The organism is Pseudomonas syringae, from assembly GCF_001698815.1.
Taxonomy (GTDB): domain Bacteria; phylum Pseudomonadota; class Gammaproteobacteria; order Pseudomonadales; family Pseudomonadaceae; genus Aquipseudomonas; species Aquipseudomonas syringae_A.
The window spans coordinates 1-57,671 of sequence record NZ_LGSI01000047.1 but is presented as its reverse complement, the minus strand read 5'-3'; the positions used below and the strand labels follow the sequence as shown (position 1 = coordinate 57,671).

At 58.8% G+C, this 57,671-nt stretch carries 49 protein-coding genes and 2 tRNA genes (1 of these 51 running past the window's edge); 35 read left to right on the top strand and 16 right to left on the bottom strand.

The features are described 5' to 3' along the window. The 8 genes from miaA to AFK24_RS14630 all read left to right on the top strand — a co-directional run. A protein-coding gene (gene miaA, locus AFK24_RS14665; protein WP_065833887.1) for a tRNA (adenosine(37)-N6)-dimethylallyltransferase MiaA crosses the window boundary here: on the top strand, positions 1-769 show its 3' portion. It extends 203 nt beyond the left edge of the window; 769 of the gene's 972 nt are visible here — the last part of the coding sequence; its start codon lies off the left edge, out of view; the stop codon is at positions 767-769. A gap of 87 nt (positions 770-856) precedes the next feature. Beyond that, complete coding sequence (gene hfq / locus AFK24_RS14660; protein WP_065833886.1) at positions 857-1,117, top strand: RNA chaperone Hfq; 261 nt, start codon at positions 857-859, stop codon at positions 1,115-1,117. A 12-nt stretch (positions 1,118-1,129) separates the two neighbouring features. Next, positions 1,130-2,431, top strand: coding sequence for a ribosome rescue GTPase HflX (gene hflX, locus AFK24_RS14655; RefSeq protein WP_020293655.1), 1,302 nt, complete (start codon positions 1,130-1,132; stop codon positions 2,429-2,431). A 96-nt stretch (positions 2,432-2,527) separates the two neighbouring features. Continuing rightward, positions 2,528-3,694 carry an FtsH protease activity modulator HflK gene (gene hflK / locus AFK24_RS14650; protein ID WP_065833885.1) on the top strand — a complete coding sequence of 389 codons (1,167 nt, stop codon included), beginning with the start codon at positions 2,528-2,530 and terminating at the stop codon, positions 3,692-3,694. Continuing rightward, positions 3,694-4,563, top strand: a complete 870-nt coding sequence (gene hflC / locus AFK24_RS14645; RefSeq protein ID WP_065833884.1) for a protease modulator HflC — start codon at positions 3,694-3,696, stop codon at positions 4,561-4,563. Before hflK ends, hflC begins: the two co-directional genes overlap by 1 nt. A 305-nt stretch (positions 4,564-4,868) precedes the next feature. After that, positions 4,869-6,056, top strand: coding sequence for an ATP phosphoribosyltransferase regulatory subunit (locus AFK24_RS14640; RefSeq protein ID WP_065833883.1), 1,188 nt, complete (start codon positions 4,869-4,871; stop codon positions 6,054-6,056). Positions 6,057-6,110: 54 nt separating this feature from the next. Continuing rightward, a complete protein-coding gene (locus AFK24_RS14635) occupies positions 6,111-7,403 on the top strand; it encodes an adenylosuccinate synthase (RefSeq protein WP_065833882.1) in 1,293 nt (430 codons plus the stop codon). Positions 7,404-7,554: 151 nt separating this feature from the next. Beyond that, positions 7,555-9,489 (top strand): methyl-accepting chemotaxis protein, encoded by a 1,935-nt coding sequence (locus AFK24_RS14630; RefSeq protein ID WP_065833881.1) that lies wholly within the window; start codon positions 7,555-7,557, stop codon positions 9,487-9,489. A 166-nt stretch (positions 9,490-9,655) separates the two neighbouring features. On the opposite strand, the gene AFK24_RS14625 is transcribed toward AFK24_RS14630, so the two are convergent. Beyond that, positions 9,656-9,742, bottom strand: a tRNA-Leu gene (locus AFK24_RS14625). Positions 9,743-9,943: 201 nt separating this feature from the next. Beyond that, positions 9,944-10,030: transfer RNA gene (locus tag AFK24_RS14620), tRNA-Leu, on the bottom strand. 211 nt (positions 10,031-10,241) lie between these two features. On the opposite strand from AFK24_RS14620, the gene rnr reads away from it, so the two are divergent. The 13 genes from rnr (at position 10,242) to AFK24_RS14555 (ending at position 29,542) form a co-directional block, all read left to right on the top strand. Then, positions 10,242-12,896, top strand: coding sequence for a ribonuclease R (gene rnr, locus AFK24_RS14615; RefSeq protein WP_065833880.1), 2,655 nt, complete (start codon positions 10,242-10,244; stop codon positions 12,894-12,896). After that, positions 12,893-13,654 (top strand): 23S rRNA (guanosine(2251)-2'-O)-methyltransferase RlmB, encoded by a 762-nt coding sequence (gene rlmB / locus AFK24_RS14610; protein WP_065833879.1) that lies wholly within the window; start codon positions 12,893-12,895, stop codon positions 13,652-13,654. The genes rnr and rlmB overlap by 4 nt, the downstream gene beginning before the upstream one ends. Before the next feature lie 303 nt (positions 13,655-13,957). Then, the gene (gene rpsF, locus AFK24_RS14605; protein ID WP_020293663.1) at positions 13,958-14,383 is read left to right on the top strand and encodes a 30S ribosomal protein S6; all 426 of its coding nucleotides are present in this window, start codon (positions 13,958-13,960) and stop codon (positions 14,381-14,383) included. Between the two features lie 28 nt (positions 14,384-14,411). After that, complete coding sequence (gene rpsR, locus AFK24_RS14600) at positions 14,412-14,642, top strand: 30S ribosomal protein S18 (RefSeq protein WP_002551829.1); 231 nt, start codon at positions 14,412-14,414, stop codon at positions 14,640-14,642. A 37-nt stretch (positions 14,643-14,679) separates the two neighbouring features. Next, a complete protein-coding gene (locus AFK24_RS14595) occupies positions 14,680-15,576 on the top strand; it encodes a hypothetical protein (RefSeq protein WP_065833878.1) in 897 nt (298 codons plus the stop codon). A gap of 19 nt (positions 15,577-15,595) precedes the next feature. Continuing rightward, entirely contained in the window at positions 15,596-16,042 is a 447-nt protein-coding gene (gene rplI, locus AFK24_RS14590; RefSeq protein WP_020293665.1) for a 50S ribosomal protein L9, read from the top strand. Positions 16,043-16,166: 124 nt separating this feature from the next. Continuing rightward, on the top strand, positions 16,167-17,561 hold the full coding sequence (gene dnaB, locus AFK24_RS14585; RefSeq protein ID WP_020293666.1) for a replicative DNA helicase: 1,395 nt from the start codon (positions 16,167-16,169) through the stop codon (positions 17,559-17,561). Positions 17,562-17,785: 224 nt separating this feature from the next. After that, a complete protein-coding gene (locus AFK24_RS14580; RefSeq protein ID WP_065833877.1) occupies positions 17,786-20,101 on the top strand; it encodes a YgiQ family radical SAM protein in 2,316 nt (771 codons plus the stop codon). 231 nt (positions 20,102-20,332) lie between these two features. Continuing rightward, positions 20,333-21,865 carry a hypothetical protein gene (locus AFK24_RS14575; RefSeq protein ID WP_065833876.1) on the top strand — a complete coding sequence of 511 codons (1,533 nt, stop codon included), beginning with the start codon at positions 20,333-20,335 and terminating at the stop codon, positions 21,863-21,865. 124 nt (positions 21,866-21,989) lie between these two features. Next, the gene (locus tag AFK24_RS14570; RefSeq protein ID WP_065833875.1) at positions 21,990-22,433 is read left to right on the top strand and encodes a hypothetical protein; all 444 of its coding nucleotides are present in this window, start codon (positions 21,990-21,992) and stop codon (positions 22,431-22,433) included. Positions 22,434-22,760: 327 nt separating this feature from the next. Beyond that, on the top strand, positions 22,761-26,051 hold the full coding sequence (locus AFK24_RS14565) for a DUF2126 domain-containing protein (RefSeq protein WP_065833874.1): 3,291 nt from the start codon (positions 22,761-22,763) through the stop codon (positions 26,049-26,051). Positions 26,052-26,150: 99 nt separating this feature from the next. After that, entirely contained in the window at positions 26,151-28,649 is a 2,499-nt protein-coding gene (locus AFK24_RS14560) for a circularly permuted type 2 ATP-grasp protein (RefSeq protein ID WP_065833873.1), read from the top strand. After that, entirely contained in the window at positions 28,649-29,542 is an 894-nt protein-coding gene (locus tag AFK24_RS14555) for a transglutaminase family protein (RefSeq protein WP_065833872.1), read from the top strand. The genes AFK24_RS14560 and AFK24_RS14555 overlap by 1 nt, the downstream gene beginning before the upstream one ends. A gap of 87 nt (positions 29,543-29,629) precedes the next feature. On the opposite strand, the gene AFK24_RS14550 is transcribed toward AFK24_RS14555, so the two are convergent. Beyond that, a complete protein-coding gene (locus tag AFK24_RS14550; RefSeq protein WP_065833871.1) occupies positions 29,630-29,827 on the bottom strand; it encodes a hypothetical protein in 198 nt (65 codons plus the stop codon). A 418-nt stretch (positions 29,828-30,245) separates the two neighbouring features. Here AFK24_RS14550 and azu point away from each other — a divergent pair, with 418 nt between their 5' ends. Continuing rightward, entirely contained in the window at positions 30,246-30,692 is a 447-nt protein-coding gene (azu, locus tag AFK24_RS14545; protein ID WP_065833870.1) for an azurin, read from the top strand. 260 nt (positions 30,693-30,952) lie between these two features. On the opposite strand, the gene AFK24_RS14540 is transcribed toward azu, so the two are convergent. The 4 genes from AFK24_RS14540 to AFK24_RS14525 form a co-directional block, all read right to left on the bottom strand. After that, positions 30,953-31,975, bottom strand: a complete 1,023-nt coding sequence (locus AFK24_RS14540) for a DUF1338 domain-containing protein (protein ID WP_065833869.1) — start codon at positions 31,973-31,975, stop codon at positions 30,953-30,955. Between the two features lie 238 nt (positions 31,976-32,213). Then, a complete protein-coding gene (gene nadE, locus AFK24_RS14535) occupies positions 32,214-33,041 on the bottom strand; it encodes an ammonia-dependent NAD(+) synthetase (RefSeq protein WP_065833868.1) in 828 nt (275 codons plus the stop codon). A gap of 47 nt (positions 33,042-33,088) precedes the next feature. Further along, on the bottom strand, positions 33,089-34,288 hold the full coding sequence (pncB, locus tag AFK24_RS14530; RefSeq protein ID WP_065833867.1) for a nicotinate phosphoribosyltransferase: 1,200 nt from the start codon (positions 34,286-34,288) through the stop codon (positions 33,089-33,091). A 371-nt stretch (positions 34,289-34,659) separates the two neighbouring features. Continuing rightward, on the bottom strand, positions 34,660-35,550 hold the full coding sequence (locus AFK24_RS14525) for a LysR substrate-binding domain-containing protein (protein ID WP_065833866.1): 891 nt from the start codon (positions 35,548-35,550) through the stop codon (positions 34,660-34,662). Positions 35,551-35,701: 151 nt separating this feature from the next. On the opposite strand from AFK24_RS14525, the gene amaB reads away from it, so the two are divergent. The 8 genes from amaB (at position 35,702) to AFK24_RS14485 (ending at position 45,735) form a co-directional block, all read left to right on the top strand. Beyond that, positions 35,702-37,192: an L-piperidine-6-carboxylate dehydrogenase gene (gene amaB, locus AFK24_RS14520; RefSeq protein ID WP_065833865.1), complete on the top strand. Its 1,491-nt coding sequence runs from the start codon at positions 35,702-35,704 to the stop codon at positions 37,190-37,192. 152 nt (positions 37,193-37,344) lie between these two features. Next, positions 37,345-38,628 carry an L-pipecolate oxidase gene (gene amaA, locus AFK24_RS14515; RefSeq protein WP_065833932.1) on the top strand — a complete coding sequence of 428 codons (1,284 nt, stop codon included), beginning with the start codon at positions 37,345-37,347 and terminating at the stop codon, positions 38,626-38,628. Positions 38,629-38,985: 357 nt separating this feature from the next. Continuing rightward, positions 38,986-40,119 carry an ABC transporter substrate-binding protein gene (locus AFK24_RS14510; protein ID WP_065833864.1) on the top strand — a complete coding sequence of 378 codons (1,134 nt, stop codon included), beginning with the start codon at positions 38,986-38,988 and terminating at the stop codon, positions 40,117-40,119. A gap of 173 nt (positions 40,120-40,292) precedes the next feature. Further along, entirely contained in the window at positions 40,293-41,207 is a 915-nt protein-coding gene (locus AFK24_RS14505) for an ABC transporter permease subunit (protein ID WP_020293682.1), read from the top strand. 2 nt (positions 41,208-41,209) lie between these two features. After that, complete coding sequence (gene livM / locus AFK24_RS14500) at positions 41,210-42,526, top strand: high-affinity branched-chain amino acid ABC transporter permease LivM (protein WP_065833863.1); 1,317 nt, start codon at positions 41,210-41,212, stop codon at positions 42,524-42,526. Beyond that, the gene (locus AFK24_RS14495) at positions 42,523-43,398 is read left to right on the top strand and encodes an ABC transporter ATP-binding protein (protein ID WP_065833862.1); all 876 of its coding nucleotides are present in this window, start codon (positions 42,523-42,525) and stop codon (positions 43,396-43,398) included. Before livM ends, AFK24_RS14495 begins: the two co-directional genes overlap by 4 nt. Continuing rightward, positions 43,395-44,111 (top strand): ABC transporter ATP-binding protein, encoded by a 717-nt coding sequence (locus AFK24_RS14490; RefSeq protein ID WP_065833861.1) that lies wholly within the window; start codon positions 43,395-43,397, stop codon positions 44,109-44,111. Before AFK24_RS14495 ends, AFK24_RS14490 begins: the two co-directional genes overlap by 4 nt. Positions 44,112-44,970: 859 nt before the next feature. Beyond that, complete coding sequence (locus AFK24_RS14485; protein ID WP_065833860.1) at positions 44,971-45,735, top strand: SDR family oxidoreductase; 765 nt, start codon at positions 44,971-44,973, stop codon at positions 45,733-45,735. Positions 45,736-45,826: 91 nt separating this feature from the next. Here the strand turns inward: AFK24_RS14485 and AFK24_RS14480 are convergent, their stop codons facing one another. From AFK24_RS14480 to AFK24_RS14450, 7 genes are all read right to left on the bottom strand, one after another. Then, the gene (locus tag AFK24_RS14480; protein WP_065833859.1) at positions 45,827-46,963 is read right to left on the bottom strand and encodes an AGE family epimerase/isomerase; all 1,137 of its coding nucleotides are present in this window, start codon (positions 46,961-46,963) and stop codon (positions 45,827-45,829) included. Between the two features lie 199 nt (positions 46,964-47,162). Continuing rightward, complete coding sequence (locus AFK24_RS14475) at positions 47,163-47,735, bottom strand: HupE/UreJ family protein (RefSeq protein WP_065833858.1); 573 nt, start codon at positions 47,733-47,735, stop codon at positions 47,163-47,165. Between the two features lie 26 nt (positions 47,736-47,761). Further along, positions 47,762-48,379: an urease accessory protein UreG gene (gene ureG, locus AFK24_RS14470; RefSeq protein ID WP_065833857.1), complete on the bottom strand. Its 618-nt coding sequence runs from the start codon at positions 48,377-48,379 to the stop codon at positions 47,762-47,764. Between the two features lie 47 nt (positions 48,380-48,426). Next, entirely contained in the window at positions 48,427-49,101 is a 675-nt protein-coding gene (locus AFK24_RS14465; protein ID WP_065833856.1) for an urease accessory protein UreF, read from the bottom strand. Continuing rightward, a complete protein-coding gene (gene ureE, locus AFK24_RS14460) occupies positions 49,098-49,598 on the bottom strand; it encodes an urease accessory protein UreE (protein ID WP_065833855.1) in 501 nt (166 codons plus the stop codon). The genes AFK24_RS14465 and ureE overlap by 4 nt, the downstream gene beginning before the upstream one ends. A gap of 253 nt (positions 49,599-49,851) precedes the next feature. Then, positions 49,852-50,484, bottom strand: a complete 633-nt coding sequence (locus tag AFK24_RS14455; protein ID WP_065833854.1) for a TetR family transcriptional regulator — start codon at positions 50,482-50,484, stop codon at positions 49,852-49,854. A gap of 203 nt (positions 50,485-50,687) precedes the next feature. Continuing rightward, positions 50,688-50,906: a hypothetical protein gene (locus AFK24_RS14450; protein WP_065833853.1), complete on the bottom strand. Its 219-nt coding sequence runs from the start codon at positions 50,904-50,906 to the stop codon at positions 50,688-50,690. Between the two features lie 216 nt (positions 50,907-51,122). Between AFK24_RS14450 and AFK24_RS14445 the strand changes: the two genes are divergently transcribed. Continuing rightward, positions 51,123-53,192, top strand: coding sequence for an AsmA family protein (locus tag AFK24_RS14445; RefSeq protein ID WP_065833852.1), 2,070 nt, complete (start codon positions 51,123-51,125; stop codon positions 53,190-53,192). 92 nt (positions 53,193-53,284) lie between these two features. On the opposite strand, the gene AFK24_RS14440 is transcribed toward AFK24_RS14445, so the two are convergent. Then, positions 53,285-53,818, bottom strand: coding sequence for a ferritin-like domain-containing protein (locus AFK24_RS14440; RefSeq protein ID WP_065833851.1), 534 nt, complete (start codon positions 53,816-53,818; stop codon positions 53,285-53,287). A 383-nt stretch (positions 53,819-54,201) separates the two neighbouring features. Next, positions 54,202-54,540, bottom strand: a complete 339-nt coding sequence (gene osmE, locus AFK24_RS14435) for an osmotically-inducible lipoprotein OsmE (protein WP_065833850.1) — start codon at positions 54,538-54,540, stop codon at positions 54,202-54,204. A 209-nt stretch (positions 54,541-54,749) separates the two neighbouring features. On the opposite strand from osmE, the gene AFK24_RS14430 reads away from it, so the two are divergent. The 4 genes from AFK24_RS14430 (at position 54,750) to AFK24_RS14415 (ending at position 57,545) form a co-directional block, all read left to right on the top strand. Then, complete coding sequence (locus AFK24_RS14430) at positions 54,750-55,640, top strand: esterase/lipase family protein (protein WP_065833849.1); 891 nt, start codon at positions 54,750-54,752, stop codon at positions 55,638-55,640. 60 nt (positions 55,641-55,700) lie between these two features. Continuing rightward, on the top strand, positions 55,701-55,946 hold the full coding sequence (locus tag AFK24_RS14425) for a hypothetical protein (RefSeq protein ID WP_065833848.1): 246 nt from the start codon (positions 55,701-55,703) through the stop codon (positions 55,944-55,946). 129 nt (positions 55,947-56,075) lie between these two features. Then, positions 56,076-56,360 (top strand): PsiF family protein, encoded by a 285-nt coding sequence (locus AFK24_RS14420; protein ID WP_065833847.1) that lies wholly within the window; start codon positions 56,076-56,078, stop codon positions 56,358-56,360. A gap of 174 nt (positions 56,361-56,534) precedes the next feature. Continuing rightward, positions 56,535-57,545, top strand: a complete 1,011-nt coding sequence (locus tag AFK24_RS14415) for an AI-2E family transporter (RefSeq protein WP_065833846.1) — start codon at positions 56,535-56,537, stop codon at positions 57,543-57,545. The last annotated feature ends 126 nt before the right edge of the window (positions 57,546-57,671 follow it).

Sequence of the window (57,671 nt, the reverse complement as noted above, 5' to 3'; positions counted from 1 at the left end):
CGACCCGGCGCAAAGCTATTCGGCAGCGGATTTTCGTACCGATGCACTGGCGGCCATGGCGGAAATCACCGCACGGGGAAATATTCCTTTGCTGGTGGGTGGCACGATGTTGTATTTCAAGGCTCTGATGGACGGGCTGGCTGATATGCCAGCGGCCGATGCCGAGGTCAGGGCGCAACTTGAAGCCCGGGCAGCGGTCCATGGTTGGCAGGCGTTGCATGATGATCTGGCGGCTGTCGACCCGGTGTCAGCGGCGCGAATCCATCCCAATGATCCGCAACGGTTGATACGCGCGCTGGAAGTTTATCGGGTCAGCGGTTTGAGCATGACTGCACTCCGCGAGCAACAAACTGCGCAAAGTACCGACGCAGCGGCTTCGGGACGTCGGCAATTGCCCTATACTGTCGCGAACCTGGCTATTGCTCCGGCAGATCGCAAGGTGTTGCATGACCGTATTGCGTTACGTTTTTCACACATGCTGGACCAGGGATTTCTGGATGAGGTGCTGGCATTGCGTTCACGAGGCGACCTGCATTCGGGGTTGCCATCGATCAGAGCCGTTGGTTATCGCCAGGTCTGGGATCATCTGGATGGAAAACTGACATGGTCTGAAATGCAGGAGCGGGGCATCATTGCCACGCGTCAACTGGCCAAACGGCAGTTCACCTGGTTGCGCAGTTGGGAAGATTTACACTGGTTGGACAGCCTGGCTTGCGACAATCTGCCACGTGCCTTGAAATACCTGGGCTCGGTCTCCATATTGAGCTGAGTCCTTGTAATAGCCGTCTATCCTTGGGGGGTGGCGGTAAAGCCCATTGAATTCGAATTATTATTGATCCTTAAAGGAGTGCGGCACATGTCAAAAGGGCATTCGCTACAAGACCCTTACCTGAACACTTTACGTAAAGAAAAGGTTGGGGTTTCGATCTATCTGGTAAACGGTATCAAGCTGCAAGGCACGATCGAGTCTTTCGACCAGTTCGTTATTTTGCTGAAAAACACTGTCAGCCAAATGGTTTACAAGCACGCCATCTCTACCGTTGTACCGGTTCGTCCCATTCGTCTGCCTAGCGCCGCCGAATCCGAACAGGGCGACGCTGAGCCAGGTAACGCCTGATAGGAGTCTGCTTTGTTCTTTGAGCGCCACAGTGGTGGTGAGCGGGCAATCCTCGTTCACTTGGATGGTCAGGACCCTGAGGCGCGCGAAGATCCGCAGGAGTTTCAGGAGTTGGCCATATCGGCTGGCGCCGATACCGTCGCGTTCGTTAACGTGCCGCGTCATCGGCCATCGGCCAAATATCTGATTGGCAGCGGCAAGGTCGAAGAACTTCGCGACCAGGTCAAAGCCGAAAAAATAGATATCGTCATCTTCAATCACATCCTCACGCCCAGTCAGGAGCGCAACCTCGAGAAAGTCTTCGAGTGTCGCGTGCTTGATCGCACGGGATTGATCCTGGATATCTTCGCGCAGCGCGCGCGCACTCATGAAGGCAAGTTGCAAGTCGAGCTGGCACAGCTCGAGCACATGAGTACGCGACTGGTTCGCGGCTGGACTCACCTTGAGCGACAGGGCGGCGGCATTGGCATGCGCGGTCCGGGTGAAACCCAGCTGGAAACCGACCGCCGTCTGCTGCGGGTGCGTCTGCGGCAAATCAAGAGTCGTCTGGAAAAGGTCCGCAGCCAGCGTGAGCAGGCTCGTCGCGGGCGCAAGCGCGCCGACATACCTTCGGTTTCACTGGTGGGCTATACCAACGCCGGCAAATCGACGCTGTTCAATGCGGTCACCGATTCCGACGTATTCGCCGCCGACCAACTGTTCGCCACGCTCGATCCGACCCTGCGCCGTCTGCAACTCGACGACCTGGGGCCAATCGTGCTGGCCGATACCGTGGGCTTCATTCGCCACTTGCCACACAAGCTGGTCGAAGCGTTTCGCGCAACCCTCGAAGAATCAAGCAACTCCGATCTGCTGCTGCACGTCATCGATTCCCATGAACCTGAGCGCATGGCGCAGATTGAACAGGTGATGGCGGTGCTGGGAGAGATCGGGGCCGAGGGCTTGCCGATACTTGAGGTGTATAACAAACTCGATCTGCTCGAAGGGGTTGAACCCCAGATACAGCGCGATGCCGATGGCAAACCGCAACGTGTCTGGTTGTCTGCCCGTGACGGTCGTGGGCTGGACCTGCTCAAACAGGCCGTAGCCGAACTGCTGGGTGACGATTTGTTTGTCGGCACCTTGCGCTTGCCTCAGCGTTTTGCTCGACTGCGCGCTCAATTCTTCGAATTGGGTGCAGTACAAAGCGAAGAGCATGACGATGAAGGCGGCAGCTTGTTAGCCGTACGTTTGCCGCGAGTTGAATTCAATCGCCTGGTGAGTCGCGAAGGACTGCAGCCGCTGGAATTCATCGAGCAACACACTTTGCAATAAAAGCGTGGGAAAGCCGTTGTACGGGTTTCCCGGGCATTCTGTAGCATTGGTCGGCGCGCCGTGGGCGCGTCTTTGCTTTATCAGATGGAGAGCGCTATGGCTTGGAATGAGCCGGGTGGCAACTCGAATAATCAGGATCCTTGGGGTGGTAAGCGCAAGAATGGCGACCGCAAGGGGCCACCGGATCTCGACGAGGCCTTCCGTAAGCTGCAGGAAAGCCTGAATGGGTTGTTCGGTGGTAAGAAACGTACTGGTGGTGACGGCGGTGGCGGTAGTTCACGCAAGGGTGGTGGCTTAGGCCTGCTCGGCATCGGCCTGGTCGTGCTTGTCGCGATCTGGCTCTACAGCGCTATCTACGTCGTGGATGAGCAGGAGCAGGCTGTCGTGCTGCGTTTCGGCCAATACTACGAAACCGTAGGGTCGGGCCTGAACATCTACTTCCCGCCGTTCGATCGCAAGTACATGGAAAACGTGACTCGCGAACGTGCCTACAGCAAGCAAGGCCAGATGCTGACCGAAGACGAGAACATCGTCGAAGTGCCGCTGACGGTGCAGTACAAGATCTCCAATCTGCGTGATTTCGTATTGAACGTCGACCAGCCTGAAGTCAGCCTGCAACACGCTACAGAAAGCGCCTTGCGCCATGTCGTGGGTTCCACGGCGATGGATCAGGTGCTCACTGAAGGTCGTGAGCTGATGGCCAGTGAAATCAAGGAACGCCTGCAACGCTTCCTCGACACGTATCGCACCGGTATCACGGTCACTCAGGTGAACGTGCAAAGTGCTGCTGCGCCGCGTGAAGTTCAGGAAGCCTTTGATGACGTGATCCGCGCCCGTGAAGACGAGCAACGTGCACGTAACCAGGCTGAAACCTACGCCAACGGTGTAATCCCGGAAGCCCGTGGTCAGGCCCAGCGTATTCTTGAAGACGCCAACGGTTACCGTGATGAAGTGGTTTCGCGCGCCAAGGGTGAAGCAGACCGCTTTACCAAGCTGGTCGCCGAGTACCGCAAGGCACCGGAAGTTACCCGCGAGCGTCTGTATCTGGACACCATGCAGGAACTGTTCACCAACACCAGCAAGGTTCTCGTAACCGGCGACAAGGGGCAGAACAATCTGCTTTACCTGCCGCTGGACAAGATGATCGAGAGTGGTCGTAACGGCACTGCCCCGACTACCGGTGCAGCCGCAGCAGCAACTGACGTTGGCACCCGTGCCACCGAGTTGCAGCAGCGCGATGTGCGTACAAGGGAGAGTCGCTGATGAGCAATAAATCGCTGATCGCCCTGATTGTTTGTGTAGTGCTGGCGGTGGTTGCCTGGAACAGTCTCTACATCGTGTCCCAGACCGAACGGGCAGTCATGCTCCAATTCGGGCGGGTGGTTCAGGCTGATGTACAGCCGGGCCTGCACGTGAAGATTCCTTACGTTAACCAGGTGCGCAAGTTCGACGGTCGCCTGCTGACGCTGGATGCTCCAACGCAACGCTTCCTGACCCTGGAAAAGAAAGCGGTCATGGTTGATGCCTACGCCAAATGGCGGGTCAAGGACGCGGAGCGCTTCTACACGGCGACTTCCGGCTTGAAGCAGATCGCTGATGAGCGTCTGTCCCGTCGTCTGGAATCCGGTCTGCGCGACCAGTTCGGCAAGCGCACCCTGCACGAAGCTGTGTCGGGTGAACGTGATGCGCTGATGGCTGACATCACTGCATCGCTCAATGCGATGGCAACCAAGGAGCTGGGCATCGAAGTCATCGACGTCCGGGTCAAGGCCATCGACCTGCCGAAGGAAGTGAACCGCAGCGTGTTCGAGCGTATGAGCACCGAGCGTGAACGTGAAGCCCGCGAACATCGCGCCAAGGGTAACGAGCTGGCTGAAGGCATTCGTGCCGACGCTGATCGTCAACGTCGCGTGTTGCTGGCAGAAGCCTATCGTGAGTCTGAAGAGGCTCGTGGTGATGGTGATGCCCAGGCCTCCTCGATCTACTCCAAGGCTTACGGCCAGGATCAGGAGTTCTACGCGTTCTACCGTAGCCTGCGTGCCTACCGTGAAAGCTTCGCGAGCAAAAGCGACGTGATGGTTCTGGATCCAAATAGCGATTTCTTCCGCTATCTGCAAAAATCCAAGCCGTGATTCACGCGTGACTCGAAAGCTCCGCCGGGCGGCAAAACCGTCTGGCGGGGTGATCACTCGGTAAAACGTGTGTATGATGCGGCAGCCGGGAAATTCCCGGCTTTTTTGCGTCTGCACGATTGATTGGTCGCAGCCCGCAGATCCGCGAGGACTGCTTGCGGCAAGATTTTTCGAGGACAGTGGTCCGCAAGGCCATTCTCGGGCGCTCGTCGTGCCCGCAAGAATGACTGCAGGACTTGACCACTGTCTGCTTTACTCAAGGCTCGCCCCATGGCTTGCCGCCCGGATCATAGGGGAATGGCGTAATGGCAACGGTTGACCGCTGGCTGCTACCAGATGGCATCGAAGAAGTACTGCCACCGGAAGCGGCGCGTATAGAAGTAGCGCGCCGTCAGGTGTTGGATCTGTTCCAGAGCTGGGGCTATGAATTCGTAGTCACCCCTCATATCGAATACCTCGAATCCCTGCTCACTGGTGCAGGCTCGGACCTGGATCTGCGCACCTTCAAGGTGATCGATCCGCAGTCGGGTCGGCAGATGGGTTTTCGTGCCGACATCACGCCGCAAGTGGCGCGCATCGATGCGCACACACTGCGTCGCGAAGGTCCAAGCCGTCTGTGCTACGCCGGCAGCGTGCTGCATGCGCAACCGCGTGCCCTGTCATCTTCGCGCAGCCCGATCCAGTTGGGTGCGGAGCTGTATGGCGATGCGAGCCCGAGCAGCGACGTCGAAGTGATCAGCCTGATGCTGGCCATGTTGCAGCTGGCCGATGTGCCGGATGTGCATATGGACCTGGGCCATGTCGGTATCTATCGTGGTCTGGCGCGTGCCGCTGGTTTGTCCGGCGAAGTCGAGCAGCAGCTGTTCGACGCGCTGCAGCGCAAGGCCATCGACGAAGTGATTGTCCTGACTGAAAACCTGCCGAGCGATCTGGCGACCATGCTGCGTGCGCTGGTCGACTTGTGCGGCGGTCGTGAAGTGTTGGCAGCGGCGCGTGATCGGCTGGCCAACGCGCCTGCGCCGGTGCTCGCCGCCCTCGATGATCTGTTGACGATTGCCGAGCGCCTCGCTGCCCGCTTCCCTGAGCTACCGTTGTATTTCGATCTGGGCGAATTGCGTGGCTATCACTACCACACCGGTGTGGTGTTCGCGGTGTTCGTTCCGGGTGTCGGTCAATCGATCGCCCAAGGCGGTCGCTACGATGATATCGGTGCGGATTTCGGCCGGGCTCGTCCCGCGACCGGCTTCTCCACGGATCTGAAAACCCTGGTGACACTGGGTCGCGCAGAAATCCAGTTGCCGACCGGCGGCATCTGGATGCCGGACAGCACCGATGCAGCGCTCTGGCAGCAAGTCTGTCAGCTGCGCAGCGAAGGTCAGCGTGTGGTTCAGGGTTTGCCTGGACAGCAGGCCAGTGCAGCGCGTGAGGCCGATTGTGATCGGCAATTGATTCAGCATGGCGAGCATTGGCAGGTAGTGCCGCTGGCCTCTTGAGTTTCCCTGCCGGCCGCCGCCGGCACCAAGTTTGCGTGAATGAGGACAAGTGTTATGGGTAAGAATGTCGTAGTCCTGGGCACCCAATGGGGTGATGAGGGCAAAGGCAAGATCGTTGATCTGCTGACCGAACATGCTACCGCCGTGGTGCGTTACCAGGGTGGCCACAACGCCGGTCACACCCTTGTGATCGATGGCGAAAAAACCGTATTGCACCTGATTCCGTCCGGTGTCTTGCGCGAAGGCGTGCAGTGCCTGATCGGTAACGGTGTGGTGGTTGCGCCTGATGCGCTCATGCGTGAAATCATCAAGCTGGAAGAGAAAGGCATTCCGGTGCGTGAGCGCCTGCGCATCAGCCCGTCCTGCCCGCTGATTCTGTCGTATCACGTGGCGCTGGATCAGGCCCGTGAAAAAGCCCGTGGCGAACTGAAGATCGGTACCACCGGTCGCGGTATCGGCCCGGCTTACGAAGATAAGGTTGCACGTCGCGGTCTGCGCATCGGTGATCTGTTCCATCGTGAGCGCTTCGCGGCCAAGCTCGGCGAGCTGCTCGACTATCACAACTTCGTGCTGGTCAATTACTACAAAGAACCGGCAATCGACTTCCAGAAGACTCTCGACGAGTGCATGGAATACGCCGAGCTGCTCAAGCCATTGATGCTGGACGTGACTGCTGCGCTGCACGACATGCGTCGCGCTGGCAAAGACATCATGTTCGAAGGCGCCCAAGGCTCGTTGCTGGATATCGACCACGGTACTTATCCGTACGTCACCAGCTCCAACACCACGGCTGGCGGCATCGCCACCGGTTCTGGTTTTGGCCCGATGTACCTGGATTACATCCTCGGTATCACCAAGGCCTACACCACGCGCGTCGGTTCGGGTCCTTTCCCGACTGAGCTGTTCGACGACATCGGCGCGTTCCTGGCCAAGCGTGGCCATGAATTTGGCGCGACCACCGGCCGTGCTCGCCGTTGTGGCTGGTTCGATGCGGTCATCCTGCGTCGCGCTATCGAAATCAACAGCATCTCCGGCATCTGCCTGACCAAGCTCGACGTGCTCGACGGTCTCGAAACCATCAATATCTGCATTGGTTACGAGAACGAAAACGGTGCGGTAATCGACGCTCCAACCGACTCCGACAGCTACATCGGCCTCAAGCCAGTATACGAGCAAGTGCCGGGCTGGTCGGAATCGACTCTGGGTGCCAAGACCCTGGAAGAGCTGCCTGCCAACGCACGCGCTTACATCAAGCGTCTGGAAGAGCTGGTTGGCGCGCCAATCGACATTATTTCGACGGGCCCTGATCGCAACGAAACCATCGTTCTGCGTCACCCGTTCGACTGATAAGTCGTTGAAACATAACAAAGGGCCGCTTATGCGGCCCTTTGTTATTTTGGCTGTGACCCAAGTCACAAACACGGCACGGTGATTGCTGTAGAAAACCTCAGAAGCGGTGCCATCATTTCAATGGCGCCGGTGGTGGAGGGATTCCCCCGTGTCAGCTGTCCTCTCGTTATTGCGCAGTCGCTTGCTTCGGCCTGTATTCATTGCCCTTGGTATCGCACTTTTGGTGCAGGTGCTGGTTGCCGTTGCTCTTACCCGGAGCACTGTCACCGCGCTTGAGGCTGATCTGGATAAACGCCTGGGTGTAGATTCGCAACACTTGTCCTCCGAACTGGAGCAGGCAAGTCGCGAAGTAACCTCAAGCCTGGATGCATTGGCCTCCAGTACCCGTCAACGCCTGAGCGTCGGCCTCGCTGCACGTCTGAAAGATGAGCAGGCGCAATTGCGCCGCACGCTGGAAAAGGATCTTCAGGATTCCGCAACTGATATGGCTGAGCTGTTGGCGGCGGTTGCTCCCCGTGCAATGTGGGATGGCGATACGCCCACACTGTCGGAATTTGCTCGTCGTGCCCAGCGCAATCCCAATGTCCTGTTCGTCGTGTATGACGATGCAGCGGGCGAGCACCTCACGCGCTATCTGAATCGCGAAAACCCGCTGATCAAGGCCTTGCTGGACAAGGGCGAAGGCGAGCGGGCCATGGATAAAGTGCTGAACGCAGCGAAGAACGATGCGTCGGTGTACTACGTCGAAGCCTCCATCAGCCCTAACGGCGTGGAAATCGGCAAGGTGCGCATGGGCGTGTCCACTGCCACTGTCGAAGAGAATCTCGTTGCGCTGGACAAGCGCTTCGCAACCTTGATTACCAGTGGCGAGCAATTGGTGTCCGACAGTCTGGGTGGCGCAGCCAAGGAAAGCTCGGCGGCGTTGCGCAGTCGTCTGGGTTCGGCGCAGGCCGCGGCCTCGGCCATGAGCGCCAATACCACTTCGGCAGTCCAGGAGGCGGCAGAAACCCTGCGCTGGCGGATCGGCATGGGCCTGGCGTTGGTCGGCCTTGGTGTGTTGCTTCTGTTGGCTGTGGTGCTGGGTCGTCGGGTCGTCAGCAAACTGCTGCTGTTGATCGCTGCGCTGGATGATCTGGCGGCGGGCGAGGGTGATCTGACCAAGCGCGTCAAACTCGACAGCAACGATGAAATCGGCGACATGGCGGCGGCGGTCAATCGCTTCGTCGCCAAGTTGCAGCCGATCGTTCGTGAGGCGGGCGATGTGGCACAGCGCACGGGGGTGGAAATCAACGCCATGAGCCTGCGCAATGCCGGCGCAGATGCAGCGGCGGAGCTGCAGCGCGACGAAGTGGCGGCAAGTCTGAAGGCATTGGCGCAAATGGCTGACGAGGCGCAATCGGAAAGTCATGCGATGCAGGCGGCGTTGAAGCAAGTGGTGGATATTCGCCAGGCCACCGACGAAAACACCCGCACCTCCAATCAGGTTGGCGGTTTGATTGAGGCGTTGGCGGGGCAGGTGGACACCGGTGCGAAAGTCATCGAGCGTCTGGCGCAGCAAAGCCAGCAGATCGAAGTGGTGCTGACGGTGATCCACGGGATTGCCGAGCAAACCAATCTATTGGCCTTGAACGCGGCCATCGAAGCGGCCCGCGCTGGTGAGACCGGACGCGGCTTTGCGGTGGTGGCCGACGAAGTGCGGGCATTGGCCAGCAAGACGCAAAGCTCGACCGGTGACATTCAGGAGCACATCGTCGCCTTGCAGCGTGGTGCCAAGGAAGCGGTAGCCGCGATTGGTGTGGCGGGGCGTCAGGCCAAGGAGGGGCTCGCTGTGCTGCGTGACAGCGCGAAGTCGCAGCAGATCGTGCAGGAGTCGGTCGAGCAGGTGCATGCGGCGATTGGTCTGGCCACTCAGGCAGCGGCGCATCAGGCTGAGGGCGCGCAAGCCGTACGTGGGCGTGTGGAGGTGATTCATGCCCAGGCCCAGCGGGCGGCTCAGGTCGTGGTGGAAACCACGGCGAGCGGCAAGGTGCTCGACAAACTGGCGGCGCAGTTGAAGGCGAGTCTGGGGCAGTTCAGGGCGTAGGGGAGGTGGGTCGGCCTCGTTGGAGCGAGGCTTGCCCGCGAACCGGTTGCCGCGGTGTAACTGATGGATTGTGTTGTCGTCCTTCGCGGGCAAGTCGGATCTCCGCGCGCTCGCTCCAACAGCCAGAAAGCACAAAACCGAGCACAAGGCTCGGTTTTGTTTGAATTGGTGCCCAGAAGAAGACTCGAACTTCCACGACCTTGCGGTCACCAGCACCTGAAGCTGGCGTGTCTACCAATTTCACCATCTGGGCAGTATCAGCAGCAATGTTCGCCGTTGATGGGGCGCACTATACGGAGGGTGTTTTAATCTGTAAACCCCTGTTTTGGTTTTAATAAATGCTTTTCCCGCTTCTGGAAATAAAAAGCAGTAAACCAAAACCCTGAAATGCAAAAACCCGCTTTCGCGGGTTTTTGTGAGGCTCAGAAGATTGCTGTAATCTCTGACTCTGAATTGGTGCCCAGAAGAAGACTCGAACTTCCACGACCTTGCGGTCACCAGCACCTGAAGCTGGCGTGTCTACCAATTTCACCATCTGGGCAGTACCGAATACGTCACCGTATCGATGGCGCGCACTATACGGAGCGGGTTTTTAACTGTAAAGCCCCTGTTGTCGAAAAATCGTAAAAAATCTGCAGGTGGCGCTTTTTACCCTCTGTCAGTGGCTTTCTAGCGCTGTCTGAGTCTGAAATTTCCCGTTTCAATACGCGTATGCCAAACTAACCGCATATAGACAAGGTGAAAACTCTCTAATGGCCGATTGGCAGTCCCTCGATCCCGAGGCCGCTCGTGAAGCGGAAAAATATGAAAACCCTATTCCCAGCCGTGAGCTGATTCTCAAACATCTGGCTGACCGTGGTTCGCCAGCGAGTCGCGAGCAGCTGGTTGAAGAATTCGGTCTCACTACTGAAGATCAGTTCGAAGCCCTGCGCCGCCGCTTGCGCGCCATGGAGCGCGATGCGCAACTGATCTACACCCGCCGTGGCACGTATGCGCCAGTGGACAAGCTGGATCTGATCCTGGGTCGCATCAGCGGCCACCGTGATGGCTTCGGCTTCCTGATCCCTGATGATGGCACCGACGACCTGTTCATGAGCCCGGCGCAGATGCGTCTGGTGTTTGACGGTGACCGCGCATTGGCGCGGGTATCGGGTCTGGATCGTCGCGGCCGCCGCGAAGGTGTGATCGTCGAAGTGATCTCCCGTGCTCACGAAACCGTGGTGGGTCGCTATTTCGAAGAGAGCGGCATCGGCTTCGTGATTCCGGACAACCCGAAGATCCAGCAGGAAGTGCTGGTGACGCCGGGCCGCAACAACAATGCCCAGATCGGTCAGTTCGTCGAAGTGAAGATCACTCACTGGCCGACGCCGCGCTTCCAGCCGCAAGGTGACATCGTTGAAGTGGTGGGCAATTACATGGCGCCCGGCATGGAAATTGATGTCGCGCTGCGTACTTACGACATTCCCCACGTCTGGCCGGAAGCTGTCCTCAAGGAAGCGGCCAAGCTCAAGCCTGAAGTCGAAGACAAGGACAAAGAGAACCGCGTCGACCTGCGCCATCTGCCGTTCGTCACCATTGACGGCGAAGATGCGCGCGACTTCGACGATGCGGTCTTCTGCGAAGCCAAACCGGGCAAGCTGCGCTTGTTCTCCGGTGGCTGGAAGCTCTACGTGGCCATCGCCGATGTGTCGAGCTACGTGAAGATCGGTTCGGCGCTGGATGCAGAATCGCAAGTGCGCGGCAACTCGGTGTACTTCCCTGAGCGCGTTGTACCGATGCTGCCTGAGCAGCTGTCCAACGGCTTGTGCTCGCTGAATCCGCATGTTGATCGTCTGGCCATGGTCTGCGAAATGACCATCTCCAAGACTGGCGAAATGACCGACTACGTGTTCTACGAAGCGGTCATTCACTCCCATGCGCGCCTGACCTACAACAAGGTCAGCTCGATGCTGGAACAGCCGAAAACCACGGAAGCGCGTCAGCTTCGTGGCGAATACCCTGACGTGTTGCCACACCTCAAGCAGCTGTATGCGCTGTACAAGGTATTGCTGGCGGCGCGTCATGTCCGGGGTGCGATTGACTTCGAAACCCAGGAAACCCGGATCATCTTCGGCACCGAACGCAAGATCGCCGAGATTCGTCCGACGACCCGCAACGATGCGCACAAGCTGATCGAGGAATGCATGCTGGCCGCCAACGTGGCCACCGCCGAATTCCTCAAGAAGCATGAGATTCCTGCGCTGTATCGCGTCCACGATGGTCCGCCGCCGGAGCGTCTGGAAAAACTTCGTGCCTTCCTCGGCGAGCTGGGCCTGTCGCTGCACAAGGGCAAGGATGGTCCTTCACCGAAGGATTATCAGGCGTTGCTGGAAACCGTTCGCGGTCGTCCGGACTATCACCTGATCCAGACCGTCATGCTGCGTTCCCTGAGTCAGGCGGTTTACAGCTCGGACAACCACGGTCACTTCGGTCTGAATTACGAGGCGTACACGCACTTCACCTCGCCGATCCGTCGTTACCCTGACTTGCTCACGCACCGCGCAATCCGCAGCGTGATTCGCTCCAAGCAAGATACGCCACACGTGCGTCGCGCCGGTGCGATGACTATTCCGAAGGCGCGCATCTATCCGTACGACGAAGCTGCGCTGGAGCAGTTGGGCGAACAATGCTCAATGAGCGAGCGTCGTGCCGATGAAGCCACTCGTGACGTCGTAAACTGGCTCAAATGCGAGTTCATGAAGGATCGCGTGGGTGAGTCGTTCCCTGGCGTGATCACTGCGGTGACAGGCTTCGGCCTGTTCGTCGAACTGACGGATATCTACGTTGAAGGTCTGGTGCACGTCACGGCGCTGCCGGGCGATTACTACCACTTCGACCCTGTGCATCACCGCCTGGCGGGCGAGCGCACCGGCCGCAGCTTCCGTCTTGGCGATACCGTCGAAGTGCGGGTCATGCGCGTCGATCTTGACGAACGCAAGATCGACTTCGAAATGGCCGAGAAGACGATTACCGCACCGATTGGTCGCAAACGTCGCGGCAGTACCGAAACCACGCCAGCGCCTGCTGAAAAGCAGTCCGCCGCTCCGTCCAAGGCCGCGAGCAAACGTCCGGTCAAGGCTAAAGCCAAGGCTGAGTCCGAAGCTTATCGCCCAAGCGATGCCGCCGCGAAAAACGCCGAAGTGCGCAAAAGTCGTGAATTGAAGCAGGCCTTGTTGGCAGAAGCGAAAGGCGGTAGCAAGGCATCGTCGGGAAAGTCGAGTAACTCGGGCTCTGCTCCGAGTCATTCTGCCCCGGGTGGTTCCGGCAAGCCGGCGAAATCCGGCAAACACCGTAAAGGCCCGCCAAAAGCGGGTTCTGCTCCGGCTGCGAAAAGCGGCGGAGTGCGTAAACCTAAGGCCAAGTCATGAGTCAGCTGGAAAAAATCTACGGCGTACATGCCGTAGAAGCGTTGTTGCGTCATCACCCGAAGCGGGTTAAGCAAGTCTGGCTGGCTGAAGGTCGCAACGATCCTCGTGTTCAGGTTTTGCTGGAGCTGGCGAATCAGAATCGGGTATCTGTCGGTCAGGCAGAACGTCGCGAAATGGACGTCTGGGTCGAAGGCGTGCACCAGGGCGTTGTCGCTGAAGTCAGTCCGAGCCAGGTCTGGGGTGAAGCGATGCTCGACGAGCTGCTGGATCGCACCGAAGGCGCACCGCTGATTCTGGTACTCGACGGCGTGACCGATCCACACAACCTTGGCGCTTGCCTGCGTACTGCCGATGCGGCCGGTGCACTGGCGGTGCTGGTGCCAAAGGACAAGTCGGCAACCTTGACGCCGGTCGTGCGAAAAGTCGCTTGCGGCGCTGCGGAAGTGATTCCCCTGGTCGCCGTCACCAACCTGGCGCGCACCCTGGAAAAACTCCAGCAGCGTGGGCTCTGGGTTGTCGGTACGGCGGGGGAGGCTGAGCAAGAGTTGTATCAGCAGGATCTCACCGGTCCGACCATCCTGATCATGGGTGCCGAAGGTAAAGGCATGCGCCGCCTGACACGCGAGCACTGCGATTACCTGGTGCGCCTGCCGATGGCGGGCAGCGTCAGCAGCCTGAACGTTTCGGTGGCGACCGGCGTTTGCCTGTTTGAAGCGATGCGTCAGCGCAGCGTGAAAGCGGCCAGCAAAAAAGCCTGATTCACCGATACGCCTTGTGGGAGCGAGCTTGCTCGCGAAGACCCTGGTTCAGCTTCCGGATATTTTTGGAGGTGCTGGCCTCTTCGCGAGCAAGCTCGCTCCCACAGTCGGTTCTGGGGGTGGATGGCATCTGTTCAAATATTCACCAATTGCCTTGCGCCCCCGCATCCCCTTCTCTACAATTGCGCCCCTTGCTGTCACGGCAGGCGCTCATGTGCCTGACCCTGAGCAAGACTAACAGTGTCATTCACTCCTTGTCTGACCGCTTTTGAGGCGGCAGGCTACAACCCGTAAGGAGCATTCATGCGTCATTACGAAATCATCTTTTTGGTCCACCCGGATCAAAGCGAGCAAGTCGGCGGCATGGTTGAGCGTTATACCAAGCTGATCGAAGAAGACGGCGGCAAAATCCACCGTCTGGAAGATTGGGGCCGTCGTCAACTGGCCTATGCAATCAACAATGTTCACAAGGCTCACTACGTGATGCTGAACGTTGAATGCACCGGTAAGGCCTTGGCTGAACTGGAAGACAACTTCCGTTACAACGATGCCGTGATCCGTAACCTGGTCATCCGTCGCGACGAAGCCGTAACTGGTCAGTCCGAGATGCTCAAGGCCGAAGAAAACCGCAGCGAGCGCCGTGAGCGTCGTGACCGTCCTGAGCACTCCGACAGCGCCGATGGCGATGATGGTGACAACAGCGACGCCAGCGATAACGCTGACGAGTAATCCACGGACCTTTTGAGGAGCCAATTACATGGCACGTTTCTTCCGTCGTCGTAAATTCTGCCGCTTCACCGCTGAAGACGTGAAGGAGATCGATTACAAAGATCTCAACACGCTGAAAGCATACGTATCCGAGACCGGCAAAATCGTTCCAAGCCGTATCACTGGTACAAAAGCACGTTATCAGCGTCAGCTGGCCACCGCTATCAAGCGTGCCCGCTTCCTGGCCCTGCTGGCCTACACCGACAGCCACGGCCGCTGAGACCGGGCAGTCGACATAAGTAGTAAGGGATAGACGCATGCGCGCCATGGCTGAATTCATCATGCGCGGCCGCGTGCAGGCCACTCTCGTAGTGGTTGGTTGTGCGGCATTGCCGTTGTTGTTCTGGTTGAGTGCTGCTGCAGGTTGCCTTGTGCTTCTGCGGCGCGGGTTCAGAGACGCTTTTGGCGTCCTGGCCTGGGCTCTGCTGCCGGCCTTGGTCTGGTGGTATCTCGGTGAACCTCGCACCTTTATGGTGTTGGCAGGTTCGCTGGGGTTGGCGATGGTTCTTCGCGCCAGCGAGTCATGGGTCCGCACGCTGCTGGCCAGCGTGGCACTGGGTCTGTTGTATGCAGTGATTCTGGGCGCGGTTTTCCGCGAACCCATCGAGGCGATGTCGCAGGAGTTGCAGAAACACCTGCCGGCGATGCTCTCGGGTCTCTACGATCAGATGTCCGTAGAGGAGCGAGCGCGCCTGGGATCATTGATTGCACCAGTCCTGAATGGCCTGATAGCGGCCTTGTTGCAAATCGTCAGTGTGCTGAGCCTGATTATCGGGCGCTACTGGCAAGCGTTGTTGTACAACCCTGGAGGTTTCGGGCGCGAGTTTCGCGCGGTGAGACTCCCGCTGGTATCAGCGTTGATGCTGCTGGTGTGCATGCTTGTAGGACCGAATTTCGGTTCGCAGGCGGCGATGTTGACACCGTTGTGCAGCGTACCGCTGGTATTCGCCGGGCTGGCCCTGATGCACGGGTTGGTGGCTGAAAAGCGACTGGCCAAATTCTGGCTGGTGGGGATGTACATAACGCTGCTGGTGTTCATGCAGCTGATCTATCCGTTGCTCGTGGTGTTAGCCATTGTCGACAGCCTGATTGATTTTCGCGGACGCCTGGCGTCGAAAGACGCCGGTAATGGCCCTGCGAACGGTGAAGGTTAAAAGTTAAGAGGATTTTCACATGCAACTGATCCTTCTGGAAAAAGTCGCCAACCTGGGCAACCTGGGCGACAAAGTGAATGTTAAGGCCGGTTACGGTCGTAACTATCTGCTGCCATACGGTAAAGCTACCGCCGCGACCGCTGCCAACATTGCAGCGTTCGAAGAGCGTCGTGCCGAGCTGGAAAAACTGGCTGCAGACAAAAAAGCTTCTGCCGAAACTCGCGCTGCCCAACTGGCTGAGCTGGAAGTGACTATCACTGCCACCGCCGGTGACGAAGGCAAGCTGTTCGGTTCGATCGGCACCCACGACATCGCTGATGCACTGACCGCCTCTGGCGTTGAAGTTGCAAAAAGCGAAGTTCGTCTGCCGAACGGCACTATCCGCAACGTTGGCGAATTCGACGTAGCCGTGCACCTGCACAGCGACGTAGAAGCAACCGTACGCGTTGTTGTGGTAGCTGCTTAAGCAGTACGTGATCATCTGGCGACTTGCTCGCTAGAGGATTAACATCGGGCACGACCTGTTTTCAGGTCGTGCCCTTTGTCTTTCTGTACCCTGGTTGTTTCACAACCCCTGATTCTGAGTGGTCATGAACGATATCTCCGCACCTGAGCAATACGATCTGCAAACCGCCGCCCTGAAGGTGCCGCCGCATTCCATCGAGGCCGAACAGGCAGTACTCGGTGGCTTGATGCTGGACAACAACGCCTGGGAACGCGTGCTCGATCAAGTATCGGATGGCGATTTCTACCGACATGACCACCGTTTGATCTTCCGGGCCATTGCGCGTCTGGCCGATCAGAACATGCCCATCGACGTGGTCACCTTGGCCGAACAGCTGGACAAGGAAGGTCAGACTTCCCAGGTCGGCGGTCTGGGTTACCTCAGTGAACTGGCGAAAAACATTCCGTCGGTCGCCAACATCAAGGCATATGCCCAGATCGTTCGCGAGCGGGCGACCTTGCGTCAGCTGATCAGCATCAGCACGGAAATCGCCGACAGCGCCTTCAACCCGGAAGGCCGCAACGCCGCCGAGATTCTTGATGAGGCCGAGCGGCAGATCTTCCAGATCGCCGAAGCGCGGCCGAAGACGGGCGGCCCGGTCAGCGTTACCGACCTGTTGACCAAGGCCATCGACCGCATCGATACCCTGTTCAATACCGATAACGCCATTACTGGCCTGTCCACCGGTTACACCGATCTGGACGGCATGACCAGCGGCCTGCAGCCGTCCGACCTGGTGATCGTCGCCGGTCGTCCGTCGATGGGTAAAACCACCTTCGCCATGAACCTCGTGGAAAACGCGGTGCTGCGCAGCGACAAGGCGGTTCTGGTCTACTCGCTGGAGATGCCAGGCGAATCGCTGATCATGCGTATGCTTTCGTCGCTGGGCCGCATCGACCAGACCAAGGTCCGCGCCGGTCGCCTGGAAGACGACGATTGGCCGCGCCTGACTTCGGCGGTCAATCTGCTCAATGATCGCAAGTTGTTCATCGACGATACGGCGGGCATCAGCCCTTCGGAAATGCGCGCGCGTACCCGCCGATTGGTGCGTGAGCACGGCGACATCGCGCTGATCATGATCGACTACCTGCAATTGATGCAGATTCCAGGTTCCGGTGGCGATAACCGCACCAACGAGATTTCCGAGATTTCCCGCTCGTTGAAAGCCCTGGCCAAGGAATTCAACTGCCCGGTGGTTGCGCTCTCGCAGCTCAACCGTTCCCTGGAGCAGCGCCCGAACAAGCGCCCGATCAACTCCGACTTGCGGGAGTCCGGAGCGATCGAGCAGGATGCCGACGTCATCATGTTCGTGTACCGGGACGAGGTGTACCACCCGGAAACCGAGCACAAGGGCATCGCCGAAATCATCATCGGCAAGCAGCGTAACGGCCCGATCGGCACAACGCGCCTGGCGTTCATCGGCAAGTACACGCGTTTCGAAAACCTCGCGCCGGGCAGCTATAACTTCGACGACGAGTAATGTTCGTTGTCTGACAGAGATGACCATTCTCTGTGGACTAATGTGGGACCGGCTTTAGCCGGGAAGACGTATTTCCGGCTAAAGCCGGTCCCACAGGCAAGCTGTTCCCTGTCTTCAATTTCCGACCACCACCGTCGGACTTGATCAAATTTTGTGCTATATTCCGCGACCGCGATTTTTATCAACGCGAATCGCCTTCCTGCACACCAACACCGGTCATCGACATGCAAGCAGCCAAGCCGTTATTTGACTATCCCAAGTACTGGGCCGAATGTTTCGGGCCAGCGCCTTTCCTGCCGATGAGCCGGGAAGAAATGGATCAACTTGGCTGGGATTCCTGCGACATCATCATCGTCACCGGTGATGCGTACGTGGATCACCCGTCTTTTGGCATGGCGATCATTGGCCGGCTGCTGGAGTCGCAAGGCTTCCGCGTCGGGATCATCGCCCAGCCGAACTGGCAGTCCAAAGACGACTTCATGAAGCTCGGCGAGCCGAATCTGTTCTTCGGCGTTGCTGCGGGCAACATGGACTCGATGATCAACCGCTACACCGCGGACAAGAAAATCCGCTCCGACGACGCTTACACGCCGGGCGGCATGGCCGGCAAACGTCCGGACCGCGCGAGCCTGGTTTACAGCCAGCGCTGCAAGGAAGCCTACAAGCATGTGCCGATCGTGCTCGGCGGCATCGAGGCTTCGCTGCGCCGCATCGCGCATTACGATTACTGGCAGGACAAGGTTCGCAACTCGATCCTGATCGACGCCTGCGCCGATATCCTGCTCTACGGCAACGCCGAGCGGGCCATTGTCGAAGTCGCCCAGCGTCTGTCCTACGGGCACAAGATCGAAGACATCACCGATGTGCGCGGCACTGCGTTCATTCGTCGTGACACGCCGAAAGACTGGTACGAAGTCGATTCCACGCGTATCGACCGTCCGGGCAAGGTCGACAAGATCATCAACCCGTACGTCAATACCCAAGACACCCAGGCCTGCGCCATCGAGCAGGAAAAGGGGCCGGTGGAAGATCCGAACGAAGCCAAGGTCGTGCAGATCCTGGCCAGCCCACGCATGACGCGCGACAAGACCGTCATTCGTTTGCCGTCCATGGAAAAAGTTCGTGCCGACTCGGTGCTCTATGCTCACGCGAACCGCGTGCTGCACCTTGAAACCAATCCGGGCAACGCTCGCGCACTGGTTCAGAAACATGGCGAAGTTGACGTGTGGTTCAACCCGCCACCGATTCCGATGACCACTGAAGAAATGGATTACGTGTTCGGCATGCCTTACGCACGTGTCCCGCATCCTGTGTACGGCAAGGAAAAGATCCCGGCCTACGACATGATTCGCTTCTCGGTGAACATCATGCGTGGCTGCTTCGGTGGCTGTACCTTCTGCTCGATCACCGAGCACGAAGGCCGCATCATCCAGAACCGTTCCGAAGAGTCGATCATTCGCGAAATCGAAGAAATTCGCGACAAGGTTCCAGGCTTTACCGGCGTCATTTCCGACTTGGGTGGCCCGACCGCGAATATGTATCGCATCGCCTGCAAGAGCCCGGAAATCGAATCCGCGTGCCGCAAGCCGTCCTGCGTGTTCCCAGGGATTTGCCCAAACCTGAACACCGATCACTCGGCGCTGATTCAGCTGTACCGCAGCGCCCGTGCGTTGCCGGGTGTGAAGAAAATCCTGATTGCTTCCGGCCTGCGCTATGACCTCGCGGTCGAGTCGCCGGAATACGTCAAGGAACTGGTGACCCACCACGTGGGTGGCTACCTGAAGATCGCCCCGGAACACACCGAGGAAGGTCCGCTCAACCAGATGATGAAGCCGGGCATTGGCAGCTATGACAAGTTCAAGCGCATGTTCGAGAAGTACACCAAGGAAGCGGGCAAGGAGCAGTACCTGATTCCTTACTTCATCGCGGCCCACCCGGGCACCACCGATGAAGACATGATGAACCTCGCCTTGTGGCTCAAGGGCAACGGTTTCCGCGCCGATCAGGTGCAGGCGTTCTATCCGTCGCCAATGGCGACCGCGACCGCCATGTATCACTCCGGCAAGAACCCGCTGCGCAAAGTGACCTACAAGAGCGATGCGGTGACCATCGTCAAGAGTGAGGATCAGCGTCGGTTGCACAAGGCGTTCCTGCGTTATCACGATCCGAAGGGCTGGCCGACACTGCGCGAAGCATTGATCCGCATGGGCCGTGCCGACCTGATCGGTTCGGGCAAGGATCAGCTGATTCCGGCCCATCAGCCAGCCACAGAGGGTTATCAGAGCGCACGTCGCAAGAACTCGACGCCAGCCGGCAGTCATAAGGTCGCTAGCCCTAAAGCGGCCAAGACCACGCTGATCCAGACGCAGCATACCGGCCTGCCGCCGCGCGCCAGCGATGGCAGCAAGCCGTGGGACAAACGCGAAGAAGCCAAGGCGGCCGCGATGGTCCGCAACAAACAAGCGGCCAAGGATCGCGTTGACGCGGCCAAGGGCAAAGGCCCGAAACCGCCGAAGCGCAAGCCGGCTGTTCCGCGCTGATAGTGTTTGCCTGAAATGCATAACGCCAACCTCCGGGTTGGCGTTATGCATTTCAGCGTTCTGATTTTTATGTCCTGACGGCGACAGGTCAGCAGACGCTGACAGAGAACTAAGACATTTCACACGCGCGTCTGCTCCATTCCGAAATCCACCAAGGCGATGAATCCCTATCCTCGTTTTCTTCATTGAAAGCGCGAGTGCTGTCAGCAGCCTAAGTCAGGGAGAGTCGCCGTGGTCATCATTAACAGTCATAACAATCCAGTGATAACTCAGCCGGTTGCCACCAGTGCGGGCGGTAAACCGCAGGCTTCAGCACCCGCGACTGCTGAAAAACCCCCTACTGGCCAAACTCCTTCCCACAGCTCTGTTTCATTGTTGGCCCGCCAGCTCGGCGCAGCTGCGGCGCGCGCGCAGACAAGGGATGCAGCGCTTGACCCGCAATCCCTTGGCCAAAAAGCGTCGCAGGTTTTAACCGAGCTATCGGGTAGCGTCGGCGGCGTGGACAGTCGCTCGTTTGAAGGTATGCCTCGGGATCAGCTTGCGCTGATTACCTATGCTGAGCACGGCGAGTTCACTGTTGAAGAGCGTGTGTCAGCCTGGCAGGAAACCGCCAGACAGGAGCAGCTCTGGCGCCAGAGTGCGGCTACGCGGGCGTTGGACGAGTACGGCTCGACGGGAAAAATGACTGGATTCTTCGGCGAGGCGCTTGCTCACTTCAAGTCTCTTCCCGTTATCGAGCAAGCTCAGTATCCGACCGGTTACGCGGATGATCTCTTGAGCAAAATCGCTCTCGATTCAAGCGATACGCCGGTCATCTATGCACAGGCGGCGAGCCCAATGGAGATTGTCCGAGGACTGCTGCCTGAAGCGGCGTTTGCCCGGGTGTCCAAGTCGGATGAGTCAACGACCGTTGCGCGTTCTTCCCAAGCTGACTTTTCTATCGTTAACAGCAGCACCAATGACCGTGGCCGCCAGATAATGCTGGATCGCTTGTACGGCGGGCGTGAGCCTCCATTCATGGACGGTGCGGAAGGTATGATGTTCAAGAACATCGGTCGTAGCAGCCTGGAGTACCTCACGAAACAGGATAGGCAACTGCTCTCTGATATCTATGCCTATGTTCAGGATAAAAACGTTGATATGACTTACGTTGATACCCTCGCTGGGGATCTTGGCGACTACAGGCAGTGTGATAATGGCCGTATTGTGGGGACCTTCAATAGTGGCCATCAATATAACAGTCAAGGTTGGCAGTTGAGCGTCGATTTTACTGAAAAAGACTCTGCCACCGCATCCCGAATGCTGCAAGGCTCGGCAATAGCCAGTACTCGACTTGATCAAGGGTTCTTGAGATATACCTTGGATCCGGGGCACGCATTGGGTAATTGGGTGGATTTCGATTTTCTGGAGCATGTCGTGACTAGGTTTTCTGCTGAGGCCCATACGGCTACTTCTCTGGACAATCAGTTCTCTACTTATGTATGGAAAAATAATAATTACGTGATGACAACGTCAAGTACGGTAAGAATCCAACGACCCGATCCGGATTTCATCACTGAAAATGGAGTGACGCGCCTCACTGAAAAGGGGCGAGCCCTTGGTTATACGCTGGAAGAATTTACCGGAGAGGCGGTTCGCCCGCACCTTGAACTGGTACGAGCCAAAAGCGGACTGGAGATACTACGACAATGGTCCGGCAATGAGCGCCATCCCGGAGTGTCGGGCCGGCTTGTCAGTCTATGGGAGCGGCTTGGGAAAATGTAGGCCGGGCATTCATTCTTTGCTGGTAAGGGCTCAAGAGTTTCTATCCGGCATACATATGTATGTCGTACCGATCAAGCGGTTGATTAAGCTGCGGGTCATCAACCACAAAAATAAGGAATGACCTATGAAAAAAACACTAGCGATCACCGTTGCCCTTTTATCCGCGAATAGTTTTGCCGCAGATAACACCATTAGTAAGTCGGCAGTGCCGACTCGAATTGTAGTTGCTAAAGAAGGTGTGGGTCTGGGGCAGTTTTCAATGATGAGTTTTGACTTTCCAAGCTCACATCGTTTTGCTCCGAAGAAGCTCAAGAGTGTCAGTTGGAGGACGACCTATTATCCTGACAACATGAATGAAAGGGTTCAGATTTGCTACACCAAACCTGCTGGGTCTGGTTATGATGACTGTCGTGAAATTTCGCCGAATTCTTCCGGTGATACGGACGATTTCAATAAGTATAGTTTTGATAAATATGCGAGATTCACTTTTCGACATATGGTCAAAGGCGGGAAAAACCAAGGTGCCCCCGCAGGTGAAGACTCAATTGTCGTTCACTACAGTTATTAATAGGCGCTGTAAGCTGTATTAGATTTTCGCTCCTTACCGGATCCGTAGGACCGGATTTATCCGGGAGTGCGCCTGGGCAGACGTCAGATCTGCTACGCCTGGCAAATTTCTCGCGAATGAATTCGCTCCTACGGGTCGCTCCCGGTCTGGCACACTTGAAAAATTCACTCCGCCCGCTCTTTTTCTGTGCAACGCTTGCACCGCAGGGCAGAGTGAGCGCTTTAATGGTGCTTTGGTCTGCCGTTGTCTCGCGCAACCGCCGTATTTGCCCGGATGGCATAAGTCTTGCGCGGTTGCATTACCGTCCAGGCTCGCAGGAGGCACGCCGTGTCGATTCATATTGCCTTGCACCACGTCACGCATTACCGCTACGACCGAGCGGTGGAACTGGGGCCGCAGATTGTTCGCCTGCGTCCGGCAGCTCATAGTCGCACCCGGGTTTTGTCCTATTCCCTGAAAGTCTTGCCTGAAAACCACTTCATCAATTGGCAGCAAGACCCTCAAGGCAACTATCTGGCGCGTCTGGTGTTCCCGGAGAAAACCAGCGAGTTGCGGGTTGAAGTCGATCTGGTCGCCGAAATGGCGGTGTTCAACCCATTCGACTTCTTTCTTGAGCCTTACGCCGAGAAGATCCCGTTCTTCTATGCCAGCGACGAGCAGCGCGAACTTGCGCCCTATCTGGAAACGCTGCCGCTGACGCCGAGATTCGCCGCGTATCTGGCGAGCATCGACCGCACGCCATTGCCCGCGATCGACTTTCTGGTCGGCCTGAACCAGCGCCTGAGCCAGGACATCGATTACCTGATTCGCATGGAACCCGGCGTGCAAACCCCGGAGTTCACCCTTGAGAACGCTTCCGGCTCCTGCCGCGACTCGGCGTGGTTGCTGGTGCAACTGCTGCGTCATCTGGGTATGGCGGCGCGTTTCGTCTCGGGTTACCTGATCCAGCTCAAGGCCGACGTCGAAGCCCTCGACGGGCCGTCCGGCACCGATGTGGATTTCACCGACCTGCACGCCTGGTGCGAGGTGTATCTGCCCGGCGCCGGTTGGGTCGGGCTGGATGCCACGTCCGGGCTGTTTGCCGGTGAAGGCCATATTCCGTTGGCGTGCAGCCCGGAGCCTTCTTCCGCCGCGCCGATCAGCGGCCTGGTCGAACCGTGCGAAACCGAGTTCATGCACGAAATGTCCGTGGAGCGCATCTGGGAAGCGCCGCGCGTCACCAAGCCTTACAGCGAAGAGCAATGGCTGGCGATTCAGGCCCTCGGGCGGCAGATCGACAGCGATCTGGTTCGCGAGGATGTGCGCCTGACCATGGGCGGCGAGCCGACGTTCGTGTCCATTGATGATCGCGACGGCGATGAGTGGAACACCGCTGCGCTGGGCCCGAAAAAACGCGAGCTGTCCGCCGAGCTGTTCCAGCGCATGCGCAAACATTACGCGCCGCTGGGCATCGTGCATTTTGGCCAGGGCAAATGGTATCCGGGCGAGCAACTGCCGCGCTGGTCGCTGAACTGTTTCTGGCGCAAGGACGGTCAGCCGGTCTGGCACAACAACGCCTTGATCGCCGATGAAAGCCAGGATTACGGCGCGACCGGTGAACTGGCGGGCCGCTTCCTGGCCAGCGTCGCCGAGCGCCTGAAGCTGCCGGAACGCTTTGTGTTCCCGGCCTACGAAGACAATTTCTATTACCTGTGGCGCGAAGGTGCGCTGCCGGTCAACGTCAGCGCCGAGGATTCCCGGCTCGGTGACGAGCTGGAGCGTGCGCGGTTGCGCAAAGTCTTCGCCCAAGGCCTGGACAAGATCATCGGTCAGGTCCTGCCATTGGCGCGCAATGCCGCCGGGGACCGCTGGCAGAGCGGTCGCTGGTACCTGCGCGACAACCATTGCCGCTTGGTGCCGGGTGATTCGGCGCTGGGTTATCGTCTGCCGCTGGCTTCCCAGCCGTGGGTCAAGGCGGCGGAATATCCGTTTATCCATCCCACCGATCACAACCAGGATTTCCCTGAGTTGCCGGACAGCGCGCAGGTGCAGTCGCAACTCAGCGGCCTGAGCGAGCAACCGGACGCCAACGCCGAACGCATACCGAAGATCGACGAGTCCGCCGATTGGCTGACGCGCACCGCGCTGTGTGCCGAAGCGCGGGACGGACGACTGTACGTGTTCATGCCACCTTTGGAGAAGCTTGAAGATTACCTGGAACTGGTCGCCGCAGTCGAGGCCAGCGCCGAAGAGCTGCGTTGCCCGATATTGCTGGAAGGCTATGAGCCGCCCAGCGATCCGCGTCTGGCCAACTTTCGCATCACGCCGGATCCGGGCGTCATCGAAGTCAACGTGCAGCCGTCCGCCACCTGGGACGAGCTGGTCGAGCGCACCGAGTTTCTCTACGAACAAGCGCGTCTGACGCGCCTGACCACCGAGAAATTCATGATCGACGGGCGTCACACCGGCACTGGTGGCGGCAACCACTTTGTCATGGGCGGCGCCACGCCAGCCGACTCGCCGTTCCTGCGGCGTCCGGATGTGCTGCGCAGCCTGCTCAGTTACTGGCACAACCATCCATCGCTGTCGTACCTGTTTTCCGGGCTGTTCATTGGCCCAACGTCCCAGGCGCCACGGGTCGACGAAGCACGCAACGATTCGCTGTACGAGATGGAAATCGCCTTTGCGCAGATGCCGAAACCGGGCGAGGAAGTCGCGCCGTGGCTGGTGGATCGCCTGCTGCGTAACCTGCTGATCGATGTCACGGGTAACACGCACCGCGCCGAATTCTGCGTCGATAAACTGTATTCCCCCGATGGCGCAACCGGCCGACTGGGACTGCTGGAGCTGCGCGCCTTCGAAATGCCGCCCCACGCACGCATGAGCCTGGCTCAGCAACTGCTGTTGCGCGCCCTGGTCGCGCGCTTCTGGCGCGAGCCTTACGCGCCGGCCAAGCTGGCGCGCTGGGGCACGCAGCTGCATGATCGCTTCATGCTGCCGCACTTCATTGAGCAAGACTTTGCCGACGTCATCGTCGAGCTGAACAGTGCAGGTTATCCGCTGCGGGCCGAATGGTTCGCGGCGCATCTGGAGTTCCGCTTCCCGAAAGTCGGCGATTACGCGGTAAGCGGTATCGAACTGGAGCTGCGTCAGGCGCTGGAGCCTTGGCATGTGCTGGGTGAAGAAGGCGCGGCGGGCGGTGCGGTGCGTTATGTGGATTCGTCCCTTGAACGCCTGCAGGTGAAAATCAACGGCCTGCCGCCGCAGCGTTATCTGCTGACCTGTAATGGCATTCCGGTGCCTTTGCAGCCAACCGGTCGCGTTGGTGAGTTCGTCGCAGGCGTGCGTTATCGCGCCTGGCAACCGGCCAATTGCCTGCAACCGACGATTCCGGTGCATGCGCCGCTGGTTTTCGACCTGGTTGATACATGGATGCAGCGCTCACTGGGCGGCTGCGAGTATCATGTCGCGCATCCTGGTGGTCGCAACTACGAAACCTTGCCGGTCAACGCCAACGAAGCGGAAAGCCGGCGCCTGGCGCGATTCTTCAGGATCGGCCACACCCCCGGCAAACTGGAAGTGCCGCTGCTGACCATCAATGACGAACTGCCCATGACGCTGGATATGCGTCTGCACTAAAAGTGTTAATGCCCGCACGGTAACCTGCCGATGACTATAGTCGTCGGCATGTTGCGTGCCTGCGCTAATCTGAATTCTTTAGTCTCTGCCGAGCCTTCCATGCCTGACTTGCTTGACCGCTACCCGCTTTCTGCGGGTACTTATCATGAAATGCTTGAGCCCGACGGAGCCGTGCGCCCGCATTGGCAGCGTTTATATGAGCATTTGCAACGCAGTACCCCCGCGCAACTGATCCAGCGTCAGGCGCTGTTGGCTCGGCAAATCCAGGAAAACGGCGTCACCTACAACGTCTATGCCGACCCCAAAGGCGCGGACCGGCCGTGGGAGTTGGACCTTCTACCGCACTTGATCCCCGCTGATGAATGGCAACACGTCGCCGCCGGCATCGCCCAGCGTGCGCGACTGCTCAATGCGGTGCTGGCTGATCTTTACGGTCCGCAAACCCTGATCGCCAACGGCCTGCTGCCTGCCGAACTGGTGTTTGGGCACAACAATTTTCTCTGGCCGTGCCAAGGCGTGTTGCCACCGGAAGGCACTTTCCTGCACATGTACGCCGTGGATCTGGCGCGCACGCCGGACGGACGCTGGTGGGTAACGGCCGACCGTACTCAGGCGCCGTCGGGTGCGGGTTATGCGCTGGAAAACCGCCAGATCGTTTCCAGGGCGTTCCCGGAAACCTACCGCGACTTGCAGGTTCAGCACCTCTCGGGGTTCTTCCGCGCCTTGCAGGACACCCTTGCTCGGCAGGCGCCGTCCTCCAGCAGCGAAGCGCCGCTGGTGGTGGTGCTGACGCCCGGCCGTTTCAACGAAAGCTATTTCGAGCATTTGTATCTGGCGCGCCAGCTGGGTTATCCACTGGTCGAAGGCGGCGACCTCACGGTGCGCGATGCCACGGTTTATCTGAAAACCCTGAGCGGTTTGCGGCGGGTCCACGCGATCATGCGCCGCCTGGACGATGACTTCTGCGATCCACTGGAGCTGCGCACCGATTCGGCGCTGGGCGTGCCTGGCTTGCTCGAAGCGGTTCGTCAGGGCCGGGTATTGGTCGCCAACGCACTGGGCAGCGGCGTGCTGGAGTCGCCGGGGCTGTTGGGTTTTCTGCCGAAAATCTGTCAGCACCTGTTTGGCGAAGAACTGATTCTGCCTTCGGTGGCGACCTGGTGGTGCGGCGAACCGCCGGTGCTGGCCCAGGCGCTGGAAAAAATGTCCGAGCTGCTGATCAAGCCAGCCTTTCCATCGCAAAGCTTTTCGCCGGTATTCGGCCGCGATCTGAGCGAAGCGCAGCGCAAGGCGTTGGCGGTGCGCATGCAGGCGCGTCCTTACGCTTACGTGGCTCAGGAATTGGCGCAGCTGTCCCACGCGCCGATCTGGCAGCCGGATGGCGAACACCTGCAACCGCGGGCCATCGGCATGCGCGTCTACGCCGTGGCCAGCGCCGACGGTTATCGCGTGCTGCCGGGCGGCCTGACCCGTGTTGCGGCTGAAGCTGACGCCGATGTGGTGTCGATGCAACGGGGTGGCGCGAGCAAGGACACTTGGGTGCTGGGCGACCGCTCCAACGGCGGCGAACCCTGGAAAAGCCAACGCACCCTTGGCGTGCATGACCTGATTCGCCGCGATCCATATTTGCCGTCGCGGGTCGTGGAAAACCTGTTCTGGTTCGGCCGCTATTGCGAGCGATGTGATGACAGCGCGCGATTGCTGCGCATCATCCTCGCGCGTTACGTCGACGGCGACGATCCGGTCGCCCTTGAGGCCGCTGTGGCGCTGGGCGAAAGCCTCGGCCTGCTGCCCGACGAAGAGGATGGCGGCGAACTGCACGAACGCTTGCTGGCCGCCTTGCTGGGCGACGATTGGCCATTCAGCCTGCGTTCCAACCTGCAACGCTTGCAGTGGGCCGCTTCGCAGGTGCGCGGCAAGCTTTCCCGAGAAAACTGGCAGGCGCTGGTCGAGCTGCAACGCGAAGCCATGAGCCTGGAAAGCGAGGAGCCGGATTTAGGCGAGTTGCTGGATTTCCTCAACCGTCTGGTGATGTCCCTGGCGGCGCTGTCCGGCTTTGCGCTGGATGACATGACCCGTGACGAAGGCTGGCGCTTCCTGATGATGGGGCGGCGGATCGAGCGCTTGAAGTTCCTCAGCATTAGCCTGGCGGCGTTCCTGCGCGGTGTCGCGGTGTCCGATCAGGCCGGGCTGGAGTGGTTGTTGGAGCTGGGTAACAGCAGCATCACGTATCGCTCGCGTTATCTGGCTGTGCCGCAATTGATTCCGGTACTCGACCTGTTGCTGCTCGACGACCAGAACCCCCACGCCGTGTTGTTCCAGCTCAAGCTGGTCTCGCGCTCATTGAATCGTTTGAACGAAGACTTCGGCGCGCCACGGGATGCGAGTCTTGGAACCCTGGTGCGGCGTCTGTCGAGTTTCGATCTCGGCACGCTGGAGAATCCGTTGTTCGGCGAAAGCAGTGTGGATGCGGTACTCGAAGGGCTGGCTGATCTGCTGCTCAGCATTGGCGAGGCCAGCGGGCAAGTGTCGGATCGACTGGCCTTGCGCCATTTCGCCCATGTCGATGATGTCAGCCAGCGCACGGTGTCCGTCTGATGAGTGCTCATTACCAAATCCTCCACGATACTCATTACAAGTACGACAGCCCGGTTTCCCTGGCGCAGCAGCTTGCGCATCTGTGGCCGCGCCGCAGTCCGTGGCAGCGCTGCACTGAACAGCAATTGCTGATCAGCCCGATCCCTACGGTCCGTCGCGACGAGCTCGATGTGTTCGGCAATCCGCTGACCCGCCTGGCGTTCGAGCGGCCGCACGATGAATTGCAGGTCAACGCGCGCCTGCGCGTGGAAGTGCTGCGGCGGCCGCATCTGGACTTCCATCAGTCGCCCGCCTGGGACCTGACCCGCAACGGCATGACCTACAACGCCAAGCCGATGTCGGCGGACATTCTTGAAGCCTGTCGTTATCGCTTCGAGTCGCCTTACGTGCACCTCAAGCAATCATTCGCTGACTTCTCCGCCGTGTGTTTCCCGCTGGGCGCGCCATTGATGCTGTGCGTGCAGGCCTTGATGGAGAAAATCTTCCGCGAATTCACCTTCGACGATGAAGCCACGCAAGTCGCGACCCCACTGGTGGAAGTGCTGGAAAGCCGTCGCGGCGTCTGTCAGGACTTCGCCCACCTGATGCTCGCGTGTCTGCGTTCGCGCGGATTGTCGGCGCGTTATGTGAGTGGCTATCTGCTGACCCAGCCACCGCCGGGCCAGCCACGCTTGATCGGCGCGGATGCGTCCCATGCGTGGGTTTCGGTGTTTTGTCCGGTGCTGGGCTGGGTCGATTTCGATCCGACCAACAACGTACAGCCGGCGCTGGAGCACATCAGTCTGGCGTGGGGGAGGGATTTTTCCGATGTGTCGCCGTTGCGCGGGGTCATTCTGGGCGGCGGCGTCCATGACCCGGAAGTGCGGGTGACGGTGATGCCAATCAGCGGTTGAGTTCAGGCGGGGAAGTGGGGCGCCTGGGTCTGCCGCGTTGGCGGCAGACTTGGGCCTGGCGTGTTCGAATGAACATGCCTGTGATGATCAGTTGGCTGGCTTGTCTTCAGCAGTGATGTGCTCGGATTCCGGCGCTTCGTCGGCAGGCTCTTGGCCTTCAACGGTTTCGCCTTCAGCGCCAGTTTCGGCCAGAGCAGCGTTCTTCTTCTGCAGCTTTTCCTCTTTCTTCTGCTCTTTTGCCAGATCTCTCTGACGTTTGGCGAAGGAATAGTTAGGTTTAGCCATGGGCGATCCTCTGTTTAGGCGGGAAATGCCGCCATTCTGCCTGAGAACGGCAGCCGGCACACGGCGTTGTGCACCCAGCGGTACAAAGTGCGCCGCCAGCGGGGTCCTAAATCGTGTTTTTTTCGCCGCTTAAAGTAACTCGGCAGGGGAATGCGCTGTGCAGCCGCCACTGGCGCCACACGCATAAGCGGCGAAGACACTATAAAACAGACTCGAAAGTAGCATGGCGATTTGCTCCTGCAAAAGTAACGATGGGCCATCCTCGCTCGTTTTACAGAGCCTGACTGTTAGATTGTCTTGATGAGGCCGATAGATGGCGTCTGGACATGAGTTACGCGTGACGCAGGTCATTGGAACTTGCTGCTATATAAGGCAATCTTTACAGAAATATACAGAACACCTGCCTTGGAGATTCACCATGATTCGCAAGCTTGTTGCCGCCTCGCTGTTGACCCTGGTTAGTGGCCATCTATTGGCAGCTGAATGCAGCGTTACCGTCGACTCTACCGATCAGATGTCCTTCAACACCAAAGCCATCGAAATCGACAAAAGCTGCAAGACCTTCACCGTCAACCTCGAACACTCCGGCAGCTTGCCGAAAGCCGTCATGGGCCATAACTGGGTGTTGAGCAAAGAAGCAGACGCGCAGCCGATTGCCACCGACGGTCTGAGCGCTGGCATCGACAAGAATTACCTGAAGGAAGGCGACGCTCGCGTGATCGCTCACACCAAAGTGATCGGCGCTGGCGAAAAAGACTCGGTGACCTTCGACGTGTCGAAGCTCGACGCGGCTGAGAAGTACCAGTTCTTCTGCTCGTTCCCAGGCCACATCAGCATGATGAAAGGTTCTGTGACGCTTAAGTAACCACTAAGCCAAACCGGTGCAGACTGGGTAGGAGGGGACTTGTCCCCGATGGCTGATGGGCCAGCATCATTTAGCCTGACCCAACCCGGTATCTGCGCCAACGCTTCCCGGACAAGTCCGGTCCTACCTGGTCGGTACAAACCTGTGGGAGCGGATTTATCCGCGAAGGCGTCAAGCCTGACATCTAGTTGTGTCAGGTAACTGTTTGGCGATCAAGCCGACCTCTTCCCGGATAAATCCGGTCCCACGGGTTTACATTCTCAGCTTTTCGACGCGGTCATCTTGAAGATGCCCTGGGCATTGCTGCTGTCGAAATTCAGGTCGATGCGGCCCGTGTCCGGGTCGTTCTTGCGCTGAATGAACTCCACAAAAGATCCCGGTACCTGGTGCTCCTGCAAGCGGCCATCGGCATCGATCAGGCCGCGTTTGACCGTGCAGGCTCGGTAAGCGGTCTGCATCACGCGACCGGAAGTCGAGACTTCGACGGTGGCTTTCATCGGGCGCTCGATACGGTTCTGTTCAGCCACCACGGCTTCCAGATCCACCACGCGATCGGTCAGGTGATTGAAGCTGTTGCCCTCGGTGGCAATCCAGGCCATTTCCGCGCTTTCGCTCAGCAATTGCTGATAGTCGGCGTGCTGCACGACGCCGTGCTGGCGGTCGAACGCCTGATACAGCGCGGGTAACAGTTCGCCAGCTTCTTGCAGGCTGCAATGTCGGGTCAGGCGCAAGCGCTGGAGGATGCTCAGGTGTTGGGCTTGCAGCGGATCGCGACTGGAGCTGACCACGCGGGTCACGGCGCTCTGGAAGGTTTCACTGAAGCGGCCGGGGTGCAGTTCGGAGACGAAGAATTGCGCGATGTCTTCCGGCAAGTCCTGCTGGCGATAAGCCCAGCCGGTCATGTTGAGTTTGGTCAGCGGGTAGGTGCGCACATCGGTGAAGCCCAGCGGCTCCAGCAAGCGGATAAAGGCTTGGCGTCCACGAGGCAGCTCACCGTTTTCCGGCCAGTCCACAGTCCGAATGGCGCCGTGATCGAACACCACTTTACGGCCTTGCGCGACTTGCTCGTCCACATACTGGCGACCGGCTGGCACCGCTCCCACCAGTTTATGCAGCAGGCACAGATTCAGCGCTTCGGCCAGCCAGGCGCGATGCAGCGCTGTCTCGCCCCAGGCGAACGTGTGCAGACCTGCGGGGACTTCAACGTGGCGTTCCAGCCAGTCGGCGGCAGGTTGGCCAACGGTGCGAGCGACGAGAGAGAAGAGACCTTCGAACGAGGACATGGGCGGCGGCTCTGACTGTGAAAGTTAGGCCCCTATCTAAGCCCCAATGCCCAAACCCGACAAGCGAAAAAAAACGACGGGGTCATTCCGTTTTCTATTGCCGGGTATCCATCGGCGCGGACTGGTAGGAGGGGACTTGTCCCCGAAGGCAATCGGTCAGGCAACAAAATAACGAGATTATGCCGCCTGAAAGGACGCCTTCGGGGACAAGTCCCCTCCTACGATCACAGCGGGCACTTCAAGGCGCGTACGGCAATTCCCGCTTGTGCTGGGTTTTGCGGTACGTATCACAGATGATCTTGAATGCCTCTTCGCGCACCGGCTCGCCATGCAGGAAGGCGTCGATCTCGGCGTAGGTCACGCCATGGGAAGCTTCATCCGGTTTGCCGGGTACGAGGTCTTCCAGGTCGGCAGTCGGAATTTTCTCGACCAGAGATTCCGGCGCGCCGAAATGACGCGCAATCGCGCGGACCTGGTTTTTCACCAGCCCGCTGAGCGGTGCCAGGTCGCAAGCGCCATCGCCAAACTTGGTGAAGAAACCCATAACTGCTTCGGCCGCATGATCGGTGCCGATGACCAGCCCCTGATGCGCGCCAGCGATGGTGTATTGAGCGACCATGCGCATGCGCGCCTTGGTGTTGCCGACGACGAAGTCCACCGCGCTGGCGTGCTGGCCTTCAAACGCTTTGATCTCGGTCGCCAGGGCCTTGACTGCCGGGCCGATATTCACGGTGTGCCGCTCATCCGGCTTGATGAAATCCACTGAAGCCTGGGCTTCGTGCTCGTCGTGCTGCACCAGATAAGGCAGGCGCACCGCGATGAACCGATAGCTGTCGTCGCCGGTGCTGCTGCGCAGCTCTTCGACGGCGCGCTGGGCGAGCAAGCCAGCGGTGAGGGAATCAACCCCGCCGCTGATGCCCAGCACCAGGGTCTTGAGCCGCGAGTTCTGCAGGCAATCCTGAATGAACACGATGCGCCGGGCGACTTCCGCCTGCAGCGCGTTGTCGTCGGCGAAAGGGGGTTGCACCTTCAGTTGTTCAGCGATCTGGAGTTGTACGCCTTGCATGATTCACTCCTTGGTAGGTTAAGAACGGCGATTCGAGTGCGAAAAAACTAAGCGGGTACTTTGAACACGTGTCGCAGATAAGCGACGAAATTCGGGTCTTTGCACTGGGTCTTGCCGGGCTCATCGGAAATTTTCGCCACTGGCTGACCCGCGCAGGCAGTCATTTTCAGCACAATGCTCATGGGTTCGACGCCGGGAATGTCGGCAGTCAGGTTCGTGCCAATCCCAAAGCTGACATTGATGCGACCACGCAAAGCGCGAAATATTTCCAGCGCCTTGGGTAAAGTCAGCCCGTCCGAGAACACCAGCGTCTTGGTCATCGGGTCGATGCCGATTTTCTGGTAATGAGTGATGCATTTTTCGGCCCACTTCACCGGATCGCCCGAATCATGACGCAAGCCATCGAACAGCTTGGCGAAGTACAGATCGAAATCCCGCAGGAAAGCGTCGGTGGTGATGCAATCGGTCAGGGCGATGCCCAGCAAGCCACGGTATTCATGCACCCAGCAATCGAGCGCGGCAATCTGGCTGTCGATCAGCCTCGGCCCCAATTGTTGATGGGCCATGATCCATTCATGGGCCATGGTGCCCAACGGCTTGAGGTCCAGCTTGCGTGCCAGATCCACGTTGCTGGTGCCGACGAACTGACCGGGGAAATCGCGCTTGAGCACGCTGACCACTTCTTCCTGCACACGATAGGAAAAACGTCGACGCGTGCCGAAGTCGGCGACTTTCAGTGCGGCCAGCTCATCGGGCTGGGCATTGGCGGTCAGCCAGTCGAACTTGCGGTGTAGCTGATCCGTGGCCTGACGGAGCAGAATCTGTGGATGGCGATGACGATTGCGCACTTCGCTGACAATCGCCAGCACCGGCACTTCGAAGAGAATCACGTGCAGCCACGGCCCTTGCAGGCGAATGCACAGCTGATCGTCTTCGATGCTGCATTTGATGTAGCGGGTATTGAAGCGGAACAGACCGAGGAACCTCAGGAAGTCCGGCTTCATGAAGTTGATGCGCTCCAGGAAACCCAATTCTTCGGCACCCAGGGACAACTCACACAGATGCTCGACCTGCTGCTGGATTTCGCCCAGATAAGGCCGCAGATCCTCGCCATTGCGGCAGCGAAACTCCCACTCGACATCGACGTTGGGGTAGTTATGCAGGACGGCCTGCATCATGGACAGCTTGTACAGATCGGTGTCGAGCAAGTTTTGCACGATGCGATTGGAGAATGCGCTCTCGCTCATTGGGTCGCTCCAGCAGGACCGGCCGCCACACGCGGCCAAAACGAATCTGAATCAGTGTTGGTTGACGATGGCGGACATAATGCCAGCCGAGGCTGGCCAGGGGCAGTTTTCTTTGGTTAGCAGGCGCATGCACATGTAGGAGGGGACTTGTCCCCGAAAGCGTCGGATCGGCCGACATCATTTCGACTGACACCAATCCGGTGCCTGCGCCAATGTCTTCCCGGACAAGTCCGGTCCTACCTGATCTGTGCAAGTCGGTAGGAGGGACTTGTCCCCGAGGCGGTCGTTCAGGAGGCATTAATTTCTGGACAGTCCCGCAGACCAATCCACCGCGTTCGGGGACAAGTCCCCTCCTGCCGGCTCGCGTTGATTCACCCCAACTGCTCCTGCATCCACTCGACGAAATCCCGGATCTTCGGCACTTCGGCGGCGTGTTCGGGGTAGGCCATGTAATAGGCGTCGGTGCTCGGCAGCGCGTATTGCCAAGGGATGACCAGTTTGCCGTCGGCCAGCTCTTCTTCCACCAGAAAGCGCGGCAGCAGCGCGACGCCGCAGCCGACCTGTGCGGCGCGGATGCACATATAGAAGGTTTCGAAGCGCGGCCCGTGATAGCTGTGTTCGGTGTGATAACCCTGGCTTTCGAACCAGTCGTGCCAGCCTTGCGGGCGCGATGCGCTTTGCAGCAGCACTAGGTCGGTCAGTTGTGTCGGGTCGCTGAATGGCTGGTCCGGCAGGCAGCTTGGCGCACAGACCGGGATCAGTTCTTCGCCGAACAACTTCAGGCTTTCCGCGCCGGGTCGTGCGCCCTGGCCGAAATAGAACGCCAGGTCGCAGCGGCTTTGCGCCAGATCATCGGTTTCCTGTTCGTTGACCAGATCCAGATGGATGTGCGGATGCCGCAGTCGCCAGCCCTTGAGGCGCGGCACCAGCCAGCGAGCACCGAAGGTTGGCGGCGTCGAAACGCGCAGCACCTCGGTTTCGCCGCCATAGGAGCGCAGGAACAGCGTGGACATTTCCACCTGGCTGAGGATCTTGCGGACTTCTCCCAGATACAGCGCGCCGGCCGGAGTCAGTTGCAAGCGGCGGCGGACCCGGCGAAACAGCAAGTGCTGCACCAGTTCTTCCAGCTGTGCCACTTGCTTGCTGACCGCACTTTGCGTCAGGTTCATCTCTTCGGCAGCGCGAGTGAAGCTCAGGTGTCGGGTCACGGCCTCGAAGCATTGCAGGGCGGTAATCGACGGTAAGTGGCGTTTGTTCAGCATGTTCGGGCCTTTTTGCCTGTTCCGGTGCTCAGCATGAATAAACGGAATGATATCTCGCCTAATGGTCGTTTGTTGAGGCGCGTATACCCAGCTATTACTAGAGGCTGAGGATTTACCCGTATTTTCAGCATTCCCGAAATCAGGAGAGAACATGCTTACCGACTTGCTAACCCGTCTCGGTGTCGACCCCGCGCTTTATCAGAAGGGCGATAAGCCTGTTCACACCCCCATCGACGGCAGCCGCATCGGCGCTGTGAACTGGGAAGGTGCTGCTGAAGTCGAGCAACAAATCAGCCGTGCCGACGCGGCTTTTGATGCCTGGCGCAAGGTTCCGGCGCCGCGCCGTGGCGAGCTGATCCGTCTGTTTGGCGAAGCGCTGCGCAAACACAAGGCTGATCTGGGCGAGCTGGTTTCCTGGGAAGCCGGCAAGATTACTCAGGAAGGCCTGGGCGAAGTGCAGGAAATGATCGACATCTGCGACTTCGCGGTCGGTCTGTCCCGCCAGCTGTACGGTTTGACTATCGCCTCCGAGCGTCCGGGCCACCACATGCGTGAAACCTGGCACCCGCTGGGCGTGGTCGGCGTGATCAGCGCGTTCAACTTCCCGGTTGCGGTCTGGGCCTGGAACACCACGCTGGCGCTGGTCTGTGGTAACTCGGTGCTGTGGAAACCTTCGGAAAAAACCCCGTTGACCGGTCTGGCTTGCCAGGCATTGTTCGACAACGTTGCCAAGGATTTCGCCGACGCTCCGGCGTATCTGGCTCAGGTAATCATTGGCGGCCGTGCTGCTGGCGAAGCGCTGGTGGATGATCCACGCGTGGCCCTGATCAGCGCCACCGGCAGCACCCGCATGGGCCGTGAAGTCGCGCCGAAAGTCGCCGCACGTTTTGCCCGCAGCATTCTGGAACTGGGCGGCAACAACGCGATGATCCTCAGCCCGAGCGCTGACCTGGATCTGGCCGTGCGCGCCATTCTGTTCAGCGCTGTAGGTACTGCCGGCCAGCGTTGCACCAGCCTGCGGCGCCTGATTGCCCATGAATCGGTGAAGGCCGAGATCGTCGCGCGTCTGAAAACAGCTTACGAGAAAATCCGCATCGGTCACCCGCTGGAAGGCAACCTGATCGGCCCGCTGATCGACAAGCAGAGCTTCGAAAACATGCAGGACGCGCTGGAGCAGGCGTTGAGCGAAGGCGGCAAGGTCTTCGGCGGCAAGCGTCAGCTGGAAGATAAATTCCCCAACGCTTACTACGTTTCTCCGTCCATCGTGGAAATGCCTGAGCAGAGCGATGTGGTCTGCACCGAAACCTTCGCGCCGATTCTGTACGTCGTCGGCTACGAAGATTTCAACGAAGCACTGCGCCTGAACAACGCGGTACCGCAAGGCCTGTCGTCGTGCATCTTTACCACTGACGTGCGCGAAGCCGAGCAGTTCATGTCGGCGCTGGGCAGCGACTGTGGCATCGCCAACGTCAACATCGGCCCGAGCGGCGCAGAAATCGGCGGCGCATTCGGCGGCGAGAAAGAAACCGGTGGCGGCCGTGAATCCGGCTCCGATTCATGGCGCGCCTACATGCGCCGCCAGACCGCGACCGTCAACTACTCGCTGGAACTGCCGTTGGCGCAAGGGATTACCTTCGATTGATGTGATGCGATATGCCTGACGTACCGCGTCGACTGATTCGCGGGCAAGCCTCGCTCCAACGGATGTAGCTGTAGGAGCGAGGCTTGCCCGCGAAGGTGTCGGATCGGGCGACGTATTTCCGAGATCTGAATCAAAGTTTCCGGGGTTTTGCGATGCCGCTACGCGAAGAATGTCTGTGGGAAACGCTGACGCCCCAACGCCCCGAAGCCAAGGCGTTGCGGGGTGAATTGACGGTCGATGTGTGCGTCATTGGCGCAGGCATCACCGGTTTGTCGGCAGCGATTCACTTGCTCGAACAAGGCAAGCGGGTTGCCGTGCTGGAAGCCCATCGCACCGGCCATGGTGGCTCCGGGCGCAATGTGGGTTTGGTAAACGCTGGCTTGTGGATCCCGCCGGATGACATCGAAGCTGGTTTTGGCGAAGCCATTGGCAGCCAGTTGAACCAGATGCTCGGCGCAGCGCCAGCGCTGGTGTTCAGCCTGATCGACAAATACGGCATTGATTGTCAGCTGCGCCGCGAAGGCACGTTGCACATGGCACATAACGCCAGCGGTGCGGCTGATCTGCGCAGTCGTGAGCAGCAATGGAAGCGTCGCGGCGCGCCGGTGGAGCTGTTGACCGGCAAGGCCTGTGAAGAAGCCACCGGCACCACGAAAATCACTGCGGCTCTGCTGGATCGTCGCGCCGGCACCTTTAATCCGATGGCGTACACCAGCGGGCTGGCGTCGGCGGTGGGTCGTCTGGGTGGTCAATTGTTTGATCATTCACCGGTCACCCGTCTTGAACGGCAGGGCGATAAATGGTGCGTCGTCACCGAGCATGGCGCGGTGCTGGCCGAGAAGGTGGTAATCGCCTCCAACGCTTACACCGAAGGCCAATGGACCGAACTGCGGCGCAGTTTCTTCCCCGGTTATTACTATCAGGTGGCGTCAACGCCAATGAGCGACGAGGCGGCGCAGCAAGTGCTGCCGTTTGGTCAGGGTTCGTGGGACACGCGCCAGGTGCTGAGCAGCATTCGCCGCGATGCCGATGGTCGCCTGTTGCTGGGCAGTCTGGGCAATGGCAATCAAAAGCCGGGCTGGTTCCTGAAGGCATGGGCGGATCGTGTGCAACAGCACTATTACCCGTACCTGAAAAATGTGGAATGGGAGTGCACCTGGACTGGCTGCATCTCGTTTACGCCCGATCATCTGTTACGGATGTTCGAACCTGCCCCAGGTCTGGTCGCTGTGACAGGTTACAACGGTCGCGGGAATACAACCGGCACCGTGGTCGGCAAAGCCTTTGCCGATTACCTGTGCAGCGGCGATTCCAAAGTGCTGCCAATCCCGTTTACGCCCATGGTGCCGTTGGCGGGTGCCGGGCTGCGCAGCGCGTTATATGAAGCGGGATTCTTCCTGTATCACGCCGGCCAGTGCCTGCGTGTCGTGATCTGACCAAAAACCGCTGCTTTATCAGGCGCTTTGCTCTTAATCCACTAACCTCAAATGGTGCGTCTCGTAGCGCGAGCGCACCTACGGTGTGCACTTCGGTGACGCAAGCTGTTACAGCAAGGTTGTACGTGGCTTATTGGACGGGTTGCTAGTTTTGTTTGCTTGGGTTGCTCTTTTTTTCATGGGGGTTGCACCTGGTGCGTCCTAGACGGTTGCACGCCCTGCAACGAAGGCTCTAAACGAACGACTTTCAACAAATCCATGAGTTTTTGCAGAATAAAAAACGAATGGCACGCCACTTGCTCAGAGCAATCTCTGTAGTCGCAGTGCTAATCAAAAAAAACCTCAGGAGCACCACTCATGTCGCAGACGTTTTACAGGAAAGGCTTTCTGGCAATCGCAGTTGCTACTGCATTGGGCGTGTCTTCGTTTGCTCAGGCTGATATCAAGATCGGCGTTGCTGGCCCGATGACCGGCGCCAACGCGTCGTTTGGCGAGCAATACATGAAAGGCGCTCAAGCGGCTGCTGACGCCATTAACGCTGCGGGCGGGATCAACGGCGAGAAAATCGCGTTGACGGCGTATGACGACGCCTGCGAACCGAAACAAGCCGTTGCCGTCGCCAACAAGGCAGCTTCGGACAAAGTGGCTGGCGTGGTCGGTCACTTCTGCTCCTCTTCGACAATTCCAGCTTCGGAAGTGTATGACGAGGCAGGCATCATCGCGATTACTCCTGGTTCCACCAACCCGACTGTCACCGAGCGCGGCCTGGGCGCCATGTTCCGCATGTGTGGCCGTGATGACCAGCAAGGCATCGTTGCGGGCAACTACATCGTCGACGTGCTCAAGGGCAAGAAAATCGCGGTCATCAACGACAAGGACACCTACGGCAAAGGCCTGGCTGACGCTACCGCCAAGCAGCTGACCAGTCGTGGCGTCAAGCCGGTGCTGGAAGAAGGCCTGACCCGTGGCGAGAAAGACTTCAGCGCCCTGGTGACCAAAATCCGTTCCGTTGGCGCTGACGTTGTTTACTTCGGCGGCCTGCACCCGGAAGCCGGTCCTCTGGTTCGTCAGATGCGTGAGCAAGGCTTGAAAGACGTCAAGTTCATGTCCGATGACGGTATCGTGACTGACGAACTGGTGACCACCGCCGGTGGTGCGCAGTACGTTGATGGCGTGTACATGACCTTCGGTGCCGACCCGCGCATGCTGCCTGACAGCAAGGCCGTTGTTGATCAGTTCCGCAAATCCGGTTACGAGCCTGAAGGCTACACGCTGTATGCCTACGCTTCGGTTCAGGCTCTGGCGGCTGGCTTTAATGGCGCCAAATCCAACAAAGGCGAAGATGCAGCCAAGTTTTTGAAAGCGCATCCTGTGAAAACCGTCATGGGCGAGAAAACCTGGGATGCCAAAGGCGACCTGAAGGTTTCCGACTACGTGGTTTACCAGTGGGACAAAGACGGCAAATACCATCAGCTCGAAAAGCAGAAGTGAGATAGACGCATAGCCGCACTAGCGTTTCAGGACGCCGGTTCGTCTTCGTAATGGGGCGTGGATTTCGCGCCCCTTGAGTTCTTCTGTTGCCACATGATGTCGGCCCGGTGCACCTCACGAGGGAGTATTCGGGCCGAATTCAAATGGCCTTTCAAGATTCGTGAGCGTGCGTGATGGATGGTATTTTCCTGCAGCAAATGATCAACGGTCTGACCCTCGGGTCGGTTTACGGATTGATCGCCATCGGTTACACGATGGTTTACGGCATCATCGGCATGATCAACTTCGCCCACGGCGACGTTTACATGATTTCCGCTTACCTGGCCGCCATCGGCCTGGCAGTCTTGTCTTTCTTCGGGGTTGAGTCCTTCCCGTTCCTTATTCTGGGTACGCTGATCTTCACCATAGTGGTGACGGGCGTGTACGGCTTTGTCATTGAGCGGGTGGCGTACAAACCGCTGCGCAACTCGACCCGACTGGCACCGCTGATCAGTGCGATTGGTATTTCCCTGATCCTGCAAAACTACGCGCAGATCGCCCAGGGGCCGCGCCAGCAAGGCGTGCCGACACTCCTGGAAGGCGCGTGGCGTTTTGAGATTGGCAGCGGCTTCGTTCAGATCACCTACACCAAAATCTTCATCCTGATTGCCGCATTCGTCGGCATGGGCGTGCTGACCTACATCATCAAGTACACCAAACTGGGCCGGATGTGCCGCGCGACCCAACAGGATCGCAAAATGGCATCGATCCTCGGCATCAACACCGACCGGGTGATTTCCTATGTGTTCATCATCGGCGCGGCCATGGCGGCACTGGCCGGTGTACTGATCACCATGAACTACGGCACGTTTGACTTCTATGCTGGCTTTATTATCGGCATCAAGGCGTTTACCGCTGCGGTATTGGGTGGCATTGGCTCGCTGCCGGGGGCGATGCTCGGCGGGTTGATCCTGGGGGTTGCCGAGTCGCAGTTCTCCGGTCTGATCAATTCCGACTACAAAGACGTATTCAGTTTCGGCCTGCTGGTGGTGATCCTGATTTTCCGTCCTCAAGGCCTGTTGGGTCGCCCACTCGTGGCGAAGGTATAACTATGTCTGCTCCTACAAAACCCATCGATATCAAACAAAGCCTGATCGACGCCGTCATTGCCGGACTGCTGGCACTCATCGTCTTCGGCCCGATTGTGGGCGTGGTGCTCGATGGTTACGGCTTCAATCTGCAACCCACGCGAGTGGCTGTCCTGGTTGGCGTGGTGATGGTCGGTCGTCTGCTGTTGAGCCTGTTCATGCAGACCCCGAAAGGCGTGATCATCGCGCAGAGCTTCGAAAGCTCTAGCTCTGGCGTGCATGTGTTGGCGCCGGACTACAAGTCGCGTCTGCGCTACATCATTCCGGCGATGGTGGTTATTGCCATCGTCTTCCCGGTGTTTGCGGACAAGTACGTGCTGACTGTGGTCATTCTCGGTCTGATCTATGTGTTGCTGGGCCTTGGCCTGAACATCGTGGTCGGCCTGGCGGGTCTGCTCGACCTGGGTTACGTGGCGTTCTATGCCATCGGCGCTTATGGGCTGGCATTGGGTTATCAATACCTCGGGCTGGGTTTCTGGTCGGCGCTGCCTTTGGCGGCGATTGCGGCAGCATTGGCCGGCTGTATCCTCGGCTTCCCGGTGTTGCGCATGCACGGTGACTATCTGGCCATCGTGACCCTGGGTTTCGGCGAGATCATTCGTCTAGTGCTGAACAACTGGCTGTCGTTCACCGGTGGACCCAATGGCGTAGCGGTGCCTTCGCCGACCTTCTTCGGCCTGGAGTTCGGACGCCGTGCCAAAGAGGGCGGGGTGCCGATTCATGAGTTCTTCGGCTTCGATTACAACCCGGACCTGAAATTCATCTTCATCTATGCGGTGCTGTTCCTCGTCGTGCTGGCGGTGCTGTATATCAAACATCGCCTGACTCGCATGCCGGTCGGTCGCGCCTGGGAAGCCCTGCGTGAAGATGAGATCGCCTGCCGCGCCATGGGTCTGAACCACGTATTGGTCAAACTTTCTGCATTCACCATCGGAGCTTCCACTGCGGGTCTGGCGGGTGTGTTTTTTGCCAGTTATCAAGGGTTCATCAACCCGACTTCGTTCACCTTCTTCGAATCGGCCTTGATCCTCGCCATCGTCGTACTGGGTGGCATGGGCTCGACGGTCGGCGTGGTCATCGCAGCCTTTGTATTGACTGTTGCTCCCGAGCTGCTGCGCAGCTTTGCTGAATACCGCGTCCTGCTGTTCGGGATCCTGATGGTGTTGATGATGATCTGGCGCCCACGCGGCCTGATCCGCATCAGCCGTACCGGCGTTCGCCCACGCAAGGGTGTGTTGGTTGATCCCAATGCCACTGCGAAACAGGGAGTTACGCCATGAGCAGCGAAATCATTCTCTCTGTCGAACATCTGATGATGCACTTCGGCGGTATCAAGGCGCTCAGCGATGTCAGCATCAAGGTCCGCAAAAACTCGATCTTCGCCCTGATCGGCCCCAACGGTGCGGGCAAGACCACGGTGTTCAACTGCCTGACCGGTTTCTATAAAGCCACCGGTGGGCGCATCGAGTTGCATACGCGCGGAACATCGACCAACGTCATCAAGCTGCTGGGCGAACCCTTCCGGGCTACGGACTTTGTCTCGCCGAAAAGCTTCCTCAGCCGCGTGTACTACAAGATGTTCGGCGGCACCCATCTGGTGAACCGCGCCGGGCTGGCGCGAACCTTTCAGAACATTCGCCTGTTCAAGGAAATGTCGGTGCTGGAAAACCTGCTGGTCGCCCAGCACATGTGGGTCAACCGCAGCATGCTGGCCGGCATCCTCAACACCAAGGGTTATCGCAAGGCCGAAGAAGACGCCATCAACACCGCGTTCTACTGGCTGGAAGTGGTGGATCTGGTGGATTGCGCCAATCGTCTGGCCGGTGAATTGTCTTACGGCCAGCAGCGCCGTCTGGAAATCGCCAGGGCCATGTGCACGCGGCCGCAGGTTATCTGCCTCGACGAACCGGCCGCGGGCCTCAATCCGCAGGAAACCGAAGCCTTGAGCGGCATGATCCGCTTGCTGCGCGACGAACACGACATGACGATCGTGCTGATCGAGCACGACATGGGCATGGTCATGGGGATTTCCGACGATATTGTGGTGCTCGACCACGGCAACGTGATTGCCGCCGGTGGGCCGGAACAGATCCGCAATGATCCGAAAGTGATCGCCGCGTACCTGGGCGCTGATGAAGAGGAGTTGGTATGAGTAAGCCGATCCTCGAATTGAAAGAGATCGATGTGTTTTACGGGCCTATCCAGGCGCTGAAAAAAGTCTCGCTGCACATCAACGAAGGCGAAACCGTGAGTCTGATCGGCTCCAACGGCGCGGGCAAATCCACGCTGTTGATGTCGATCTTCGGCCAGCCGCGTGCCGCCAGCGGGCAGATCGTCTATCAAGGCACCGATATCACCCACAAGTCGTCGCACTACATCGCGTCCAACGGCATCGCGCAGTCGCCGGAAGGACGGCGGGTATTCCCTGACATGTCGGTGGAAGAAAACCTGATGATGGGCACCATCCCGATTGGCGACAAACACTCGGCTGAAGACATGCAGCGCATGTTCGAGTTGTTCCCGCGTCTCAAGGAGCGCCGCAACCAGCGTGCCATGACCATGTCCGGCGGCGAGCAGCAAATGCTCGCCATCGCCCGCGCCCTGATGAGCCGGCCAAAACTGCTGCTGCTCGATGAACCGAGCCTGGGTCTGGCGCCGATCATCGTCAAACAGATCTTCTCGACCCTGCGCGAGCTGGCGGCTACCGGCATGACCATCTTCCTCGTCGAGCAGAACGCCAACCACGCGTTGAGACTGTCTGACCGGGCCTACGTGATGGTCAACGGCGAAATCCGCCTGACCGGTACCGGCAAGGAGTTGCTGGTCAACGAAGAGGTCAGGAACGCTTATCTGGGCGGGCATTGATCGCTTGATACCGGTGTGAACCAAAAAGAGGCTTCGGCCTCTTTTTTCGTTGGAGCGAGCGGGCGGCGTTCCGACTTACCCGCGAATCAGGCACCTCGGTGAGTTTGACCTACCGCGTTATCGTTCTTCGCGGGCAAGCCTCGCTCCAACGGATTCAGGAGGCTAATTACGCTTCCCGCCAATTGTGGAAAACATTTTTGACGCGCCACTAAACTGCGACATAAAGCCGCTGCAAATAGTTGTTTTGTCACGCTTTTGACTTGTTCAGGTTTACTGTGGAGGTGCCTGTGAATAACGTGGGAGTAGCTGGCTGAAGCCCTTTGTTTATAAGGGTTGTAGCGATGCGGTCAAATTTTGATCAGCGGTTTTTTTCAGTTCCGTTGCCGGGGTTTGTCAACGTTTTAAAGACTGGTTTTTCATACAGCTTTTATATCCGCCAAGCCTGTGGATAAGTCTGTGGGCAAGCATTGGAAATAGTCGGCAAAGTGCCGGTTGGTCTGGCTCGCAGCAACCATTGGAAATCTATCCGGGTGATCTTGTTTCACGGCCTTTACAGATGCCAGCCGCGACGTCAAGGGAAAAACGCCGTCTTTCGTCCTGCAGGCCGCGCAATGCCTCGCTTGTACTGTTTTGTACTTACTCCCAAAGACTGTGGGTCTGGCTGTGGATAACGTGGGTAAAACTGCGTGCAGGCCATATGGGGATTGGCTCGGCTCTTGCTGGTTGTTTTTTGTACAGCTCGATGAATGTTTTATCCACAGACTTGCCCGTAACCGGTCTGGGCGGGCATTCTGCTGGCCTTGTTCGATTTAACGCTTCCAAGGGGCAGCATTGCCTCGTGCCACTTCAGGAGAACGAAATGACTTCCACTGTGTTCATTACCGGGGCGACTTCCGGATTTGGCGAAGCCTGTGCGCGCCGTTTTGCCGAAGCCGGATGGTCGCTGATATTGACCGGTCGCCGTGAAGAGCGCCTCAACGCCCTGAGCGCCGAATTGTCCAAACAGACCAAGGTGCACACGCTGGTGCTGGACGTGCGTGATCGTGCCGCCATGGAGGCCGCTATTGAGGGGCTGCCTGCCGAGTTCGCCAAGATCACCGGACTGATCAACAACGCCGGTCTGGCGCTGGGCATCGATCCTGCGCCCAAATGCGATCTGGACGATTGGGACACCATGATCGACACCAACATCAAGGGTCTGGTCTACAGCACGCGTTTACTGCTGCCACGCCTGATTGCTCATGGTCGCGGGGCGAGCATCGTTAACCTGGGTTCGGTTGCGGGCAACTATCCGTATCCGGGCGGCAACGTCTACGGCGGCACCAAGGCATTTGTCGGTCAGTTCTCGCTGAACCTGCGCAACGACCTGATCGGCACGGGCGTGCGGGTGACCAATCTGGAACCGGGCCTGTGCGAGAGCGAATTCTCGCTGGTGCGTTTCGGTGGTGATCAGAGCAAGTACGACGCCACTTATGCTGGCGCCGAGCCGATTCAGCCGCAGGACATCGCCGACACGATCTTCTGGATCATGAACACCCCGGCGCACGTGAACATCAACAGCCTTGAGCTGATGCCGGTAAGCCAGACCTGGGCCGGGTTTGCGATTGATCGTAATCGCGGCTGATTCCCAACGCCAAGGTCACCGTAGGGCTGGCTTTAGCCGGGAGAATATTCTCGCGGCTAAAGCCGCTCCTACGATCTATTGGTCGATTCGATCAGCCCCGAAAATACTCCGCCAAGCCGATATAACAGGTCGCCAGGTGATAAGGCGTGGTCGACGGCATGTCGCTGCGGCTCACCTGGCCAGCGCTGTCCAGGCATTCATTCCAGCCGCTGGCGTGCAGAAAGCGCGTTTGCAGCGCGCGCAACTCGCGACCTAACGCCGCTTCACTGTCAGGCCGCAACGCCAGCGCCCGCAGGTATTCCGCTTGCGCCCAGATGCGCTGGGTGCCGTCGCGAACCTTGCCGTCTACTTCCAGCATCGCCACTACTGCGCCAGTCTGCGGGTCGACGCCTTGTGCTTCGGCATGGGCGAAAGCCTGGGTCAACGACGTGTGCAGCGGGCTGCCACGCAGGCGTGAAGAAGAATCCAGCAGGAAGAACCATTCGAACTGATGACCGGGCTCGTACCAGTTATCCACAGCGCCCAGCGGTTTTTCCAGCAGTACCCCATGGACGTTGTCCACGAAGCGCTCCTGCATGCCGCGCACCAGATCATCCAGTGCGCCGTCCGTGGCTGCATCCTCACGCACGGCAAGGGTCGCGAGGAAGGCTTCAGCCAGGTGCATGAGCGGATTTTGTAGCGGGCCGGTGTTCAGCGACGTCCAGTCTTCGTCGAGCATCGCTTCGTACAAACCGGTGCCGTCGGCGAAACGCTCGGCCACGACGCTCAGCGCCGCATTGAAGACTGACTCGACCAGCGGTTCACGGACCTTGGCCCAATAATGCGCGCAGGCAAAAATGATGAACGCGTGGCTGTAGAGATCCTTGCGGCGGTCCAGCGGCGCGCCTTGCGGGTCGATGCTGTAGAACCAGCCACCATTTTCGGCATCGTGGAAATGACTTTGCAGCGAGCGAAACAACGCCGCAGCGCGGCCCGCCGCTTCAGGCACCGACGGATGATCGATCAGGCTGGAAAACACGAACAACTGCCGGGCGCAGGCCATGGCTCGGTAGCGCTTTGGCGGCAATGGGCGATGCTCGGCGTCCACGGCTTCGTAGGGCAACGCCAGATCTGCACTCCAGCCCGGACCCAGCCAGAGCGGCACGATCACGCGCAGGAAATGCGCCTCAAGGGCAGCGAAAACTGCGTTCGAGTCGGAGTGGGAGGCGGAGCTGGCAACATCGGGCATCGGCTGGCGTCACGGCAAGGGCGAATTGCGCGACATGGTAGCAGGCGTGAGGTAAAGCGGGGAGGCGTACTGGATCGGACGCGAGTTCTGTAGGAGGGAATTTATTCCCGAATAGGCCGGCGCAGACGCTGATATTTCAGGGCGTCAGCACCGGCCCCTTCCCGGATGAATCCGGTCCCACGGATCCTGAGTCTTGTACTCAGGCAGCCAACAACCACACACCCGCAGCAGCCGAGAGTGCACCGGCAACACGCACCAACGGCGCAGCGGCGGTTGGCAGGAAGCGCACGGCGGCGTAACCGGCGGCATGCAACGCAGCGGTGGCGGCAACGAAGCCAGTCGCATAAGCCCAAGGGCTGGACATTTCCGGCAACTCAAGGCCGTGAGCGACGCCGTGGAACAGCGCGAACAATGCAGTAGCGCCAACGGCCATGAACAACGGCGGACGCACCGCCAGCGCAACGGCCAGGCCCAAGGCCAATACCGAGGCGGCAATCCCGCTTTCCAGCGCCGGCAGGTCAAGGCCTTCAAAACCCAGCAAGCCGCCGATCAGCATGGTGCCGACGAAGGTGCATGGCAGTGCCCAACGTGCCGCGCCTTTTTGCTGCGCGGCCCACAGACCCACCGCGATCATCGCCAGCAAGTGATCCAGACCGCCGATGGGGTGGTTGATGCCCGCGACCAGGCCATTATCGCCATGCCCAGGGTGAGCGAAGGCCAGGGCCGGAACCAGCAACAGGGCGAGGGCGCCGAAGGCTTTTGTGTATTTCATTGAAAGGCTTCCTTGATGAAGTGGATTCACGCAGCTTCGGTCAGCAGACCCTGGCGTTCGATAAAGGCGATGATCTGTTCCAGACCCACGCCGGTTTTCTGGTTACTGAAGACGAACGGCTTTTCGCCACGCATCTTTTTCGTGTCGCGGTCCATCATCTCCAGCGACGCGCCAACCAGCGGTGCGAGGTCGATCTTGTTGATCACCAGAAGGTCGGATTTGCAGATGCCGGGGCCGCCTTTGCGCGGCAGCTTGTCGCCAGCCGAAACGTCGATCACGTAAATGGTCAGGTCCGACAGTTCCGGGCTGAACGTCGCCGAAAGGTTGTCGCCACCGGATTCGACGATGATCAGATCCAGGCCTGGAAAGCGTCGGTTCAACTGATCCACTGCTTCCAGATTGATCGAGGCGTCTTCACGAATCGCCGTATGCGGGCAGCCGCCGGTTTCCACGCCGATGATTCGCTCGGGCGCCAGGGCTTCGTTGCGCACCAGAAAGTCAGCGTCTTCGCGGGTGTAGATATCGTTGGTGACGACCGCCAGGTTGTAACGCTCGCGCAGGGCCAGGCACAACGCCAGAGTCAGGGCCGTCTTGCCGGACCCGACCGGGCCACCGATGCCGACGCGCAGAGGTTGGCTGTTCATTGAGTTCTCCGTTGAGCTCTATTGCGTAAGCTCTGTGATGTAAAAGGTCAGGACCGAAACAGTCGGCTGTATTGACGCTCGTGGGCCATGCTTGCCAGCGCCACGCCAAACGGCGCGCTGCCGATGTGCTGTAAATCAACGTGGGTGGCTTGTTGTTGCGCCTGTTGCAGCAAGGGCAGCAACTCGCTGGTCAGGCGCTGCGCGGCTTGCTGGCCCAGTGGCAAGGTCTTCATCAGCACTGCCAGCTGGTTTTCCAGCCAGCTCCAGAGCCAGGCGGCCAGCGCATCTTGCGGGCTGATCTGCCAGGCGCGTGCGGCCAGCGCCCAACCGAGCGCCAGATGAGGTTCTTCAGTCTGTTCCAGAAATTTCCGGGCGGGCCGGTCCAACTCAGGCAAGCCGTTGAGCAATTGCTGCAAGGAGTAGCCCATCTGCCGGCTTTCCTGATGCAGCTCGCGGGTTTCTCGGCTGGCGCGATGTTCGTGGCTCAATTGCAGCAACTGGCACCAGTCGTTTTCGGCGGCAGCGTTGCAGTGGGCGAGCAGCAGCGGCGCTTCGAAGCGGGCGAGGTTGAGCAGCAATTGGTCGCCGATCCAGCGGCGAGCGCTGGGGGAATCCTTGACCAATGCCTGTTCCACGGCCATTTCCAGACCTTGGGAGTAGCTGTAGCCGCCAATCGGCAATTGCGGACTGGCCAGACGCAGCAGCGCCCAGGCACTGTTCACGTGCGCACGCCAAATTGGTGCAGACGCGGTGGATAGTTGAAGTCTTCTTCGCCCGCGCGGGAATGGTGATGACCGCCGCCGTAAGCGCCGTGTTCGGGCGAGAACGGCGCTTCAATGGCTTCAGTGGTGGCGCCCAGTTGATCGAGCATCGCTTTGAGCACGTAGTCGTCGAGCAGGCGCAGCCAGCCGTCACCCACTTGCAGCGCCACGTGCCGGTTACCCAAATGGTAAGCCGCGCGGGTCAGCTCGAAGGCGCTGCTGCAGGTCACGTGCATCAGTTGTTCCGGGCGGGCGCAGACGCGAACGATGCGGCCATCCTCGGCTTGCAGGCACTCGCCATCACGCAACGGCGGTTGCCCGCGCTCAAGGAACAGCCCGACGTCTTCACCTTCGGCACTGAAGCAGCGCAGGCGGCTTTTGCTGCGCGCTTCGAAATTCAAATGCAGCTCTGCGGCCCATTCGGCTTGAGGTTCGATTCTGCGATGAATCACCAGCATCAGGAAGCTTCCCGCTAATTACGATGCTTCAAAGCAGAGCAAGGGGCTTGCCAACAGTGCATGACGTGGGAAATTGCTTACAGACAGGAGGCATCATTAAGGCCGGGGTGGCTTTGGTGATGTATTTTGGTGCGCGTTTTTAACTGCGCTCATTAATGGTGCGCTTCGACGTAGGGCCGGCTTTAGCCGGGAGAAGGCCTTCGATGCGGACAGAGGCTCTCGCGGCTGAAGCCGCTCCTACGTCAGAAAGGTTTCACTCGGTACTCCCCAACCCCTTCCAGTGCCGCGCGCCAATGAAGATAAAGCGCAGTTGCTGGGTGATTTTGGCTTGCGGGGTCAAGTGCGGAGCCAGGGTTGCGGCCGGCGGGTCGATGAGTTCCGGCAGCATGGCGAAAACGCTTTTGACCACCAGATCGGAGATCACCGACAAGGAAGCCGGGTCCAGATGCTGCCATTTGGGCATTTTGCCGAGATCCGCCGCGAGGTCGGCGCTGATGCCTTCGCGCAGTGCGCCCAGGGCCTGTCTAACCAGCTGCGAGCCGCCGTATTGTTCACGCGCCAGAAACAGAAACTGTGAGGGTTTGGCGGCCACGACGTCGAGGAAGATTCGCACCGACGCATCAATGATGCCCCCCAGGACCATTTCGTTGTGCCGCACCAGGCGGATGGTCTCCCGGAAGGTCTGGCCGACTTCGCTGACCAGCGCCAGGCCCAGTTGGTCCATGTCATCGAAGTGCCGATAAAACCCGGTGGGTACGATTCCGGCCGTGCGTGCGACTTCCCGCAGGCTCAGGCTGCCAAAGCCGCGCCCGCTTTCCATCAAGCTGCGAGCGGCATCGAGCAGGGCGTGTCGGGTTTGTTGTTTCTGTTCGGCGCGGGGCAACATGGGGCGGGCTGAATTCTGCAAAGGGACGGTTCGGCACTTTAACAAATGCGCTGATCAGGCGTGAACGCGAATTCAATAAAGATCGGTAGGAGGGGACTTGTCCCCGAAAGGCGTCAGCTCAGGCGGCGTTGATTTTCTGATTACCTCGGTGCCCGATCGATTGCATTCGGGGACAAGTCCCCTCCTACCAAGTTTTTTAAGCTTCAAACCCGCTGATACTGCTGGACCAGACGCTCGGGGCCATGTTCGGCAACGCGCTGGTATTGCTGAATCAGGCGCGGAGTGTCCTGCGCCACAGTCTTGTACACGGCTTGGGATTCCATCTTCGCTTCACCGGACGCGGGCTGCTCGGCCGCAGGCATGGCAAAAGCATTGGCGGCCAGAAGCGAAAAGGTCAGGGTGAGCAACAGTGGGCGTTTCATGATGAGGTGTCTCGGGTTGGGTACGGCGCTAATATGCCGCTCCGGTAGTCCAGAGAGAACTTCATACGGCTAATGGTGGTAATCATTAAAAATGATTTAGCCCACCGAGGCGGCTTTTTGTAGAACCGAATCAAACCCTCACGACTTTTATCAGTCGAACAGCAAAGTCGTACGCAATGCGCCCGTGAGGGTGGTTGTCATCTGGAGAGTCGTGCAATGACGCGCAGTCGTAAAATTTTCGCCTGGACCGGTGTTGTCCTGTTATTGGTCCTGGCTGTATTGGTCATTGTGATCGCCACGTTCGACTGGAACCGCATCAAGCCAACCCTCAACGAAAAAGTCAGTGAAGCGCTGCATCGCCCGTTCGCCATCAACGGCAATCTGGCGGTGCTGTGGGCGCGTGAGCCGGAGCAGGGTGGCTGGCGCGCGTGGGTGCCTTGGCCACATTTCGTCGCCGAAGACCTGAGCCTGGGTAATCCTGAATGGTCGAAAACCCCGCAAATGGTCACCTTGAAGCGCGTCGAATTCCGTCTGGCGCCGTTGCCGCTGCTTTGGCAAAACGTAGTGATCCCGCGTATCGACCTGACCGGGCCGGACGCGAAGCTTGAGCGCCTGGCCGATGGCCGCGCCAACTGGACGTTCGACCTGCCCAAGTCCGAGCCGAACGCGGAACCCTCGAAATGGGTGCTGGACATCGGCGCGATCAAGTTCGACAAGGGCCTGGTCAGCTTCAACGACCAGACCTTGAAGACTCAAGTGGATGTGGTCATCGATCCACTGGGCAAGCCCATTCCGTTCAGCGACATCGTCGGCAGCGGCGAAGCGAAAAAAGCCCAGGACAAAGGCATTACGCCGCAGGATTACGCGTTTGGCCTCAGCTATAAAGGCCAGTATCACGGCCAGAAACTCAACGGCACCGGTAAAGTCGGCGGCCTGCTGGCGCTCAAGGATGCCGCGCAACCGTTCCCGGTGCAGGCCGATGTGCAGATTGGCGACACCCACGCGGTGGTTGCCGGCACGTTGACGGATCCGCAGAATCTCGGTGCGCTGGACCTGCGCCTGAAGCTGTCCGGCAGCAGCCTCGGCAATCTGTATCCGCTGACCGGCGTGACCTTGCCCGATTCGCCGGCGTACGCCACTGACGGTCATCTGATCGCGAAACTGCACGATCCGGCGGGCGCGAATTTCCGCTACGAAAGCTTCAACGGCAAGATCGGCAATAGCGACATTCATGGCGATCTCGGCTTCGTTGCCAGCCAGCCGCGGCCGAAACTGACCGGCGCGCTGGTTTCCAATCAATTGCTGTTCACCGACCTGGCGCCGCTGATTGGTGCGGACTCAAACGCCGCGCAGAAAAAACGCGGCGGCGACAGCAAGCAGCCAGCAGGCAAAGTGCTGCCCGTCGAGGAGTTCCAGACGGATCGCTGGCGTGCCATGGACGCCGACGTCGAGTTCACCGGCAAGAAAATCGTACAGAGCCCGGACCTGCCCTTTACGGACCTGTACGCCCATGTTGTTCTGGATGATGGCCAGCTCAGCCTGCAACCCCTGCGTTTCGGCGTCGCGGGCGGCAAGCTCGATGCCGATGTGCGTCTCGATGGCCGGAATCAGCCATTGCAAGGCCGGGCCAAAGTCTCGGCGCGCAAACTCAAGCTCAAGCAGCTGTTCCCGACCTTTGAACCGATGAAGACCAGTTTCGGTGAATTGAACGGTGATGCGGATATCGGCGGCCGGGGCAATTCCATCGCGGCCCTGTTGGGCAGCGCCAACGGTGACCTGAAGATGCTGGTCAACGACGGCGCCATCAGCCGCAGCCTGATGGAAATCGCCGGGCTTAACGTGGGCAACTACGTGGTCGGCAAGTTGTTTGGCGACCAGGACGTGAAGATCAATTGCGCGGCGTCGGACATGGGTATCAAGGACGGCCTGCTGAGCACGCGGTTGTTTGTCTTCGATACCGAGAACGCGATCATCTATATCGATGGCACGGCGAACTTCAAGACCGAGCAACTGGACATGGCAATCAAGCCGGAATCCAAGGGCTTCCGGGTCTTTTCGCTGCGTTCACCGTTGTACGTGCGCGGTCCGTTTGCCAAACCGAGCGCCGGCGTGCAAACCGGCCCGCTGTTGCTGCGTGGTGCTGGCATGGTGTTGCTCGGCGCAGCGATAGGGCCTGCGGCAGGCTTGCTGGCGCTGGTGGCACCCAGCAGCGGCGACGTACCCAACCAATGCACGCCGTTGCTGGAGCAGATGCGCGCAGGCAAGGCGCCGAAGACGGTGCAGTAAGGACTGAGCGAATCCGTAGGACCGGCTTCAGCCGGGAGAAGGTCCTCCCGGCTGAAGCCGGTCCTACGGATTGCGCATAACGGTTACAAAAATTACAGGTCTTTCAAAATATCCGCCATGTCATCGGCGTGCTCTTCTTCCTGGGCGAGGATGGTTTCGAAGATGCGACGTGTGGTCGGATCCTGTTCGCCGATGTACTGAATGATTTCGCGATAGCTGTCGATGGCGATACGTTCGGCCACCAGGTCTTCGTAAACCATTTCCTTGAGCGTATTACCGGCTACGTACTGAGCGTGGGAATTCTTCGACAGCAGGTCGGGATTGAATTCCGGCTCGCCGCCCAGTTGCACAATGCGTTCAGCCAGCAGATCGGCGTGTTCGGCTTCCTGCTCGGCGTGTTCCAGAAACTCGGCCGCAGCGGTCGCCGCTTTCAGGCCGGTCGCCATGTAGTAGTGACGTTTGTAGCGCAGGACGCAGACCAGTTCGGTGGCCAGTGACTCGTTGAGCAGACGCAGGACGGTTTCCCGGTCGGCGCTGTAGCCTTCGGTCACGGCGCCGTTTTCCACGTTCAGGCGCGCGCGTTGGCGCAGGGTGCTGACATCAGATAGTTGCTGTGAATCGTTCATCTTGAATCTCCAAAGGCTAATCCGGTTATCCGTCTCGCTCTTGATGCGTCAGTGGGTAAAGCGGTTGCTGACGCCCGGCAGGATCGGTCATAGGTTGTGAGTCGCCCGTGGAGCAAAAAGTTTTATGCCAAAAACTATTACGACAATTGGCAAAGATTAACGAAACGAGCCTGACGCGCTGCGGTCCCAGTTTTGAGACGAAAAATTACTGGAGATTCACAATGCTTAAGTTCCTGGGCAGTACCATCGGTATCATCTTTCTGATTGGCCTGGTCGTGGTTATCGCCTTGTTCAAGCTGGTTTTCTAAGCGCGCCACCCTACGCGACGCAAGAAAAAGCCCGACGCTTCTGCCGTCGGGCTTTTTCGTTTCGTGCTGCTTACATCACATCGCGCGTTCGTTGGCTTCGCGCTGTTCGCAGGTCATGAAACCTTTGTTATCCACACGGCCGTTCGCGTCGAAGCTGACGTGGAACACCTGCTCATGCCCGTCTTTGTTGAGCACGTAGTTGTTGCACATGCCCGGATGGACCTTGCGCTGCACGCGTGTGGATGGCGTGCCGCCAATGGTCAGGACTTGAGTCTGGGTCATGCCATTTTCGACTTGCTTGACCAGCGGCTGGTCGCGATAGGTCACGAAATCCACAGGGTTTTGCGGCGTTGTGTTGGCGCAACCGGTCACTGCTGCCAGTACAAACATTGCCGCCAGGCTCTTTTTCAACATGAAAGTCACTCCAGATGACTGAGCCATTGTTGGCCCGTTGCAGCTTTGAGCATTCGAGATGGGCGAGAGTTCGATTATTTGATGGCCTTCAGGCATTACACAGCGGAAATGACTGCCTGTCATATAGCCGCGCCAGTCTGGGCCTGCTCTTTGGGCAATTGCCGCTATGGTTCAAGCATTCAACCGTCGATTGCACGAGGAGGCTATTCATGACGCAAAAACAGGCGACGCGTTATCCGCTGGTGTTGGTCCCCGGTTTGCTGGGCTTTGTGCGACTGGTGTTCTATTCGTATTGGTACGGCATTGTCAGGGCTTTACGTCGCGACGGGTCAACGGTGATTCCGGTCATGGTCTCGGCGGTCAATTCATCTGAAGTCCGGGGCGAGCAGTTGATCGAGCGGATCAGGGAAATCCTCAAGGAGACCGGGGCCGAGAAGGTCAATCTGTTCGGCCATAGCCAGGGCGCACTGACCATTCGCTACGTCGCCGCCAAGCATCCCGAGCTGGTGGCGTCGGTGACTTCCGTCGCCGGCCCGAATCACGGCTCGGAATTGGCCGACTTCCTGGAGAAGAATTTTCCGGCCGGAACCCTGCGCGGTCTGTTGCTCAACGCTGCGATACGACTGACTGTGTGGATCATGGCATTGCTGGACACCGGCTATCGCGGCACCCGTTTGCCCACCGATGTCGATGCCGCGCACCACTCGCTGACCAGCGACGGCGTGGCGCTGTTCAATAGCCAGTATCCGCAAGGGTTACCGGAAACCTGGGGCGGGCAGGGCGCAGAACTGGTCAACGGCGTGCGCTATTACTCGTGGTCCGGGACTATCCAGAAAGGGTTGAGTGACAGGGGTGGCAATCGAATTGATGGCACCAATGTAACCTGTCGAATATTCGCTCGCACGTTCACAAAAGAGCGAGGTCAATGTGATGGCATGGTCGGGCGCTTCAGTTCCCATCTGGGCACTGTCATTGGGGATAACTACCCCCTCGACCATTTTGACATCGTCAACCAGACCTTCGGGCTGGTCGGTAAGGGTGTTGATCCCGTTGGGTTGTTTGTTGAACATGCCGCGCGCCTCAAGGCCGCCGGTCTTTAGCTCGTTTTGAGCCGTGGTTCGTAGTCTGCCGATCAAAGAGGTCGGCAATGGAGTGATGCGATGAGCGACAAAGAGCACTATGAAATCGAATACACCCTGGCGGGTGAGCACCATGTGGATGTGATCGAGGACCTGGATGTCCCGATCATTGAGGTGGTCCATGAGCTGGCGCTCAAGCACCATGTCGCTCTGGAAGATGACCTGCATGATATCAGTGACACCTACAACGGAATGCCCCACGCCTTGGGCATCACCGACGTATCGATTCACAGTGTCGAGAGCGAGGAGTCGGCGGGCGCCTCCTGATGGATGCTGTTTAGTTGATGCAACGTTGTTCTCCCGTCGTCACGGGAGGACAACGTTACAGTCACATTCGGTTGACTACACTGCCAGACAGGACGTACTCATCAGTGCGCCAGTCCGGAGAGAAGATCGATGAAATTCCTGCGTGTCCCTTTATTGCTCATGAGCCTGCTGATGTGTGCCCAGGGTTTTGCGGCCACTGCCCAGCAAAACAAAATGACCACCTGCAACGCGGACGCCTCGGCGAAAACGCTCAAGGGTGATGAGCGCAAAGCGTTCATGAGTACATGTCTGAAGGCTTCCCCGCCTTCTACCCAGCAAGAAAAAATGAAAACCTGCAACGCAACCGCCGGCACTCAGGCGCTCAAGGGCGATGCGCGCAAGGCCTTCATGAGTGATTGTCTCAAGAAGAAATAAATTTCCTGCGCCCCGTGCGCGGAAAATGCTTATTCAGTGCGATAAATCCTGTGGTTGCGGACTATGCTGTCGGCCGCAATCACAGCGATGAGCCGTCAGGCCCTCGGATCACTGGTCCTCGACTCAGAACGCTGGCAGACTGCCTCCCTCTTTGCGCCGCTGTTTTGAGGCTATATGCCAACGTTTTCTGCACGACAAATTTTGTTGGCCAGCTGGATTCTGGTATTCGGCGGCCTGCTGATGGTATTACCGTTCAAACTCTTGCCGAGTCTGCTCGCCGGGCTGCTGGTTTACGAACTGGTCAACATGCTCACGCCCCAGCTGCAAAGGCTCATCGCCGGTCCGCGCGCGCGCTGGGTTGCGGTGGCATTGCTCGGCACGCTGGTGGTCAGCGTACTGGCGCTGATCTTTGCCGGTGCGATCAGCTTCGTCCTGCACGAAGCCGAAAACCCCGGCGCCTCATTGGACAAGTTCATGGTGCTGGTGGATCGGGCGCGCGGCCAGTTGCCGCCGTTCATCGACAGCTATCTACCGGCCAGTGCGGCGGAGTTCCGGGTTTCCCTGGGCGAATGGATCCAGAAGCACGTGGGCGAATTGCAGATGCTCGGCAAAGGCGCCGCGCACATGTTCGTGACCTTGCTGATCGGCATGGTGCTGGGCGCGATCATTGCCCTGCAGCAGATCTCTGATGTGCACACCCGCAAGCCGCTGGCCGCCGCGCTGTTCAATCGCTTGAGCCTGCTGAGCCGCGCGTTTCGCAATATTGTCTTCGCCCAGATCAAGATTTCCCTGCTGAACACGGCGTTCACCTCGATCTTTCTCGCGGTAGTCCTGCCGTTGTGCGGCATTCACCTGCCGCTGACCAAAACCCTGATCATCCTGACCTTCCTGCTTGGCCTGCTGCCAGTAGTGGGCAACCTGATGTCCAACACGCTGATCTTCATCGTCGGCATGTCGCTGTCGATCTGGGTGGCGATGGCCGCGCTGGGTTACTTGATCGTGATCCACAAGGTCGAGTATTTCCTCAACGCACGCATCGTTGGCGGGCAGATCAATGCCAAATCGTGGGAATTGCTCATGGCGATGCTGATCTTCGAAGCCGCGTTCGGCCTGCCCGGCGTGGTGGCGGGGCCGATTTATTACGCGTACCTGAAGAGCGAGTTGCAGAAGGAAGGGTTGGTCTGACTATACACAACCGGTAGGAGGGGACTTGTCCCCGAAGAGGTCGGTGTGAACGCCGAAGATGTTCCTCTGCAGATCCTCCGCCTTCCCGGACAAGTCCGGTCCTACCGAGCAACACAGAATCCGGTA

What these genes read in the sequence shown, in the direction of transcription:
- hfq (WP_065833886.1), top strand. Translation starts at nt 857, where the DNA reads ATGTCAAAAGGGCATTCGCTACAAGACCCTTACCTGAACACTTTACGT.
- hflK (WP_065833885.1), top strand. Translation starts at nt 2,528, where the DNA reads ATGGCTTGGAATGAGCCGGGTGGCAACTCGAATAATCAGGATCCTTGG.
- hflC (WP_065833884.1), top strand. Translation starts at nt 3,694, where the DNA reads ATGAGCAATAAATCGCTGATCGCCCTGATTGTTTGTGTAGTGCTGGCG.
- AFK24_RS14640 (WP_065833883.1), top strand. Translation starts at nt 4,869, where the DNA reads ATGGCAACGGTTGACCGCTGGCTGCTACCAGATGGCATCGAAGAAGTA.
- AFK24_RS14635 (WP_065833882.1), top strand. Translation starts at nt 6,111, where the DNA reads ATGGGTAAGAATGTCGTAGTCCTGGGCACCCAATGGGGTGATGAGGGC.
- rnr (WP_065833880.1), top strand. Translation starts at nt 10,242, where the DNA reads ATGGCCGATTGGCAGTCCCTCGATCCCGAGGCCGCTCGTGAAGCGGAA.
- rlmB (WP_065833879.1), top strand. Translation starts at nt 12,893, where the DNA reads ATGAGTCAGCTGGAAAAAATCTACGGCGTACATGCCGTAGAAGCGTTG.
- rpsF (WP_020293663.1), top strand. Translation starts at nt 13,958, where the DNA reads ATGCGTCATTACGAAATCATCTTTTTGGTCCACCCGGATCAAAGCGAG.
- rpsR (WP_002551829.1), top strand. Translation starts at nt 14,412, where the DNA reads ATGGCACGTTTCTTCCGTCGTCGTAAATTCTGCCGCTTCACCGCTGAA.
- AFK24_RS14595 (WP_065833878.1), top strand. Translation starts at nt 14,680, where the DNA reads ATGCGCGCCATGGCTGAATTCATCATGCGCGGCCGCGTGCAGGCCACT.
- rplI (WP_020293665.1), top strand. Translation starts at nt 15,596, where the DNA reads ATGCAACTGATCCTTCTGGAAAAAGTCGCCAACCTGGGCAACCTGGGC.
- dnaB (WP_020293666.1), top strand. Translation starts at nt 16,167, where the DNA reads ATGAACGATATCTCCGCACCTGAGCAATACGATCTGCAAACCGCCGCC.
- AFK24_RS14580 (WP_065833877.1), top strand. Translation starts at nt 17,786, where the DNA reads ATGCAAGCAGCCAAGCCGTTATTTGACTATCCCAAGTACTGGGCCGAA.
- AFK24_RS14570 (WP_065833875.1), top strand. Translation starts at nt 21,990, where the DNA reads ATGAAAAAAACACTAGCGATCACCGTTGCCCTTTTATCCGCGAATAGT.
- AFK24_RS14560 (WP_065833873.1), top strand. Translation starts at nt 26,151, where the DNA reads ATGCCTGACTTGCTTGACCGCTACCCGCTTTCTGCGGGTACTTATCAT.
- AFK24_RS14555 (WP_065833872.1), top strand. Translation starts at nt 28,649, where the DNA reads ATGAGTGCTCATTACCAAATCCTCCACGATACTCATTACAAGTACGAC.
- AFK24_RS14550 (WP_065833871.1), bottom strand. Translation starts at nt 29,827, where the DNA reads ATGGCTAAACCTAACTATTCCTTCGCCAAACGTCAGAGAGATCTGGCA.
- azu (WP_065833870.1), top strand. Translation starts at nt 30,246, where the DNA reads ATGATTCGCAAGCTTGTTGCCGCCTCGCTGTTGACCCTGGTTAGTGGC.
- AFK24_RS14540 (WP_065833869.1), bottom strand. Translation starts at nt 31,975, where the DNA reads ATGTCCTCGTTCGAAGGTCTCTTCTCTCTCGTCGCTCGCACCGTTGGC.
- nadE (WP_065833868.1), bottom strand. Translation starts at nt 33,041, where the DNA reads ATGCAAGGCGTACAACTCCAGATCGCTGAACAACTGAAGGTGCAACCC.
- pncB (WP_065833867.1), bottom strand. Translation starts at nt 34,288, where the DNA reads ATGAGCGAGAGCGCATTCTCCAATCGCATCGTGCAAAACTTGCTCGAC.
- AFK24_RS14525 (WP_065833866.1), bottom strand. Translation starts at nt 35,550, where the DNA reads ATGCTGAACAAACGCCACTTACCGTCGATTACCGCCCTGCAATGCTTC.
- amaB (WP_065833865.1), top strand. Translation starts at nt 35,702, where the DNA reads ATGCTTACCGACTTGCTAACCCGTCTCGGTGTCGACCCCGCGCTTTAT.
- amaA (WP_065833932.1), top strand. Translation starts at nt 37,345, where the DNA reads ATGCCGCTACGCGAAGAATGTCTGTGGGAAACGCTGACGCCCCAACGC.
- AFK24_RS14510 (WP_065833864.1), top strand. Translation starts at nt 38,986, where the DNA reads ATGTCGCAGACGTTTTACAGGAAAGGCTTTCTGGCAATCGCAGTTGCT.
- AFK24_RS14505 (WP_020293682.1), top strand. Translation starts at nt 40,293, where the DNA reads ATGGATGGTATTTTCCTGCAGCAAATGATCAACGGTCTGACCCTCGGG.
- livM (WP_065833863.1), top strand. Translation starts at nt 41,210, where the DNA reads ATGTCTGCTCCTACAAAACCCATCGATATCAAACAAAGCCTGATCGAC.
- AFK24_RS14495 (WP_065833862.1), top strand. Translation starts at nt 42,523, where the DNA reads ATGAGCAGCGAAATCATTCTCTCTGTCGAACATCTGATGATGCACTTC.
- AFK24_RS14490 (WP_065833861.1), top strand. Translation starts at nt 43,395, where the DNA reads ATGAGTAAGCCGATCCTCGAATTGAAAGAGATCGATGTGTTTTACGGG.
- AFK24_RS14485 (WP_065833860.1), top strand. Translation starts at nt 44,971, where the DNA reads ATGACTTCCACTGTGTTCATTACCGGGGCGACTTCCGGATTTGGCGAA.
- AFK24_RS14480 (WP_065833859.1), bottom strand. Translation starts at nt 46,963, where the DNA reads ATGCCCGATGTTGCCAGCTCCGCCTCCCACTCCGACTCGAACGCAGTT.
- AFK24_RS14475 (WP_065833858.1), bottom strand. Translation starts at nt 47,735, where the DNA reads ATGAAATACACAAAAGCCTTCGGCGCCCTCGCCCTGTTGCTGGTTCCG.
- ureG (WP_065833857.1), bottom strand. Translation starts at nt 48,379, where the DNA reads ATGAACAGCCAACCTCTGCGCGTCGGCATCGGTGGCCCGGTCGGGTCC.
- ureE (WP_065833855.1), bottom strand. Translation starts at nt 49,598, where the DNA reads ATGCTGGTGATTCATCGCAGAATCGAACCTCAAGCCGAATGGGCCGCA.
- AFK24_RS14455 (WP_065833854.1), bottom strand. Translation starts at nt 50,484, where the DNA reads ATGTTGCCCCGCGCCGAACAGAAACAACAAACCCGACACGCCCTGCTC.
- AFK24_RS14450 (WP_065833853.1), bottom strand. Translation starts at nt 50,906, where the DNA reads ATGAAACGCCCACTGTTGCTCACCCTGACCTTTTCGCTTCTGGCCGCC.
- AFK24_RS14445 (WP_065833852.1), top strand. Translation starts at nt 51,123, where the DNA reads ATGACGCGCAGTCGTAAAATTTTCGCCTGGACCGGTGTTGTCCTGTTA.
- AFK24_RS14440 (WP_065833851.1), bottom strand. Translation starts at nt 53,818, where the DNA reads ATGAACGATTCACAGCAACTATCTGATGTCAGCACCCTGCGCCAACGC.
- osmE (WP_065833850.1), bottom strand. Translation starts at nt 54,540, where the DNA reads ATGTTGAAAAAGAGCCTGGCGGCAATGTTTGTACTGGCAGCAGTGACC.
- AFK24_RS14430 (WP_065833849.1), top strand. Translation starts at nt 54,750, where the DNA reads ATGACGCAAAAACAGGCGACGCGTTATCCGCTGGTGTTGGTCCCCGGT.
- AFK24_RS14425 (WP_065833848.1), top strand. Translation starts at nt 55,701, where the DNA reads ATGAGCGACAAAGAGCACTATGAAATCGAATACACCCTGGCGGGTGAG.
- AFK24_RS14420 (WP_065833847.1), top strand. Translation starts at nt 56,076, where the DNA reads ATGAAATTCCTGCGTGTCCCTTTATTGCTCATGAGCCTGCTGATGTGT.
- AFK24_RS14415 (WP_065833846.1), top strand. Translation starts at nt 56,535, where the DNA reads ATGCCAACGTTTTCTGCACGACAAATTTTGTTGGCCAGCTGGATTCTG.